This window comes from Streptomyces canus 299MFChir4.1 (genome assembly GCF_000383615.1).
Taxonomy (GTDB): domain Bacteria; phylum Actinomycetota; class Actinomycetes; order Streptomycetales; family Streptomycetaceae; genus Streptomyces; species Streptomyces canus_C.
Genome location: NZ_KB911622.1, coordinates 1 through 57671, shown reverse-complemented (window position 1 = coordinate 57671; position 57671 = coordinate 1). Strand labels below are relative to the sequence as shown.

General features: G+C 68.6%; 47 protein-coding genes and 3 pseudogenes (1 of these 50 running past the window's edge). 39 read left to right on the top strand and 11 right to left on the bottom strand.

The window, feature by feature from the left end:
• The 21 genes from H293_RS0142340 to H293_RS0142235 form a co-directional block, all read left to right on the top strand.
• On the top strand, positions 1–126 hold the 3' end of the coding sequence (locus H293_RS0142340; RefSeq protein ID WP_020123828.1) for a hypothetical protein. It extends 216 nt beyond the left edge of the window; the window shows 126 of its 342 coding nt (coding positions 217–342); the start codon falls outside the window, past its left edge; it ends in the stop codon at positions 124–126.
• On the top strand, positions 123–704 hold the full coding sequence (locus H293_RS0142335; protein ID WP_020123827.1) for a hypothetical protein: 582 nt from the start codon (positions 123–125) through the stop codon (positions 702–704). The genes H293_RS0142340 and H293_RS0142335 overlap by 4 nt, the downstream gene beginning before the upstream one ends.
• Positions 701–3391 (top strand): ATP-binding protein, encoded by a 2691-nt coding sequence (locus tag H293_RS0142330; protein ID WP_020123826.1) that lies wholly within the window; start codon positions 701–703, stop codon positions 3389–3391. Before H293_RS0142335 ends, H293_RS0142330 begins: the two co-directional genes overlap by 4 nt.
• Positions 3391–3738, top strand: coding sequence for a hypothetical protein (locus H293_RS0142325; protein ID WP_020123825.1), 348 nt, complete (start codon positions 3391–3393; stop codon positions 3736–3738). Before H293_RS0142330 ends, H293_RS0142325 begins: the two co-directional genes overlap by 1 nt.
• Position 3739: 1 nt before the next feature.
• Entirely contained in the window at positions 3740–6598 is a 2859-nt protein-coding gene (locus tag H293_RS0142320; protein ID WP_028808686.1) for a YrzE family protein, read from the top strand.
• 38 nt (positions 6599–6636) lie between these two features.
• Entirely contained in the window at positions 6637–7746 is a 1110-nt protein-coding gene (locus tag H293_RS0142315; protein ID WP_259294664.1) for a C40 family peptidase, read from the top strand.
• Positions 7743–8381 carry a hypothetical protein gene (locus tag H293_RS59485; RefSeq protein ID WP_020123824.1) on the top strand — a complete coding sequence of 213 codons (639 nt, stop codon included), beginning with the start codon at positions 7743–7745 and terminating at the stop codon, positions 8379–8381. Before H293_RS0142315 ends, H293_RS59485 begins: the two co-directional genes overlap by 4 nt.
• The gene (locus H293_RS0142305) at positions 8357–10987 is read left to right on the top strand and encodes a hypothetical protein (protein ID WP_020123823.1); all 2631 of its coding nucleotides are present in this window, start codon (positions 8357–8359) and stop codon (positions 10985–10987) included. The genes H293_RS59485 and H293_RS0142305 overlap by 25 nt, the downstream gene beginning before the upstream one ends.
• Positions 10978–11892: a replication-relaxation family protein gene (locus H293_RS0142300; RefSeq protein ID WP_020123822.1), complete on the top strand. Its 915-nt coding sequence runs from the start codon at positions 10978–10980 to the stop codon at positions 11890–11892. The genes H293_RS0142305 and H293_RS0142300 overlap by 10 nt, the downstream gene beginning before the upstream one ends.
• A gap of 718 nt (positions 11893–12610) precedes the next feature.
• Positions 12611–13246 (top strand): hypothetical protein, encoded by a 636-nt coding sequence (locus tag H293_RS60800; RefSeq protein ID WP_259294663.1) that lies wholly within the window; start codon positions 12611–12613, stop codon positions 13244–13246.
• Positions 13240–14115, top strand: a complete 876-nt coding sequence (locus H293_RS59480) for a hypothetical protein (protein WP_028808683.1) — start codon at positions 13240–13242, stop codon at positions 14113–14115. Before H293_RS60800 ends, H293_RS59480 begins: the two co-directional genes overlap by 7 nt.
• A 100-nt stretch (positions 14116–14215) precedes the next feature.
• Positions 14216–14833 (top strand): SAF domain-containing protein, encoded by a 618-nt coding sequence (locus H293_RS0142280; RefSeq protein ID WP_020123818.1) that lies wholly within the window; start codon positions 14216–14218, stop codon positions 14831–14833.
• A complete protein-coding gene (locus H293_RS0142275; RefSeq protein ID WP_020123817.1) occupies positions 14833–15660 on the top strand; it encodes a CpaE/TadZ family protein in 828 nt (275 codons plus the stop codon). The genes H293_RS0142280 and H293_RS0142275 overlap by 1 nt, the downstream gene beginning before the upstream one ends.
• Positions 15650–17137: a CpaF family protein gene (locus tag H293_RS0142270; protein WP_028808682.1), complete on the top strand. Its 1488-nt coding sequence runs from the start codon at positions 15650–15652 to the stop codon at positions 17135–17137. The genes H293_RS0142275 and H293_RS0142270 overlap by 11 nt, the downstream gene beginning before the upstream one ends.
• Entirely contained in the window at positions 17134–18093 is a 960-nt protein-coding gene (locus tag H293_RS0142265; RefSeq protein ID WP_020123815.1) for a type II secretion system F family protein, read from the top strand. The genes H293_RS0142270 and H293_RS0142265 overlap by 4 nt, the downstream gene beginning before the upstream one ends.
• On the top strand, positions 18090–18974 hold the full coding sequence (locus H293_RS0142260; protein ID WP_020123814.1) for a type II secretion system F family protein: 885 nt from the start codon (positions 18090–18092) through the stop codon (positions 18972–18974). The genes H293_RS0142265 and H293_RS0142260 overlap by 4 nt, the downstream gene beginning before the upstream one ends.
• Before the next feature lie 35 nt (positions 18975–19009).
• Positions 19010–19330, top strand: coding sequence for a hypothetical protein (locus H293_RS0142255; protein ID WP_020123813.1), 321 nt, complete (start codon positions 19010–19012; stop codon positions 19328–19330).
• The gene (locus tag H293_RS0142250) at positions 19330–19755 is read left to right on the top strand and encodes a TadE/TadG family type IV pilus assembly protein (RefSeq protein WP_020123812.1); all 426 of its coding nucleotides are present in this window, start codon (positions 19330–19332) and stop codon (positions 19753–19755) included. Before H293_RS0142255 ends, H293_RS0142250 begins: the two co-directional genes overlap by 1 nt.
• Before the next feature lie 14 nt (positions 19756–19769).
• Entirely contained in the window at positions 19770–20213 is a 444-nt protein-coding gene (locus tag H293_RS0142245) for a TadE/TadG family type IV pilus assembly protein (protein WP_020123811.1), read from the top strand.
• Positions 20213–20665, top strand: coding sequence for a TadE/TadG family type IV pilus assembly protein (locus H293_RS0142240; RefSeq protein WP_020123810.1), 453 nt, complete (start codon positions 20213–20215; stop codon positions 20663–20665). Before H293_RS0142245 ends, H293_RS0142240 begins: the two co-directional genes overlap by 1 nt.
• Entirely contained in the window at positions 20665–24096 is a 3432-nt protein-coding gene (locus H293_RS0142235) for a LysM peptidoglycan-binding domain-containing protein (RefSeq protein WP_020123809.1), read from the top strand. Before H293_RS0142240 ends, H293_RS0142235 begins: the two co-directional genes overlap by 1 nt.
• A 185-nt stretch (positions 24097–24281) precedes the next feature.
• Here H293_RS0142235 and H293_RS60795 read toward each other — a convergent pair whose 3' ends face one another.
• From H293_RS60795 to H293_RS0142210, 5 genes and pseudogenes are all read right to left on the bottom strand, one after another.
• Positions 24282–26132, bottom strand: coding sequence for a DUF2637 domain-containing protein (locus H293_RS60795; RefSeq protein ID WP_020123808.1), 1851 nt, complete (start codon positions 26130–26132; stop codon positions 24282–24284).
• A gap of 307 nt (positions 26133–26439) precedes the next feature.
• Positions 26440–27168: a prepilin peptidase gene (locus tag H293_RS60790; protein WP_397896221.1), complete on the bottom strand. Its 729-nt coding sequence runs from the start codon at positions 27166–27168 to the stop codon at positions 26440–26442.
• A gap of 348 nt (positions 27169–27516) precedes the next feature.
• Positions 27517–28281, bottom strand: a pseudogene (locus tag H293_RS60785) (IS630 family transposase); the annotation flags it as partial.
• Between the two features lie 312 nt (positions 28282–28593).
• Entirely contained in the window at positions 28594–29112 is a 519-nt protein-coding gene (locus tag H293_RS0142215) for a GNAT family N-acetyltransferase (protein ID WP_033416372.1), read from the bottom strand.
• A complete protein-coding gene (locus tag H293_RS0142210) occupies positions 29112–30374 on the bottom strand; it encodes a helix-turn-helix transcriptional regulator (RefSeq protein WP_028808681.1) in 1263 nt (420 codons plus the stop codon). The genes H293_RS0142215 and H293_RS0142210 overlap by 1 nt, the downstream gene beginning before the upstream one ends.
• Before the next feature lie 158 nt (positions 30375–30532).
• On the opposite strand from H293_RS0142210, the gene H293_RS51300 reads away from it, so the two are divergent.
• From H293_RS51300 to H293_RS0142155, 11 genes are all read left to right on the top strand, one after another.
• Positions 30533–31051, top strand: a complete 519-nt coding sequence (locus tag H293_RS51300; RefSeq protein ID WP_020123804.1) for an ATP-binding protein — start codon at positions 30533–30535, stop codon at positions 31049–31051.
• 417 nt (positions 31052–31468) lie between these two features.
• Positions 31469–32461: a hypothetical protein gene (locus H293_RS58735; RefSeq protein WP_033416350.1), complete on the top strand. Its 993-nt coding sequence runs from the start codon at positions 31469–31471 to the stop codon at positions 32459–32461.
• A gap of 195 nt (positions 32462–32656) precedes the next feature.
• Positions 32657–34081 carry an amino acid permease gene (locus H293_RS0142195; protein ID WP_078612853.1) on the top strand — a complete coding sequence of 475 codons (1425 nt, stop codon included), beginning with the start codon at positions 32657–32659 and terminating at the stop codon, positions 34079–34081.
• Positions 34078–35472 (top strand): glutamine synthetase family protein, encoded by a 1395-nt coding sequence (locus H293_RS0142190; protein WP_020123801.1) that lies wholly within the window; start codon positions 34078–34080, stop codon positions 35470–35472. Before H293_RS0142195 ends, H293_RS0142190 begins: the two co-directional genes overlap by 4 nt.
• A gap of 141 nt (positions 35473–35613) precedes the next feature.
• On the top strand, positions 35614–36819 hold the full coding sequence (gene fxlM, locus H293_RS0142185; protein ID WP_028808677.1) for a methyltransferase, FxLD system: 1206 nt from the start codon (positions 35614–35616) through the stop codon (positions 36817–36819).
• Positions 36820–36884: 65 nt separating this feature from the next.
• A complete protein-coding gene (locus tag H293_RS0142180) occupies positions 36885–37067 on the top strand; it encodes an FxLD family lanthipeptide (protein WP_020123799.1) in 183 nt (60 codons plus the stop codon).
• Between the two features lie 75 nt (positions 37068–37142).
• A complete protein-coding gene (locus tag H293_RS0142175; protein WP_020123798.1) occupies positions 37143–40046 on the top strand; it encodes a lantibiotic dehydratase in 2904 nt (967 codons plus the stop codon).
• Complete coding sequence (locus H293_RS0142170) at positions 40043–41287, top strand: lanthionine synthetase C family protein (RefSeq protein WP_020123797.1); 1245 nt, start codon at positions 40043–40045, stop codon at positions 41285–41287. The genes H293_RS0142175 and H293_RS0142170 overlap by 4 nt, the downstream gene beginning before the upstream one ends.
• A 37-nt stretch (positions 41288–41324) precedes the next feature.
• Positions 41325–42227, top strand: coding sequence for an endonuclease/exonuclease/phosphatase family protein (locus tag H293_RS51295; RefSeq protein ID WP_020123796.1), 903 nt, complete (start codon positions 41325–41327; stop codon positions 42225–42227).
• Positions 42224–43054, top strand: a complete 831-nt coding sequence (locus H293_RS0142160) for a thiopeptide-type bacteriocin biosynthesis protein (protein ID WP_020123795.1) — start codon at positions 42224–42226, stop codon at positions 43052–43054. Before H293_RS51295 ends, H293_RS0142160 begins: the two co-directional genes overlap by 4 nt.
• Positions 43038–44165 (top strand): hypothetical protein, encoded by a 1128-nt coding sequence (locus H293_RS0142155; RefSeq protein ID WP_020123794.1) that lies wholly within the window; start codon positions 43038–43040, stop codon positions 44163–44165. Before H293_RS0142160 ends, H293_RS0142155 begins: the two co-directional genes overlap by 17 nt.
• A gap of 620 nt (positions 44166–44785) precedes the next feature.
• Here the strand turns inward: H293_RS0142155 and H293_RS51290 are convergent.
• A complete protein-coding gene (locus H293_RS51290) occupies positions 44786–45607 on the bottom strand; it encodes an aminoglycoside phosphotransferase family protein (RefSeq protein ID WP_259294662.1) in 822 nt (273 codons plus the stop codon).
• An 823-nt stretch (positions 45608–46430) separates the two neighbouring features.
• Between H293_RS51290 and H293_RS0142145 the strand changes: the two genes are divergently transcribed.
• A complete protein-coding gene (locus tag H293_RS0142145; protein ID WP_020123792.1) occupies positions 46431–46820 on the top strand; it encodes an HIT domain-containing protein in 390 nt (129 codons plus the stop codon).
• A gap of 725 nt (positions 46821–47545) precedes the next feature.
• Here H293_RS0142145 and H293_RS0142140 read toward each other — a convergent pair.
• Positions 47546–47908 (bottom strand): hypothetical protein, encoded by a 363-nt coding sequence (locus tag H293_RS0142140; protein WP_158694519.1) that lies wholly within the window; start codon positions 47906–47908, stop codon positions 47546–47548.
• 473 nt (positions 47909–48381) lie between these two features.
• Here H293_RS0142140 and H293_RS0142135 point away from each other — a divergent pair, with 473 nt between their 5' ends.
• Positions 48382–48630: a hypothetical protein gene (locus tag H293_RS0142135; RefSeq protein ID WP_020123790.1), complete on the top strand. Its 249-nt coding sequence runs from the start codon at positions 48382–48384 to the stop codon at positions 48628–48630.
• Here the strand turns inward: H293_RS0142135 and H293_RS0142130 are convergent.
• Both H293_RS0142130 and H293_RS59470 read right to left on the bottom strand, forming a co-directional pair.
• Complete coding sequence (locus H293_RS0142130) at positions 48596–49810, bottom strand: UDP-N-acetylglucosamine--N-acetylmuramyl-(pentapeptide) pyrophosphoryl-undecaprenol N-acetylglucosamine transferase (RefSeq protein WP_020123789.1); 1215 nt, start codon at positions 49808–49810, stop codon at positions 48596–48598. The genes H293_RS0142135 and H293_RS0142130 overlap by 35 nt on opposite strands.
• Before the next feature lie 378 nt (positions 49811–50188).
• A pseudogene (locus H293_RS59470) lies at positions 50189–50906 on the bottom strand (prepilin peptidase).
• 135 nt (positions 50907–51041) lie between these two features.
• On the opposite strand from H293_RS59470, the gene H293_RS59465 reads away from it, so the two are divergent.
• The gene (locus H293_RS59465) at positions 51042–51917 is read left to right on the top strand and encodes a PIN domain-containing protein (RefSeq protein WP_028808675.1); all 876 of its coding nucleotides are present in this window, start codon (positions 51042–51044) and stop codon (positions 51915–51917) included.
• A 21-nt stretch (positions 51918–51938) separates the two neighbouring features.
• Here H293_RS59465 and H293_RS51280 read toward each other — a convergent pair whose 3' ends face one another.
• On the bottom strand, positions 51939–52190 hold the full coding sequence (locus H293_RS51280; protein ID WP_158694517.1) for a hypothetical protein: 252 nt from the start codon (positions 52188–52190) through the stop codon (positions 51939–51941).
• Between the two features lie 456 nt (positions 52191–52646).
• On the opposite strand from H293_RS51280, the gene H293_RS0142100 reads away from it, so the two are divergent.
• The 4 genes from H293_RS0142100 to H293_RS0142085 all read left to right on the top strand — a co-directional run bounded on the left by H293_RS0142100 (position 52647) and on the right by H293_RS0142085 (position 57354).
• Positions 52647–53078: a hypothetical protein gene (locus H293_RS0142100; RefSeq protein ID WP_033416349.1), complete on the top strand. Its 432-nt coding sequence runs from the start codon at positions 52647–52649 to the stop codon at positions 53076–53078.
• Positions 53079–53663: 585 nt separating this feature from the next.
• Entirely contained in the window at positions 53664–54125 is a 462-nt protein-coding gene (locus H293_RS0142095; protein WP_020123782.1) for an ATP-binding protein, read from the top strand.
• Complete coding sequence (locus tag H293_RS0142090) at positions 54119–54676, top strand: hypothetical protein (protein WP_020123781.1); 558 nt, start codon at positions 54119–54121, stop codon at positions 54674–54676. The genes H293_RS0142095 and H293_RS0142090 overlap by 7 nt, the downstream gene beginning before the upstream one ends.
• 389 nt (positions 54677–55065) lie before the next feature.
• A complete protein-coding gene (locus tag H293_RS0142085; RefSeq protein WP_259294661.1) occupies positions 55066–57354 on the top strand; it encodes a DNRLRE domain-containing protein in 2289 nt (762 codons plus the stop codon).
• Between the two features lie 14 nt (positions 57355–57368).
• Here the strand turns inward: H293_RS0142085 and H293_RS0142080 are convergent.
• A pseudogene (locus tag H293_RS0142080) lies at positions 57369–57671 on the bottom strand (IS630 family transposase); the annotation flags it as partial.

Sequence of the window (57671 nt, the reverse complement as noted above, 5' to 3'; positions counted from 1 at the left end):
CTCTCGGAGATGTTCGAGGACGAGGTCAAGAACCCTGCCAAGGGCGCGCCCGCTGTCCCCGGCATCGTGGACGGCTCTGACCCCGCCGTTCGGGAGCACTCCACCGGTGCCGGAGGCTGGCTGTGAGCGCCGCGGCGGCCGCGGGCCGGGTGGGGCGTTTCTACACCGCCGCCCGTCGCCATCCCTGGGTGCTGGGAAAGGTCGCGGACTGGAAGATCCCGCTCGGCCCGTACACGCCCGCGCAGATCGCGGTGGCCGTCGGAGGCGGCTTCGTTCTCATCAAGACGATCAGCTGGTGGTCGTGGACGGGGCCGGTCCCGATCGCGGCCTGGCTGCTGTCGATCTGGGCGGTCCGCCGTCCGAAGATCCGGGGCCGTGCGCCGCTGCAGGCGGCGCTGGGCTGGGTGCTGCTCCTGTGGCAGCCCCGGGGAGGGCGGATCGGGGGGCGCGCCGCCCGCGACCGCGCTCCCCGCCCGCTGCTCGGCGGCTTCACGATCGAGGGTGCGCCCGTCCCCGCTGTGGCTGCGGCACCGTCCTCTGCGGTGCAGCCGCGTATCGACCGGGCGCCGCACCCGAACCCGGCCGCCAGCCGCTCGGCCACGCGCCACCGCAAGGAGCCGACTGCTCCCGCGGTGCCGGTGGGGCCGGTGTCGGGTGTTCAGCAGTTGCTCGCGCTCGCCGAGCAGGGCGGGGGTGTGCGGTGAGAGTTCCGATCCGTCACATCGCCGGGCACCTTCTCTGGTCGACGCACGGCAGCGTGTGGGCCGTCTACCGCCTGCACCCGGGCCCGGACGCGCAAGGGCAGCAGGAGGAGACCGTTCAGGGCACCTATGTGCCCGCCGAGGTCCGTGACGAACAGCTCGCCAAGATCACACATTTGGTGCGGTCGCTGTCCGGGGCGCCGCGGCTGTTCGGGCTGTGCGCGCAGGTCGACCCGGGCGAGATCGCCCTCAAGATGATCGAGGGCATCGAGCCGGCCGACACGGCACTGGCTGACGGCCCGCACCCGTGGGTGGAGAACGTCGAGGCCACCCTGGATCTGCTGGACGACCAGGAGATGCACCACCGCACCCTGTGGCTGGCGGTGCCGCTCCAGGCCGAGACGGGCGGCCTTCAGGTATCGGCCTCCCTCGGGGCGGCGTGGGCGGAGATGTCTCCGATGCTCGGCATGCGGCCGGCGCCGGTGGCGCAACGGGAGGTGAGTGCCTACCGCGAGCAGTCCGCCCGGGTGGAGGCTGCGCTCGCCGGCGGCACAGCTTTCCGCCCGGCCCGCCCGGCGGAAGTCGTGTGGATGATCCAGCACGCCCTCCACCGCGGCCTGGCAGAGCCGCTGCTGACGGAAGCCGCATCCAGCGACTTGTACGGCGGGCAGCTGCGTGACGGTGTGCTGCGCTCCCCCAGTTACGCCGACCTGGGCCAAGTACGCCTGCAGGAAGGCGGCATCGACCCCGACCTGGACGACGCCCGTGACCTCAAGAGCTCCGGCCGGATCACGCGGTCCGGGCGGAAGGCCTGGTGGCGGGTGAGCAGCGGCTCGCCGCTCGGGCGGCGCTGGCTGCAGGTCGAGTCCGACGCCGGGGTGGGCTACCAGGCGCAGCTTGCTTTGGCCGAGTGCCCGCCCGCGGTCACTCAGGACGCCGCTGACCTGTTCGCCCAGCTGGAAACGCTCGACTTCCCCGTCGATTACACGGTCGACCTCACCCTCGTCCCGGCAGAGAAGGCCCGCGACCAGGTGCGGCGCAAGAAGAACGAACTCATCGACCAGGCCGACCAGTACGACGCCCGCCCCACCGGCATGCCGGCCTCGCTGACCGAGGCCGCCCGTGATCTGGGCGAGCTGGACGCCCGCCTGTCGCGGACCAGTGTGGAGGTCGAGGTGCAGTCCGTGACCGTGCTGACGGTGTGGGGGCCGACCGCCGCCGTGTGCGACGCGAGGGCGCGTGCCCTGGCGGCGCTGCTGGGTGGCGCCGACTACCGGGCCGTGCGCCCGGCCGGCCTGCAAGAGGTCCTGTTCACGCTCGGCCTGCCCGGCACCGTACGGCCGGGTGTGGTACGGGAGTTCACCCAGCACCAGGTCTCCGAGGACTGGGCGCTCGGCGGAGCCTTCACCGCCTCCGAGGTCGGCGACCCGAACGGCATGTTCCTCGGTTTCGACCTGGACAGCGGCACCACCCGCCCGGTCATGATCAACGTGGCGGATGCGCCCAAGGTGGACGCGTCCGCGTCCATGGGCATCGTCGGGGACCTCGGGGCGGGCAAGAGCGTCCTGCAGAAGCTGATCGCGGAGGCGGTGTGGGCGCGCGGCGGCTGCGCCATCTGCATCGACCGCACCCCCGTACGCGAGTGGGCCAACTTTGCCCGCACCGCGGCCAAGGGGCGCGTCCAGATCATCGACGCCGCCCAAGCCGAGGTGTCCATCGACCCGCTGCGCATGTTCGACGGGCCTGAGGGGCGTCACTACGCCCTGTCCTACCTCACTCTGCAGCTCGGGATCGGCCCGATGAGCACCAATGGGGAGGTCCTGCACCACGCCGTCGAGCAGGCCGCCGCCGGCGACGCCCCGTCCATGCACCGCGTGCTGGAAGTCCTCGAGGAGATGGCCAGAAGCGAGGTGGGCAAGCGGCAGGACGCGGCCGCCACTCTCGCCGGTCTCGTCCGCGTGGTCGCCACCAACTCTTTGGCACGGATGGTCTTCGACCCCACGCTGCCGCCGGTTCACCTGGACGCGTCCAGCACCTCCGACATGATCGTGATCACGACGGCGGGGCTGAAGTTGCCGCCGAAGGCCGCGTTCGACAACCCGGAGGTGCTGCACCAGCAGCCGCTGGAGGCCCTGATCGGCCGCGCGGTGCTCTACCTGATCGCCGCTCTCGCCCGGCAGACAGCGTTCGAGGACCCCGAACGGTTCACTGCCGTAGTGGCCGACGAGCTGTACTGGCTGACGTCGTCGGCCGAGGGCACGGCGCTGGTCCACGAAATCCTCCACGACGGCCGCAAGCATGGTGCCGGTCTGCTTGCCGCTTCCCACGACGCCGAGGAACTCGGCCCCGACCGCGGCCTGATGGCCTACCGCGCGCTCGCCCGCACCGCGGATCGCGAACGTGCCCGCCGCGGCCTGGAGTTCGTGGGCCTCGACCCGAACGACGGCGAGCTGCTGCGGCTGGTGACCACCGGCTTGTCCCCCGTCGGCCGCAAGGGCCGGGAGGGCGAGTTCCTGCTGACCTGCCCGCGACAGAACACCGGCCGGGTCAAGGTCTCCATCCCCCGTATTCCGCGCATCGCCACGTCCATCACGACCACACCGGGACGCAGAGCGAGCGCTGCTTCGCCGTCCGCGCCTGAGCCGCCCGCTGGTGAGGCAGCAGGGTCCCGTCCAAAGGAACTCGTCTGATGACCTCTTCTCCCTCCCGTCGCCATACCGCGGCCGCGAGTGTCCTCACCCTGATCGCTGTCGTGGTCGGCGTGCTCGTCCTGGCCGTCGGAGTGCGTGTGCCTCAGGCGTGGTGGCCGCACACGAGGCAGGCCTTCGCCTCAGACACCCATCCAACGGACCAAGACCCGTGCGCCCTGATCGTGGGTCCGGCCAAGGACTACTGCGAGCGCGGCACCACAACCGCCGCCCCCGCCGAGCAGCCGGGTGTTGCCTGTGCGGCGTGGCGGCTCGTGCCGGCCGGTGCCGGTGTGGCCGCCCTCGTGATGTGGCGGCTCCGGAGCCCTGTTGGGCAAAGGCGGCGCTGAAATGTTCCGTCCAGACCGCGCGACCCTCCGCTCGGCCGGCTTCGTCGTGCTGCTCACCGGCGTGTTCGTTCTGGTGAACAGCCAGGTCGTGTACGCGGCGAGCAGCAGCAGTGAGACCGGTGACCTCCTCGCGCCGCTGAACATCGACTCCTCCGAGGGTGTGCCGATCAACGGCTACGAGTTGGGCGCGGACGGGGGCTCGATCGTGAGCTTCAAGACGCAGTCCCTCGCCTTCGCGCTGTCCGGCCTGTTCACGCTGATCCGGCTCCTGGTCGGACTGGCTGGCTGGTCCATCGAGGTCGCTCTGCGGTTTCCGCTGCTGAAGATCCTCACCGGCCCCGCGCAGAAGGTCGCCGACGCCTACAACAACGTGGTCGTCGACGCCCTCGGTATCAAGGGGTTGTTGCTGGCCTGGGCTTTCGTTTTTGCCGGGTTCATGATTGTGCGCGGCCGAGTCGGCCGCGGTCTGGGCGAGATCTTCCTGACCCTGCTGATCGCGGCTTTCGCCGCCTCCACCTTCGTCCGCCCCGACTACCTGCTCGCCGAGAACGGGCCGCTGGGGCAGACCCAGCAGGTGGCCGCCGAGGTCGCCCAGGAGAGCGTCAACTCCTACGACTGGGGCGGCAAGATCACCAGCACTGACCCGTGCGCGGGCATGGCCGGCAACGCTGAACTCAAGTGCCTGGAGCGTGAGGAGGAAGGCCCTGTTTCGGCGGCGGACGTGGCCCGCCCGCTCCAGGACTCGATCACCAACGCGCTGATCGTCAAGCCGTTCATGCTGCTCGAATACGGGCGCATCCTCGACCCGGCGAAGAAGTCCGACCGCGAGGCGTACGCCGTCCATCTGAAATGGGTCGCTGGCGGATACAAGGCCTACACCAGCGACGACGGGGACGGTGGTGCGGACTGTTCTCTGATCGCCCCGCCGGCTCGCAAGTACTGCGAGGAGCAGAACGCGAAGCAGAAGAAGGCGAAAGACGCCTGCTCGCTGGTCAAAGGTCCGGCCAAGGAGTTCTGCGAGCGTGACAAGGAGGAGGCGGGCAACAACTGCGATCTCCTTGACGGCCAGGCCAGAAAGGTCTGCGAGAGCGACGGGCTACCTGGGCTGACGCCGGGCGGTGATCTGCTGGACTCCGCCAGCGCGATTGTGTCCGAAGAGGACCAAGAGTTCGCCGCGTTCATGGCGGACATGAAGAAGGCCGGGGACGTCGGGAAGTCGTGCGCTGCCTACGCCGAGCAGCCCACTTGGTGGCGGGTCGGCGGGGCGTTCCTGCTGCTGATCGCCGCCCTGTTCATCTGCGGCATGCTCCTGTCGTCCGCGATCGTCCTGCTCGGTACCCAGGGCGTGTGTGCGGGGGCGGCCGCCGTCGGTGGCGTCACCTTCGTCGCGGGCATGCTGCCTGGACCCGCCCGCCAGTCGGTGTGGAAGTGGCTGTCCCTTTGGGGCATCGCATGCCTCGCTGTCGTCGGAATCTGCGCCTTCATCCCCTTTTTCGGGATCGCCATCGACGCCACCATCACCAACGGTCCCGACCTGATGGTCGAGCGCATCTTGCTGATCGATGTCCTCGCCATTGCTGGTGCGGCCGGGCACCGCCGTCTGCTGACCGGGATCACGTCCTTCGGCCGTCGCATGGCGATGCGGATGCGCTACGCCAAGGTCGGCGGCACCCATATGCCGGGCGACACCTCCGAGCTCGGCGCCGCACTCGCGATGAATTCCCCCGCTGCGATGGGCGGTTTCGGCGGCGGGCTGCGTGCCTTCACGGGCGGTGGGGGCGGCCGGTACGGGATGCTCGGCACCCGCCAGCGGCTGATGGGCGCACTCGCCTCCCTCGTCGACGGTGCGGGCATGCCCTTGGACACCGGCGGCGTCCTCGCCGACGCCACAGCTGAAGCGGGGCGGGGGCTCGCCCCGCTCACCGCGGCCGCCGCCGTGGGCGGGCTGGGCACGCGGCTCGGCGCGAAGGGCGCGCACTGGCTGCTGATCGGCAAGCGACCGGACAAAGAGCAGTTGGCCAAGTGGCGCAAGCCCACCGCCGACGGCGACCCGAACACGGGCGGTAACCCGTCGGACGGCGGCGACGGTTCGGGCGGCACGGGCCCGCGTCGGCCTGGAGGCCCGACCGACCGCTACCGCAACGAACAGGGCCAGGTCGTCGACCGCAACACCGGCCAGGTGCTGCACGACCAGAACACCGACCGCACCCTGCTGTCCACCCGAGCCCACAACCGTCTGGTCCGCTTCCGCGGGTACCGCATCCTCAGCCGCGGGGGCCGGACCGCGTACGGGGCGACGGTCGGTCTTCCCGCGAACGTCCGCCGGGCCCGGTCGGGAGGATCGCGCTACTCCCAGGACGCCCGCCAGCAGGTGCGGGTCTGGGGCAACACGGTCCGCGAGGACGGCCGGGCGTGGGCCGACACGGGCCGTCATGTGTCCCATGTCCTGCGGGAGCACACGGACGACAGCGGCGGACCCGGCCCCTTCCTCAGCCGTCGTCTGCCCACCCGCCCGGCACCGGCTCCCCGTCCGACCGGTTCCTCCGGTTCCCCGGCCCGCACGCGGCCGGCCTCCCCGCGGGCCAGCGCGCCCGCAGCTGCGACCACAGCTGCAGCCGGTCCCCGGCCGAGCGCCCCGCCGACGTCCCCGACGCGGATTGGAGGCGGTGGGCCCCGGCGTCCGGCCGGCCCAGCACCCGCGCGGTCCGGGCCGGTCTTCCCCGGAGGGGGCGGCGCTCGTAGCGGCGCTCGTGACGAGGCCCGGGCCCGGTTCCAGGAGCTGATGCGCAGGACCGCGCCCGACGCAGAGCGCCTTCGTCAGGAGCGGGCCCGGCAGTCGGAGGACGGTGAGGACGAGTGAGGCCGGCCCGGCGCCGGATGGCGCGGTGGGGGTGTGTGGTGGCGCTGTTGCTGTTCGCCGCCGTGTGCTGTGCCGCACCGGTAGGCAACGCGATCAGCGCGTACGTCGCGCTGAAGTCGGGTGCCCAGGACGACGGCGGGATCGCCGAGGGCGGCAGCGCCGCGGACATTCCGCCGCGGATACTGACCGCGTACAAGAAGGCCGTCCAGCAGGTCGGCAAGCATGTGCCGAATTGCCGGGGCGTGCGCTGGCCGATCCTCGCCGGGATCGCCAAGGTCGAGTCCAACCACGCCGTGGGCCGGAACATCGCCGACAACGGTGACATCCGCCCGAGGATCTACGGGGTGCTCCTCAACGGCTCCGGCCAGGGCGGCAACACCACCGTCATTCCCGACACCGACAACGGCCGCTGGGACGGCACCGCGAGCGCGGAGCGTGCTGTCGGCCCCTTCCAGTTCCTGCCCTCCACCTGGGAAGGCGTCGGCAAGGACGCCAATGGCGACAAGGTGTCCGACCCGCACAACGCCGACGACGCCGCGCTCGGCGCCGCGATCTACCTGTGCGGTAACGGCCGTGACCTTGCGAAGCGGTCGCAGCTGAAGGCCGCGATCTTCCAGTACAACCGGTCGCAGGAGTACGTCGCCAACGTGCTGGGCTGGGTCGACCAGTACACGGCGGCCGCCAAGGACCCGGACCTGAAGAACGTCACGGGAAAGGTCCGCACCGTCATCGAGGCTGCACTCTCCCAGCGCGGTGTCCCCTACTCGTGGGGTGGCGGCAACGCGGGCGGCAAGTCGACCGGCATCTGCTGCTCCCCCAGCGGGAAGAGCGGCGTGGGCATCAAGGGCTTCGACTGCTCCGGGCTGACCCAGTACGCGTACGCGAAGGCCGGCATCAGCCTGCCGCGCGTCGCGGCCGCCCAGGCCGGTGTCGGCCAGCGGATCCCGGCCAGCCTCGGCACCAGCGCGCTCAAGGCTGGAGACCTCGTCTTCTACGCCACCGCTCCCGGACGCGATTCCACCATCTATCACGTCGGGATCTACGTCGGCGGCGGAAAGATGGTCAACGCTCCCCGCCCGGGGACCGTGGTGCGCCTGGACTCCGTCAACGCGATGTCGGGCTTTGCCGGGGGAGCGCGGCTGCTGTGACCACCACCCCGCGCTCACCGCGCCTGCTGTTGCTGAGCACCGTCGTGCTCGCCGTCACGGGTATCGCCCTGCTGGACGTGCCGCACGGTCAGGAGCAACCCTCCCCGGAGTCGACGGCGCACGCGACCACGGACCCATCATCGGCGGCCACACTGCCTTCCGCCAGGGAGCTGACCGCTGGCACGGCGCCCTCTACGACATCCGCCGCATCGACCCCGTCGGCCGTCGAGTCCGCTCTGCCGCCGCATGGCGAGGGTGTGGCCGGCGACCCGGCGGTCCAGCGGAACCTGGAGGTGGCATGGCCCGCTGACCTTCCCTCCAACGCCGAACGGGAGCTGCTTGCCGCCGGTCGCTCTCTGCTTCGCGCGGACGCCACGGGAGTCGGCCGCGCGAAGTGGCCAGAGGTTTTCCACGACTCCGGCCAGGCGGTAGCCCCGGCGTTCGCCACCGCACGCTTCCGTATCCAGGCCGCGATCGCCCGCCGCGACGGCAGCCCGGACAAGGCGGTGGTCCATCTGGTGTGGGCCGGCATGGACCGCGGCGGCACCTTCACCGACCTCCGCATCACCGACTGGTTCTTCACCCGCACTATCAAGAAGGGAGCAGCGACGTGGACTCCGCAGCCCCGTACCTGACGGACCGGGCCGATGACACGGCCGCTGGTCAGGTACTCGACCTGGTCATCGACCTGGTCGACGCCGCCGACTGGCTCTACGACCACTGGTACCTGCTCGCCCTGGCGATCGCCTTGTGCTGGGGCGTGGGTGAACTGGTGGTGCGTCGGCTCGCGGCCAAGGCGTCGGCCGAGCGGATGGCCCTGGAGCTCGTTTCCAACCGGCATTTCGACCCGAGCCTGGAGGAAATCTTCCGGCGAGGTGTTCAGCTCGCCCGCGCATCGACGGCCATGCCCTGGTGGGCGCCGCGCAGAGCCAAGGCCGTACAGATCCGGCTGCGCGCGGACGGCAGCACACCGTTGCGCTACCGCATCGAGGGCCCGGCGGGCGGTGAACGCCTGTTGTCCATCACCCCGTTCGGGCCGGACGTCACTGTCAACCGGGCGAGGCCGATCGTGGATGAGCCGCGGACGCACACGGTGCGAGCCGAGTTCATCCTGCGGGGCAAGCTCACCTCTCCGCTGCGTGAGGTGCCGCTCACTCCGGACCCACTTCAGCCGCTCGTCGACGCCGTGGCCGACTTGCGCGCCGAGCTCGGCGACCTCGCCGAGATCCGGCTCGACATCCAGCGCGCCCCGAAGTGGGCGCTCCGGGCTCGCCGGCTGCAGTTGATGGGCGCCGCGCGCCGGTCCGAACGCCGGGAAGCCCAGCGGGCTGCGCGATGGCTGCGGCAGGACGCCAGCGGCATCGAGGACTCCTGGGGCGGACAGCTGCAGCAACTCCTCAGTGACAAACCCGCCTCGGGGACAGGGCGGCGGCTGGTGATGCCGCCGGTGCCCCGCCGGGTGGAGCCGGCCGAGGCTCTGGGCAAGCTCGCCGAGGACGACCACTTGGTCCGCGTCCAGCTGCTGGTGATGTGCGCCTCGAACACCGAGGGCCGCGCCCAGGCCCGCTTGGCCCAGCTCCAGGCCGCGTTCGATGTGTTCGGCGGCCGCTCCCGGTGGGCCATGCGCGGCTGGCGGCTGGGACCGTGGCGGATCGGCGCCGACCACTGGCCCACCCGGCATGGCTTCGAGCGCCGTTGGAATCTGGGGCACTGCCAGCCACCGCGCGCGAACTGGGTGCGGCTGGAGGAGCTGTGCGGGCTGCTCAAGCCCCCGACCGTGAACTGCCGTCTGCCCGTGCTCGCCGGGGACCTGCCGACCTTCGAGTTCGGCAACCCGGAGTTGCTGCTGCAGGGCATCTACCGGGGACCGGACGGCCGGGAGCGGCTGGTCGCCACGTACGCCGAGGAGACCTTGTTCGAGGTCGGGACGGGCAAGGCTGGCGGCGGCAAGACGGAAAGGGCCCTCGCACAGGCGATCGGCTGGGCGCACGCCGGCGGAGGGCTGGTCTTCGTCGACCCGCACCGCGACTCCTGGCCGCGCGCCCTGCCGTTCCTCGCCCACGAGAAGCTGCTGCCGCGGATCGCGCTGGTCGACCTCAACGGTCTCGGTGCCAACCCGCGCGTGAGTTCGTGGAATCCGATCGGCATGCACCACGGCCAGGCGGCGCACGAGATCGTCGAAGCGATCGCCGACGCCTACGCCTCCGCCCTGGCCTGGGACGACGCGACCGCCCCGCGCGCACTCACCATCCTCACCGCCGCACTCACGGTCCTGGTCGCGGTGAACGAGGCGGCCTGCCAGGCCGGCCGGCCCGAGGACCAGGCCACGATCTTCCACGTGCGGGCCCTGCTCACCGACGCGCCGTTCCGCAAGGCCGCGCTGACCGCGGTGGCGGGCCGGCTGGATGAGGAGACCCGTTCGTGGTGGAAGGCGGTGTTCCCGACCCTGCCGCCCGACGCGTTCGCGGTGGTCCTCAACCCGATCGCCCGCCTGGCCGGCAACCCGGTCACCCGTGCCTTCCTCGGCCAGCCGGTCGGCGTCTACAACATCCGCTCGGCGATGGACTCCAAGATGATCGTGTGGGTGTGCCCGGGCGGCAACGGGCCCACCGACCGCCTGCTGACGGCGCTGCTCGCCCGTGATCTGCTGCGGGCCGCGCGCTCCCGGCGTGACACCCCGGAGAACCAGCGGGTGCCGTTCCGCCCGTACTTCGACGAGCTGATCACCCTGACCGGCGCGGCCCCGGAGACCATCGCCGCGATGTTCGAGGATCTCCGCAAGTACCGGTGCCACGTCCACGGCATGACCCAGCTGCTGTCCCGCCTGCCCACCCCGGTACGCCTGTCGTTGGTGCAGAACGCGTCCACGCTGGCCACCACGGCCGGGTCGAAGTCAGCGATCGCGCCGGTCACGGCCGAGTGGGGCGACAACCCGAGCCCGGACCGGGTCGCCACCATGGAGCGTTTCGAGCACTACGTTTCCCTGAACGTACTCGGCCGCCGTGTCGGCCCCATCCGGTTGCGCGGCCCCCATCTCGACGCCGTCTTCGCCGCCCAGGCCCGCCCGAAGCACGTCGGAGCGCTGGAGCGGGCCGCGCAGGCAAACGCCGAAGCGCTCCCCCTGGACCAGCTCACCGACCGCGCCGCACAGCAGCTCGGCCGGGTCTCCGCCTTCCTCGCCGCGCACGCACCAGCCGGCGCCGCTGTCCCCCTGTCTAAAGAGGAGAACGAATGGACCTGACCACCGCCCGGGCCACGGAGCAGGCGTCGGCGGGCTTCACACCCAGTCCCACCGAGCCCCTCAAGCATCAGCTCCTGGCCACGCTCGCCCAGCACCGCATGGCCTCCACCCGCCAGTTGCACGTCCTGTTGCGGCCGGACCGTTCCCGTCAGTCGGTCTCGGAGCGGCTGAACGATCTGCTCGGCGAGCGCCTGGTCGACTTTGTCGTGCTGCCGCAGTCCCATCGCACCCGGGTCTGGTACCTGACGCAGAAGGGTGCCCGCCTCACCCGGGACTGGCCCGCGCTGCGGGGCCGTCCGCCGTATCCGATCACCTCGGCCACCGCCGCCTCCCTCAAGACTCCGCACACCTTGACGGTCCTGCGGACGCACCTGGCGTTCGTCGCGGATGCCCGGCGTCGCGGCGACGAGCACGGTCACCTGGACTGGACCCCGGAGGTCTTCCACGCGATCGGCGACGGAGAGAAGGTCGTGGCCGACGCGGTCATGCACTACACGCTCATCGAGGCCCAACAGCGCCGCAAACTACGGGCGTTCGTCGAAGTCGACCGCGCCACCATGAGCAGCGAGCGCCTGGCGGCGAAACTGATCGAATACGCGCGGTTGTGGACGTACGAGCCGCAGCCGATCGGCCGGCGCCGACAGGCGGTTGGCCCGGGCTGGCTGCGCTGGTACCCGGTTTTCCCCCGGGTCATGTTCGTGCTGACCGGCGCCGGGCGCCAGGCCATGGACAACCGGATCAGCGACCTCAAGGCCATGGTCGCTCACCATCCGCTCGTGGCCGAGTTCGCTCGCGAGGTGCCGCTGGGGGCCGTCGTCCTGGAGGACCTGGACGCATACGGCCCGACCGCTGACGTGTGGGTCCCTCTGGCTGGCGGCAAAGCCCGCCCGTGGACCGAGCTGTGACACCGCGACGGCATGTCCACTGGTCGAATGTCGCCGCCTTGCAACTACTATCGAAACCCCTTGAGGTTTGCGTTCGTGAACTACTAGTTTACTTCTGCACAACGAGGTCCCTGGTCGAAACGGCCTTGGCGTGCAACGACGCTAGGGGATGCCGGATGCCGCAAGCTATTGGTGAAGTTCGCATCTACGGAACAGCCACTGCTGGCGGGTGGCCAGTCCGAACGCAGACCGTCTCACACGTCGGGAACGCCTGCGTGATCCAGGGGAGTGGCGACTTCGACTTCGCCGAACTCCGTACGGTGCGCCGCCGGTTCCCGGGCCGGCACGTCACCCTCGACGGCGACGTGATCACCGTGTGGCCGCCGCCGCGTCAGGGGAGTGAGACGAATCCGCCCCCCTGGTCGCCTCCAACTCCACGGAGGACGGCCACAAGATGAATCGGCATGGGAGATCTCGTTCGCGCAAACAGGCGGCTAACACAGGCAGTGCGAAGCCGCCCCGTTCGGGGAGCCCGAATCGAGCAAGTACACACAACTACAAATCGACATCCAGTTCCGAAAGTGACCGGATACATCCTGAGATGTACGAGTGAACTCAATTATCAAGCTGGGAAGTTGACTGGCATATGCGTAATCTTGCCGCTACGCAAACGGATCACCGCAGCTGGACCAGGCCGCGGAGCTGGACTGCCGTCCGTCGGCGGCTCAGGGCAGCGGTCGTGTCACACCGCGCCGTACGGGGAGGCATCGTGAAACGTCGCGCACATCAGGTTCATTACACCGCTGTTCACTTCCGACAGACCGCCGTCGCCTGTATCACGCTGTGCGCTGCGCTCGCCCTCACCGCGTGCAGCTCGTCGGACGGGAAGGATGAGGCGGCAGACGAGTCCCCGAGCGTCGTGCAGTCACCGACGTCCTCTGCCTCCGTCGACCCGAAGGAGACGGCGAAGAAGGAAGCGATCACTGCATACGGGGCCTACTGGCAGGAGATGGAGAAGCTCTACGCCGACCGTACAGGCAAGAGCGCGCATCTTGATCAGTACGCCGCATCCGCGGCGCTGAAGAACGCCGAGGCAGATGCCAAGCGCGCTCATGACCGCGGCCGCATCTACACCGGCAGCGTCGCCCTCAGCGCCCAGACAGTCACCAAGGTCGATGCCTCGGGCAAGATCCCCAGCGCGACCGTCTCCAGCTGCCTGGACATCTCCAAGTGGCGGAGGGTCGATGCCGAGACCAAGAAGCCGGTGTCCCAACCGGCGAACCGGCTGACGAAGTACCGGATTCTCAGCACCGTCGAGAAGTACCCGGAAGGGTGGCGCGTCACCCGCGATGAGCCCCAGGGGAAGTCATGCTGACGCGCCGCATTGCCGTCACCGCATTAACCGTCCTGGCCACACTCTCTGTCCCTGTCACCAGCTACGCGGACGATGACCCCGGCGGTATCGAGTGCGGCATGTACGACTGCGAGGTCGAGGTCGGCGTCCCCGGGCAGGGCGGCGGCCAAGCAGGCGGCAGCGGCAGCACGGACGGAACAGGTGGAAGCGGTTCGTCCGAAGGTCGCGACCCCACCGACAAGACGGTCTGCGTCTACAAGCTCGCAGACCCACAGCCACCCGCCGGCAGCTTGGACTGGGAAGGCCACGAACCCGGCGACGGGGCCGTGTACGAACAGACATGCGGTTGGGGTGGCGTCGACGGAAACACCATCGTTCGGATGGTCTGGTTGGCCGATCCGCCTCCGCAAGAGACTGTCGACCCGGCTGTCCTGGCGCAGCGGGCCGTCGACTCGATGACTCTGCTTGGTCCGGACATCGCCAGTCCGCGTGCGGCCGGCAGGTACACCGTCGGTGTCCCGATGTGGATGTGGGTCAACCAGAGCGCCACGACGTACGGTCCGAACACCGCGTCGGCCTCGGCGGGCGGGATCACCGTCACCGCGACCGCGAAGGTGTCGAAGATCGTGTGGAAGATGGGCGACGGCGCCAGCGTGACGTGCAACGGACCGGGCACGCCCTACACGTCGTCTGAGGGCATGGCCCAGTCCCCGACCTGCGGACACGTGTACTCCAAGGCTTCGGCCGGTGCCCAGAGCGCCAATTTCCCGGTGACCGCGACCTCGACGTGGACGATCAACTGGCAGGGCGGCGGACAAGCCGGCCAGCTCACCGAGGTCCGGCAGACCAACGTGCAGGTGGCGGTCGGCGAAGTCCAGGTCGTCAGGTAGCCGCCGGAAGGACAGAACGGTGAGCAAGACTCAAGTAGACACAGACCCTAACGGCCTCCCCCAACAAGGGCGGGTGGCCAGACCGGTCACGCCGCCCCGGGTGTCAGCGCGCAGGCGACGACCAGGCGTCATCGCCCTGTCTCTGGCGCTGATCGCCGCCGGCGGCGCCGGAGTTGCCGTACTCCTGCTCCAAGTCGGCAACCGCACGGACGTCGTGACGGTGGTCCGCGACGTCCAGGTCGGCCAGGTTCTCACCGAGGACGACCTGGGCAAGGCCTCGCTCGCCCTGGACCCGGCCGTCAAGGCGGTGCGCGCCGACAACTTGAAGTCGGTGGTGGGCAAGTGGGCCGCCGTCGAGCTCAAGCCCGGCTCCCTGCTCTCCCCCTCGCAGGTGACGAAGGACAACCTGGTGAAGGCGGGCGAGCAGTTGGTGCCGATCGGCCTGGAACCCAAGCAGATCCCGGCCACCGCTTTGGTGCCGGGCCAGAAGGTTCAGCTGGTCCACGTCCCGGCCCAGGGCACCACGGACACGGACAAGACGTCCGGTGCCACGCCGCAGACCATCGACGGCCGCGTCGTGAAGGCGTCCGGAGCCGCACCCGGGACGGGAATCGTTGTCGTCGACGTCGCCACCGCCGCGACCGACGGCCCCACAGCCGCCGCATGGGAGGCGGCCGGCACTCTGCGCCTGGTCCTCGCTGCTCCGGACGGTGACTGATGGCCGTCATCGCGCTCGCCGGGTGCAGCGGAGCGCCCGGCGTGACCACGAGCGCCCTCGCTCTGCTGCTGTCGTGGCCTCTGGACCCGGGCCGCCGGATGATCCTCGCTGAGTGCGACCCGGACGGCGGAGCCGTGCTGCACGGTCTGCTGCAGGGCTCGCTCGGCGACCGGTACGGGCTGCGCAATCTCTCGGTCGCCGCCCGCAAGAACGAGTTCAGCGACGCCTTCTGGCGCCAGTTGATCGACCTCAGCAGTGAGGACGGCAAGCAGGAGTCCCCGCGTGACCGGCTGCTACTGCCCGGTCTCACCGATCCTGCCCAGGCGGCAAGTCTGGGTTCGGTCTGGAAGATCCTGGCGCAGATGTTCCGCGGCATCGACGCCCAGACCCAGCACGACGTGCTGATCGATCTCGGCCGTCGCGGAGGTTCCGGACCCTCGGGCATCCTGGCGGAACAGGCGGATGCCGTGTTCGTCGTGGTCCGCAATACGCTGCGCTGCCTGCAAGCGGCCGAGGGCCGAGTGCGCACGCTCGAAGAGCGCGTGGGCGATGTCGGCGTCGTGATGATTGATGAAGGGCCGTATCCGGCGGGTGAGGTGCAGCGGGTCCTCCAGGTGCCGGTGGTGGCCACGCTGCCGTACGCGCCGAAGGACGCCCGGGTGCTGTCCGACGGCGCCGAGCAGCCGCGCCACTTCACGAAGTCGTCACTCATGAAGGCCGCCCGCACCGCCAGCACGGTGCTGGTTCAGCGGGTCGCGTTGCGCCGGGCCCGCCTCGATCCCCGCAACCTGCGTACCCCGGGCGGGGAGGTGACCCGTGCACGGTAGGCCCCTGCACCCCGACCCGAGCGTGGCACCACCGCCCCCCACGCGGGTGCCCCACAGCAATGGCACACCTTCGTCTGCCGGTGCTGCCTCGAATACGCACGCGCTCGGCGTGGCAGTCCCTCAGGTCACCGTCGACTACAAGGTGGCCCGGGACATCGCGTCCCAGGTCGCCAAGCAGCGCGAGGAACTGCTGAAGACCAAGCCCGATATGGACCTGGCCAGCGAGGAGCAGCGCTGCCTGAACTGGATCGCCGAGGCCGTCGCCTTGTGGTCGGACGCCCAGGCCATGACGCCGCAGGAGGACGAGGCGCTGCGGCGCGCGGTATATGACCTGCTCTTCCGGGCCGGCAGGCTGCAGCCGTACCTGGACGATGACCGGGTCGAAGACATCATCATCCAGGGCCCGCACGAGGTGTGGCTCGACTACGGCGACGGCGAACGCCGCAAGGTGGGGCCGATCGCCGAGTCGGAAGAGGAACTGCTGGAACTACTGAGGGAGTTGGCGAGGGGGTCCGGGCACAACGAGCGCACCATCTCCACGGCAAACCCCACCCTCGCTCTGTCTCTGCAGGACGGCTCACGTCTGCAGGCCATCACCGGGCTGGGTCCGATGACCTATGCGGTCATCCGCCGACACCGGGTCTCCCACGCCGATCTTGACGACCTCGTACGGCTGGGCACGATCGACCCGATCCTGCGCGAGTTCCTCGGGGCGTGCGTGCGCGCGGAGAAGAACATCATGATCGCGGGGAAGCAGAAGGCCGGGAAGACCACCCTGCTGCGGGCGATGCTCAAGGAGTTCGACCCCGAGACGCGGTTTGCGACCATCCAGACCGAGGATGAGCTGTTCGCCCACGCCAATGGCTACCACCGGCAGGTCGTCTCTCTCATCGGCCGCGAGTCCAACGGTGAGAAGGACGTCACCGGGCGCGGCGCCGGCGAGGTCACACTCCTGGACCTGATGCACCCGGCGCTGCGGATGTCGCTGGAGCGGATCGTGGTCGGCGAGGTCCGCGGGCCCGAAGTCGTCGCAATGATGCAGGCATTGACGAACGGATCCGGCGGCAACCTCTGCACGATCCACGCCCGCCGTCCGGACATCATCTTCGACCGGATCGCCGAGTTGTACGCGCTGGCCCAGGAGAACCTGTCCGAGCAGCTCGCCTACCGGCAGACCGCCAACGGCCTGGACTTCATCGTCTACGTCGACATGACGGACGAGACGCAGATCGGCGGCCGCCGCCACCGCTACGTCTCCCACGTCCTGGAACTGACCGGGATCGGCGAGAACGGACGTCCCGCCACCAACTCGATCTTCTCCCCCGGCAGCGAGTGGGGAGAGCTTCGGGCGGTGCCCCGGATGGACCCGGGCTGCATCGATGACTTGCGCCGTGTTGGGTTCGACTCCTCGCTCCTGCAACAGCCCTACGGGGCCTGGTCGGCGCCGCTCCCGCTACAAGTGGGGGCGGGCCGATGACGCTGTTGTTCGGGCTGTCGTGCGGCATGGCCGTCACCGGAGGCCTGGTCGGTCTTGTCGCGGGTGTCGTGGGCACCACGGCTCCGCGCCGGGCCCCGCTGCACCGGCGCTGGCAGGCAGCGCTGCGCGGTGGGCAGATTCAAAGCGAAGACACCCGGATGCGCCGGCGGACCCTCATGGTCGCGGGCGTCGTGGTCTTCGCGGGTGTGTGGCTGGTATCCGGGAACTTCGTCGGCGGCGTGCTGCTCGGGGCCGGCGTCATCGGCGTTCCGTGGCTGGTCACCCCCGCGCAGATGGCGCAGGACCGCATCGGCCAGCTGGAGGCGCTGAGCGAGTGGACACAGCGGCTCGCCGGCCTGCTGCGCCTCGGCATGGGTCTCGAACAGGCGATGGTCACCAGCCGTCAGGGGGCGCCAGAGGAGCTCGCCCCGCAGATCATCAACCTGTCGGACCGGCTGCGCCTGGGATGGCGGCCGGAGGGAGCGCTGCGCGCGTTCGCCGAAGAGCTGGACGATGTCACCGCCGACAAGGTGGTCGCCGCGCTCATCCTGTCCGTCAACGACCGTGGCCCAGGCCTTGCCCAGGCGCTGGAGGACCTGTCGGGCACGGTCCGTGAGGAGGTCGCCAAGAAGCGCGCCATCGAGGCGGATCGGGCCAAGCCCCGGACGACCGTGCGGTGGATGACCATCATCACCGTAGGGGTCGTGGTGGCCGGGTTCTTCGTGCCGTCCTACACCAAGCCCTACTCCACGCTCCTGGGCCAGCTCGTGCTCGCGTTCCTGACGGCCGGATTCGTCGGCGTGCTCGCCCTGATGCGGCAGCTGGGCAACTTCCGCCGCATCCCGCGGTTCCTGGTCACCGACCCCAGCAGCACCGTCCGTCTGCCCGCCCCCGCACCGGAACCGGAGTCCCATGGGCCGGCCGCTGCCCGCGAGCCGGAAGGAGCCACCCCGTGAACCTGATCCCCGTGGTCCTGACCGGCGGCACGATCGGCGCCGGCGTCGCCCTGCTGATCCGTGAACTCCTGCAGCCGCAGCCCGCGCTGGGACCGGCGCTCAGGCGCACGGCCCCGGCGACCCTGACATTGCCCGAGCCGGAGCTGGACCGCGACGAGATCTGGGGACGGTGGCTGCTGACCCGCCTCGAGCGGCTTCCGGGAGTCCGCGTCCCCACCACAAACCTCGCCCTGCTCGGTCAGGGACCGGGCCAGTTCATGCTGAAGAAGACCGCGCTCGCCGCGCTGGGCCTGCTCTGCCCAGTCATCGCGACGATTCCGTGGATCATCGCGGGCGTGGGCCTGCCGTTCTACGTGCCCGCCGGCGTCGGACTCATCGTCGCCGGGCTTTTGTTCATCACCCCCGATCTCGCCGTGCGGGACCAGGCCAAGCGTGCACGGGAGGAATTCGCGCACGCCCTGTCCGCCTACCTCGACCTGGTCGCGCTCAAGCGGGCCGCCGACGCCGGCCCCGCCGAGGCGTTGGAGAAAGCCGCCGAGGTCGGCGAGGGCTGGCCTTTCCTGTATCTGCAGGCCGCGCTGCGCCGCGCCCGGCTGGAGAAGATCCCGCCGTACCAGGCACTCACAGAGCTGTCCGCCCAGTACGAACTGCCCGTCCTCGACGATGTCGCCGACATCATGCGCGGTAGCGCCACCGACGGCGCCGCCGTCTACAAGGCGCTGCGAGCCCGCACCGCCGCCCTCAACGCTGAACTCCTCGCAGATCAGGCCGCCGAGGCGAACACGGCCAGCGAGAAAATGACCGCGCCGGGCGCCTTGCTCGCCGTCTTGGTGATGCTGCTGATGGCGTTCCCCGCGGTGATCCGCATGCTGACCGTCTGACACCACCACGTTCAACACCCAGAGAGGTACGGAACATGAAGCACACCGCAGCCCGCACCCGTCGTGCTGTGCTCCGCGCGACCACGCACTCGCACACCGGCCCGCACACCGCGTTCCGCGGACCGGGACGTAGCCGCCGTGCAGCGCGCGCCTGGGCACGCGCGAACGGTGCGGTCGTCCGCCTGACCACGCGCGTACAGGAAGGCCTTGAGGAGGCCGCCCGGCGACCGGACCGTGGCGACATCTCCACCACGACCGTCATCATCTGGGTGGCCGCCGTCACCGGTGCCGTCCTCATCGCCGGGACCATCGCCGTCGTGATCGCCAAGTACAACGGCCAGCTCAACGGCCTGTGATGCCAGCCCCGGACAAGCTGAAGAGCTGGTGGCAGGGGCGAAGATGGCGCGACGACCGTGGGGACACCAGCATCCAGATGGCGATCATCTTCCCGTTCGTGCTGCTCGCCACGGTCGCCGTGATCCAGGCTTCCATGTGGTACTACGCCCGGCAGATCGCTCTGACCGCCGCCCGCGAAGGCCTCACCGCCGCCCGCGCCTACCAGTCGAGCCCGGCCGCAGGCACCGCCCAGGCCCAGGACGTGCTGAGGCGCACCGCTGGCGACAGCCTGCGCGGCTACAGCGTCGTGGCCAGCAGCGACGGGCAGCGGGTGCGGGTGAGGGTGTCGGGCACGGCCCTGTCGATGATCCCGGGGGTGGCGGGCCTGCAGATCACGCAGTCAGCGTCCGGCCCCCTGGAGCGCTGGACCGTCCCCGGGGAGTGAATCAATTGCGATCCATGGCCCGTTGGGCTCGCAGCATCCGCAGTGACGAGGGGAGTGCCGCTATCGAGGCCGCGATCCTCCTGCCTGCGTTGATCATGTTCCTGTGCATGGCGATCGCCGGCGGTCGGATCGTGACCTCCGGCGCGAAGATCGATTCTGCGGCGGAGGACGCGGCGCGAGAAGCGTCCATCCACCGCACAGCAGCAGCCGCCCAGGGCGCCGCGCAGTCGGCGGCCGCGGAGTCCCTTGCAGACCAGGGCATCGAGTGCGCGTCGACGTCCGTCAGCATCAACACGGGCGGCCTCAGCGTGCCCGTGGGTCAGGTGGGGACGGTCTCCGCGACCGTGACCTGCACGGTCAATCTGTCCGATCTTCTGCTACCGGGCGTGCCGGGAGCCAAAACCCTCACGTCGACGGCGACGTCGGTAGTGGACCAGTACCGGCAGCGGGGTGACTGATGCTCTTCCCTCACTCAGGCCTCTGGAGAACCCGGCTGGACGACGCCGGAGGCATCACCGTGTTCGTCGCCGTGTGCGTCATCGCGCTGATCGGGATCATCGGTGTCGCCGTCGACGGCGGGAGCAAGATGCGCGCCACGGAACGCGCCGACTACGTCGCCGGCGAAGCGGCCCGGGCGGGCGGGCAGGCCATCGATCCCGCCGAGGCCATCAATGGCACCGCAACCGTCGTGGATCCGCAGGACGCGGCTGCCGCCGCTCAGGCCTACTTGCGCTCCGCCGGCGCCACCGGCACGGTCAGCGTGTCCGGCGACGGCAAGACCCTCACCGTCAACGTCACCGGCTCCTACGACACGAAGTTTCTGTCGGTGGTTGGGATCGGCTCTCTGTCGGTGACCGGCCATGGCCAGGCCACCCTCCTGCATGGCGTCACCGCTCCTGAAGGAAACTGATGCGCACCGCCCCCTCCCCCGCCGCGACTGCCGGCCGCACCCTGGCCCGCATCCTCAAGGCCGTGCTGAGCTTGATCGTCTTGGCCCTCGTGGTCGCCGGGCTGCCGCTGCTGCTGGCCTGGGCCACCCCGGCCATCTGGGATGCCACTCACGACGACCTCACGCACCTGCTGGACCGGCAGGACACCGGAGTGGTGTTTCTGCTGCTACTCGTTGCGGTGGGCTGGATCGGGTGGGCGCAGTTCGCGTTCTGCGCCGTCCGCGAGCTGATCGCACAGCTGCGTGGCCGCACCTGGCGCGCCCCGCGCGGTCTTGGCTCCTCACAGCGGGCCGCCGCTCTTCTGATCGGCAGCATCTTGGTCCTGCTGCCCACGAGTTCGGCTCTGGCCTCCGACGCGCAGGCCGCGCCTGCCACGACCGGAGCCCTCGTCCACGGCCAGACGACGCAGGCCCCGCAAGCCATCGAAGCCGATCAGCCCCCCGCCTCCGCCGCGAGCACCTCGACATCCCCCACGTCGTACACAGTGCGCGAGATGCGGCCCGCCGAGAGCCTGTGGGGCATCGCCGAACGGGAGTTGGGAGACGGCGAACGGTGGCGAGAGATCGCCGACCTGAACGAGGGCCGGACCATGGTCGATGGCCAAGTCTTCCGCGCGAACAGCTTCCTGCAGCCCGGCTGGCAGCTGGAGATGCCCGATGACGCAGCAGGCATCCATACGCAGCTGCAGGACGGCGCCACGGCTGCCGACGAACAAGGCGAGCACGTCGTCACGGTCCACTCCGGCGACTACCTGTCGAAGATCGCGGAGGGCGAGCTTGGCGACGGTGACCAGTGGCCTCGCCTGTTCAAGGCCAGCCGGAACAAGCCGCAGCCGAACGGGCTGCCCGCCATCTCCGACCCGGACGTCATCTACGCGGGACAGCAGGTCACCGTGCCCGGCGCCCAGCCCGACCAGCCGCCCCAAGACCACGACCACGGCGATGAGTCGGAGAGCCGAGAGACCACTCCCCCGGCCACGCAGAAGCCCGACGGCGAGAAGACGCCGGGCGGGAGCACAGGCGATGAACAGGCGCCCGCGCCCAGCCACACCGCTGCACCCACGCCAGAAGCGTCGGCTCCTGGCCCTCAGGCGAGCCGCCCCGCCGAAGACGAGCGGTCCCAAGATCAGGCTGCTCCGTCCGCATCGGCCTCCCCGACGCCCCGGCCGAGCACCAGCGTCTCGCCCTCTGCCGCCTCGCCGTCTGAGTCGTCCGGCTCCGCTGCCTCGTCACCCGCCGCCACGTCATCCGAGTCCCCGATGACGGCCCCGGCCAGCGGCCCCCTGAACCTGCGCACCGTTCTCGGCGCCGGCGCGCTCCTGGCCGCCGCCATCACTGGAGCTCTCGCCCTACGCAGGACGCTGCAGCGCCGCCGCCGCAAGCCCGGCGAGAAGATCGCTATCGCGCCGGAGACATCCACCGCAGAAGCCCAGTTGGCGGCCGCCGCAGAGCCAGACGGCGCGACCCGCCTGGACGTGGCACTGCGGACCCTGGCCCACCGGGCAGCCCAGGAGGAGGACCCCGCGCTCGTGCCGCCGCTGCGAGCCGCACGGATCGGCGCCCGCACGGTGGAGGTGCTGCCCGAGGATCTCTCCCAGGAGGCGCAGACGCCCTTCGTCTCCGGACACGCCGGTTGGTGGATCCTGCCCCCCGATGCGGTCCTCCTGGACGAGGAAGCCGCCCGCGAGGTGCCGGCACCGTATCCAGGGCTGGTCACGGTCGGCAGCACCGAGGCCGGTGAGCTTCTGCTACTCAACCTCGCGCAGTTGCCGGCGCTGCTACTGGACGGCAACCCGGTCCACATCTCCGAGGTGTGCACCTCGCTCGCCCTTGAGCTCGGGATGAGCCCGTGGGCGAGTGACGTCGAGGTCGTGACGATCGGGTTCGGCGAGGACCTGCCACAGCTGCTGCCCACCGCGCGAATCGCCCACATGCGGCACGCCGCCCACGCTCTGCGCGATCTGTCCGAGCGGCTGCTGGAAGCACACCAGATGCCCGAAACCCAGCATCAGCCGTATCTGCTGCTGTGCGCGTCATCTCTGGACGCGGACACGGCCTGGCAGTTCGCCGACGTCATCGACAAGTCCGGCACGGTGCCCGTCACTCTGATCGCCCCGGCCAGTTCGGCGGCCGCACACTTCCCCGAGGCGGAAATCCTCAACGCCTCACTCAGCGGGCCGCAGACCCTCGACTACGCCGGCGTCGACATCACGGTGCAGCGTCTGGAGCACGCCGCCTACGTGCAGATCACCACCGCGCTGAAGGTATCCGGGCAACCGTCCCACCCTGCCGAGGGTCCCTGGCAGGACGTCCCGGACGAGCCTGAGACGGTGCAGCAGCCGGATCCTCCCGCATCGGAGGAATCCATCGCGCCCACGCCCGCTACCGCGAGTCCTTCGTTGGCAGTGGCGGCGGACCTGGGCGGCGAAGTGTTCCCTGCTCTGCTCGCCGCCACCTCCGATCCCGCTGGCCTTCGGCTCCTGCCCATGACGTCAGCTCAGGCCGACGCCCGGCCAGGCCCAGGGACCGCAACAGCGCCCCAGGCCCCTGAGCCCGTGGCGGCCGCGGACACCACGGGAGAAGAGGCAGCGGAAGCTGACGACCGCGAGGACTCCGCCGAGGAGTGCGAGGCGCACGACCTGCTCGCGCCGGAGATCCGGGTTCTGGGCCCGGTCGAGGTGACCGGCGTGGACAGCACCGGCCACGGCCCGAGGATGGCGCAACTCGCCGCGTTGTTGTTCTTCCGGCCCGGGCGGAGCGCCGACGCCTTGAGTTCCGACATGGATCCCGTCAGCCCTTGGTCGCTCAGCACCCTCAACGCCCGGATGCAGGGCCTGCGCCGCTCTCTGGGGAACGACCCGACCGGCGACCCCTATGTGCCGCGCCGCAAGACCGGCGAGAGCCCCTACCGGCTCTCCCCCGGCGTGCGCTGCGACTGGACCCGCTTCCTTCAACTCGTCGAGCGCGCCCTGCCGCTGGGACCGGCCGGCCTGACCGAACTGGAGAGGGCCCTCACGTTGGTGCGGGGCCGGCCGTTCGGCGGCAAGCCCCTGCCCTGGGCCGAGCCGTACCAGCAGGAGATGATCACGCGCATTATCGACGTCGCGCACACCGTGGCCACTTACCGCACGCCAGCGGGCCCGCACCACGACCTCAGCGCGGCCCGCCAGGCCGTCGCGACCGGCCTCGACGTCGACGATACTGCGGAACTGCTGTATCGCGACTGGTGCAGGATTGAGGCCGCGGCAGGCAACCGTCAGGGACTGCACACCGCCATCACCCGCGTCCAACAGGTCAATCGGGCGCTCGACTGCTCGCTGGAGACGGAGACCGAACAGCTGATCAGCGAGCTACTCAACCGCCCAAGCCCGGTGGCACGCAAGGCCCTCTAGCCGATGTGAGCGCAGGTGCTTGGCGCGTCACTGCTGGCGGGGGCGACGTCCCAGGCTGCGAAGGCGAGCAGTTCACCGATGGCCGCTTCGTCGGAGTGAAAGGCTGGCCGCTCCACTAGAAAGTGTGTCGCGGACGATAACGCCACGGCATGGACCTGCTGCACCGACCCCCACCGTGGCCGGCCTTACTGCTGGGCGTCGGCGTGATGCCCCAGGAGAGCCTGCCGACGGCGCTCAAAGTCCACGGCATTCGCAGTGACGTAGCCGGTGGTGACGGGCTTGTTGTACTGGGCGGTGATGCCTCTCGCTGCGCAGTCGTGCGAAACAGCGTCCGCCTCCGGCTGCTCCTTGCGCAGCCGGTGCTCGGCCCACACGCTGTAGACGCGGAACGGCAGGAAGTACCGGCGCAGAGTGGCCGGGCTGACCGGCTTACCGCCCCGGCCGAGCATGTCCTTCTGCGCAAGATAGGCAGAAAGCTGTTCGGCCGCCGGTTCCTCACCGTGCTCGGCCTGGTACTCCATCCACGCCTGGTAGTAGCGATCGACCGTGGTGAGGACCGCCCGCTGCCCCGCCGAGTCTTCCGGCCCGGGCGGCGGGGTATCGATGGGAGCGCTCACCCGCGAGGGCCGCTTCTCCTTGGCCGGCTGGGCACTAACGCCGACCGGGTTCTGGTCGGATTCGTCATCGGTGACATGAGGCTCAACCGCGTCGGCGATCTCCTGGTGGCCGGACGCCGGTGACGCCTCATCGAACTCGCGCTGTCGGAAGGCGGAGACGAAGCCCTCCAGGTCTTCGGCCGTGATGGGCTGACCGTTTCCACCAGTGATCTGGTCTCGTCCATAGAGGTACGTGGCCAGGGCGGCGGCATCGGGGTAGCCCCCGTGGTCCTGCGCGTACGCCAGCCAGGCGTTGTAAAAGTAGTCGTCCGCGCCGTCCAGACCGTCCTGAGGACGTGTCTCCGGATCGGCGGGGGGCGCATGACGCTCCTTGAAGAGCGTCAGCAGGGGTTCAAGTTGTTCATCGGACAACGGCCCGCCGGCTGCGGTCGCAATGCTGTACTTGTCTTGGAGCCAGAGAGCGAACTGCGCGCTCGTGGGCTCAGATTCGAAGGCAACCACCCAGTCCTGGTAGGCGGTGGCGAAGTGCGGGCCGTTCCCAGAATCTCCAAGGTCGTGTGCTTGCTCGGGGTGCGCGGCTCCCGTCTGTCCCATCATCTGGGGCTTCCCGCCGGCCACATTCATGGGTTCGTGCTCCTGGCCGACGCCGGCCTCGATTTCGGGGCTCTGCCGCTGTGTCGGGATCGGCGCCCGCTCGACGGTGAACTGGATCGGCTCGTCGATGCCGGCGGCGGCCAGCCCGGCCGGGGCCGTCTCGGCGAGGGGAACGCCGTAGCGGGCAAGGCGGAGTGGCGTGAGTGCCTCCACCGGGGCCTTGCGTCGCCAGGAGCGGCCGAAGCGGGAGTGGAGGCTTGCCTGGTAGACCAGACGTTCCTGCTCGAGCTTGATGACCTGCTCGTAGGAGCGCAGCTCCCAGAGCTTCATGCGGCGCCACAGTAGGAAGGTCGAAATCGGGGAGAGGAGCCAGCGGGTGAGGCGGACGCCCTCCATGTGCCTGTCGGCCGTAATGTCGGAGATCTGACCGATCGCGTGGCGGGCCGCTTCGACGGCGACCACGAAGAGGATCGGGATCACCGCATGCATGCCTACGCCCAGCGGGTCAGGCCAGGCCGCGGCGCCGTTAAAGGCGATCGTGGCCGCAGTCAGGAGCCAGGCCGTCTGGCGGAGCAGCGGGAAGGGGATGCGGATCCAGGTCAAGAGGAGGTCCAGGGCCAGCAGAACACAGATGCCGGCGTCGATGCCGATCGGGAACACATAACTGAAGCTTCCGAAGCCCTTCTCCAGGGCCAGCTCACGCACAGCGTCGTAAGACCCCGCGAAGCCGATGCCAGCGATGATCACGGCACCGAACACGACGACGCCGATGAGAACCCGATGCGCCCGGGTCAGCTCGGCTAACCCGCCCCTCCCCGCGGCCACCGTCCCGCTCCCCTCGTTCCTTCTCTCAACTGAGCAGCTCTCACACTGCCACGTGAGAGCCCGTTTGTGGGATAGGGGAACAAGACGGAAGGCGTGTTCCTCATCTACCGCGCCACCAGCAGCCTCGATCTCAGAAACCCGAACCCCCCGCGGCGGCCAATCAGTGCACACCTGGGCCCTTCCATGGAGCATCCCGCTGAGTCCGCCTCATCGACGACCGACTCCCCCGGCCCCCGCCATGCGCGCGGCGTGCCACCCCAGCTCCTCCACGTCGCCGCCCAGCCCGCGATCCGTCCGACTCGCACGCTCACACCGTGCAGGAACCCAAGAGAATCCCGACAAGGGCGCCAGCCAGGAGAAACGGGCCGAACGGGATCGCCGTATTACGACCGGCGCGCCGCACGAGAATGCGACCGACGCCGAACAACGCGCCGAACAGATACCCGGCGAATGTGCCAATCAACAAGACCCCCCAGCCGTACCAGCCCAGGACAGCCCCCAGAGCAGGAGCGAGTTTCACATCACCGAACCCGAAACCCTCCGGGTTAATCAGGAATAACACCAGGTAACAAGCGCCGAGCGTGAGAGAGCCCAGCAACGCGGCCCGCCAACTGCCACCGGCACCGGGCATCAGCGCGGCACTTCCCAGGCCGACGAGCGCGCATGCCACAAATGGCAACATGACGATGTCGGGCAGCCGGTGCACCGCGACATCGACGATGGCGAGCACCACGGCAATTGGCACGAGCAACAGCCACACGACCAACTCGGGACGGGCACCAGTGGCCACGGCCAGCACCCCGCAGACCATTGCCACCACCACGGAGATGACGAATGTATTGGGCCCGAACCTGTCCCCGTCAGTGCAACGAGCCAGCCCCAGCCAGCCCGACCCGATCCCTTCCAAAGGGTGCCCTGCCGGACACGCAGTCCGCGACGCTTCTCCCCACGGCACGGAGAGCCGGTACGCAACACGCGGTATCAGCAATCCCGCGACGCCACCCCAAACGAATGCCATCGCGGTGATCCAGAACATCCCCATCGTAAAGAGCTTAATCTTACTCCCGTCCTGATCCCCTCTGCACCCGCCCCTGATTCTGGCGACGTCATCACTTGACCGGTGCACCAGTCCACATCCTGGCCGCCCGGCTGGTGTTCGAAAGCGACAGCAAAGACGTAGCCGACCACCTAGTGTCTCGTGATCCTGATTGCGTTGCTTCGCGTTGTTATTGACGAGTTTCTTCACGTTGGTCTGGACGAGTCGGACCTTGGCGAGGATCTCGTCGGCGGTTGCGGTCCAGGTGAAGGGTTTCGCGTTCTCGTTCCAGGAGTTGATGTAGTTGCGGATCTGTTTGACCAGGACGTTGACGCTGGCGAACGTGCCGCGGCGGATGGACTGGCGGGTGATGATCCCGAACCAGATCTCGATCTGGTTCAACCATGAGGACCCGACGGGGGTGAAATGGAAGTGGACGTGCGGGTTCTTCGCCAGCCACGTCTTCACGTCCGGGGTGGTATGCGTGGAGAGGTTGTCCAGGACGACATAAATTTCCTTCCCCGTATGCGGCTTGACGGCCTTCTTCAGGAACGCCAGGAAGGTCGCGCCGTTCCGGTTCGGCTTGCACTCGCCCAGCACTTCACCCGTCGTGACGTTCAGCGCGGCGAACAGGTTCGTGGTGCCGTGCCGCACGTAGTCGTGAGTGCGCTTCTCGGTGGCCGCGAACGTCACCGGCAGCACTGGCTGGGTCCGGTCCAGGGCCTGCACCTGCGTCTTCTCGTCGATCGACAGCACCACGGCGCCACCGGGCGGGGCCAGGTATAAACCGACGACATCGACGACCTTCTCCGCGAACGCCGGGTCTTTCGAGATCTTGAAGGTGCCCGAGCGGTACGGCTTCAGATTCTCCTCACGCCAGACGCGGGCGACGTAATGCCACGACACCGAGATGCCCTCCCGCCGCTTCAGATGGTCGGCGAGTGTCCGCGTCGACCAGTGCGACAGACCGGATTCCGCCGGCGGGGACATCCTCGTCAAAGCGATCACCCGGGCCCGCACCTGCGGCGGCACCTGGGTACGCGGCCCGCCGCGGCGCTTCTCCTCCAGACCGGCAAGGCCCCGCTCGGCATAACGGGCCTTGCAGCGGTCCACCGTCAGAGGCGCCACACCGGCGAGCTCGGCAATGTCCTTGCCGCCGCCCCTCGCCGGACGATCCGTGCGCGAAGCGCCACATCGGCCGGAACATCCCGCGACCCGGCCAACTCCCGCAGTTCTGCCATCTGTTCAGAGGTGACATCCATACCAGACTCAACGATCACAGAAGCCTCAGGTTCCATGAACAACATCACGAGACACTAGTGGATTTCCATGGCTCGCCGCGGCGCGGATTGCCTGCGTACGCCCGCGCCTACAGATGCAGTACGGCGTCGAGGCGGCTTGCTCAGCTAGGGTCGACCGCTGGGACTAACGCAACGGCAGCTCCGCGAGCATGACAGCGAACACTGGCGAGTCCGGAGCAGACCTCTGCTCGCCGACCTTTTTGAAGCCCCAGCCCTCATACAGACTCTGAACCCTGGGGTGCGTGACGTCCACCAGGAGGACTGCAAGGTCCTCGCCTCGGTTCTCCAGCAGAGCGCGGGTAAGCCGATGCGCCAATCCCTGCTTCCGGTACGCCTGACGAACAGCCAACTCGGAGAACGCGAAGGTCAGAGTCTTCTCCGGCACCGGGTCGACGTATTCGCGCCACCACTCCCGGCCGTTCACCGCAGGAGCCCCGTACGCGAAGCCCACGACTTCGTCCCGGTCGTAGGCCATCACGCACGAGTAGCCATCTCGAGAACCCCAGTGATCGACGTACCAGGGGAACTTGCTCCTGAATTCGTCAAGTGTGCCGCCCTGGGCGTCCCTGTGGATATCGATGATCGATTGCCGGATCTTTGGCAGATCCTCGCGGACGAAGTAGCGGAGGTCCAGCTCGGCCATCAGGGTCGGCTCCATTCGGATCGGTGGCGGTCTCCCCACTCTTGTGCGACCGAGGCGTCCGGCGCAAGAGAGATCAAGTCGCGGTAGAAGTCTCCGAGCAGAGATCGCATCCTTCCGGGGATCTGATGCCCCGACATCAGCTCGAAAACCTCGGAGGCCGTGGTGGTGGCCAGTTCGGCGTCCCGTTGGTGGACCTGGCACAGGGCAAGCCGGGCCGTGGCCAAGGCCCGGTTCCGCTGAAACTGCTCAGGGATGCTGCCGAGCGCCTGGTGTGAGGCAGCCTCGGCCTCGGCGAAGTCTCCGATCCGGTCACGGGCGATGGCTGTCATCGCCATTAGCTCGGCCTCCCCGTAAAAGCTGATCCAGCTCGGGCGCGTCTCGTCCTTTCTCGCCTTGCTCAGGGCCTCTTCGGCGTACCCGAGGGACCTGATGGCCGCTTGGCGGTCCCCGATAGTGGCCTGACCAACTGCCGTGCGGGCGTGAGCGAGAGAGCCGTAGAAGGGATCGCGCCTCGCGATGCCCGTCGCCTGGGCGGCGTAACCGGCGTCCACGGCGTCGGTGAAGTCTTCCCTCTGGTGGGCAAGCATCGCGTAGGAGTTCCAGACCCGCAGCTCGGCGATCGGATCCTTGGCCATCCCCGCGAGGTACAGGGCACGGTTTAGGCGGGCTCGGGCGCGGTCAAGCTGACGACCGTCGATGGCGGCCCACGCTGCCGTCGCTGTGTAGTTCGCGGCCACGGAATACAACCGCTGCCGGATGCGCTGGGACGCGGCCTGCCTGACTTTGTCAAGGGTCTCGTCCGCTCCTGCGAGTGCTGACCGCTCCAACGCCTCGTGGCCTCCTCGTGATGCGTCCAGAGCCATCAGGGCGTCCAGGCCGGAGCGGAGTCTGATCACGTCGGACGTGCCGACGGTGGGCCGTAAATCGACGGGCACTGCGATGGTGGCGGCGGTTCCAGTAGCGGTGGAGAGGAAACCTCTGCGCTCCACAGGTGGCTCCGGTTCGGTGGTGGTGGTGCTGCTTGCCGACGGCGCGCGTAAGCCCAGCTCCTCGGCCGTACACCCGAATACGGCCTCCAAGGCTTCCCGCTGGCGGAGGTGGGGCCACTTGGTTTTTCCGGTCACCCAGTTCCGGACAGTTCGGTCGCTGACCGTTCCGTCGCATCCGCGAGAACGCAGCAAGCCGTTGACCTTCTCGGCCAACTCGGCCTGAGTAAGGCCCAGCTCGGCCATGGCAGCGGTGAGGCTCACGTTCCCTTCCACGCATCCACGGTAGCCACTGAGGCACCGTCAGTAGGCCTGAGTGCCCGGAAATTTCCGGTAGTACGCGATGCATACGAGGCCAGCTTTTCCTCCTCTCACGGTGTCCAGGGCCGTTGACTGGCGGTAGGCCGTCGTACACCGACCCCCCTGAGGTTCAGATGATCGTGCCAGCGCAGCCCTACCCCGCCCGGAGTCCGGAGTTCTCTGCGATCCTCCCCGGTCTGGAGGCCAGCGCAGAGACCGCCCGTCAGCTCGTACGCACGACGCTCAATGTATGGGAGATGGAGCACCTGACGGACTCGGGAGTTCTCCTCGTGACCGAGCTGGTGGCCAACGCGGTTCAGCACACCAACTCCCGCTATATCAAGGTCGTCGTCTCCCGCTCCAGTACACGGTTCGTACGGATCGGAGTAGTCGACAACGCCCGCATGCTGCCGGAAATGACCAAGCCGGGAGCCGATCTCCTCACCAGCGGCCGGGGCCTGCTCCTGGTCGACGCTCTCTGCGAGCGCTGGGGAACGGACATGTATCGCTCGGGCAAGAAGGTCTGGGGCGAGTTGCTGGTCAGCCCGCGGCATGAACAGGGCGGGAGCGAGGGGCTGCGCGGGGACACGGCCGACGACCCTCCACGCCGACCCGCGCAGCATCATCACGCACGTCAACCAGCCGTCTTGTGAACACGCGGCCAGCGACGCACGCACTGATCCAGCCTGTACCTCAGCCAGTCCTACCTGTTCCCGTGAACATTGAGGCTGCGGCCGCGATGGCCCACGCTCTCCTGGCCAGTGTTGTCGCCCGATCGGGCGCCCCGATACCGCATGTTTTCCCAGCATTGGGCCTTCGTCCTCCTGGCGTAAGCCACCGCCCGCCCGACGCACCGCAGCGCACTCCTGGGCGTCTGCCGGGCCGCCTTGCCCTCGTCCAGCCCTCCCCCCATAGCGGGGATCAACTCTCCCCCATACCTCTGAGGCCCTGATGACCCCAATCCAGGCACTGAACACCGGCCCCGAACCGCCGTCTTTGCTCACCTTGAGGCGGCGACCGATTGAGGCGGAGGGGGCTGCGGCACACGCACATCGGCATGGAGTGTGTCCATGAGTGGCCCCTTTCAGCCGCAATTCCACCCGGCTGGCTTCGACAGTGCGCTGCGCGTCGTGCTCGACGACGTACGGGCGGGGCGATGGCGGTCGATGAAAGCCCTGTTGGAGTCCTGCGCCACGTGGGGATTACGGACTTCACGAAGTCAGGTCCTGGCGGCGGCAGCGGCCAGTGGAGACGCCGTCGAGGCGTGGTTACAAGAGGATCCACACGTCAACGCGGTGATGATGCGGGCGCGTGTGTTGGTCGAGCGAGCACTGAACGCACAGCGGGCCGGACAGCAGGGTGTGGGGCCGCTGGCTGATCGTGCGCGGAGGGCGTGCTGGGAGGCGGCGCGAAGCTGGCCTGCTGACCCCGTGCCGTGGGTGGGCTTACTGGCGTTAGCGCAGGTGGACTCCCCGGACGTGTTCCAGCGTCGGCCGGAACACCGAATGGATGCCTGGGAGTACATGCTGCCGTATGGCCCGTGGGGGCTGCTTCGCGAGGTCCAGGAACGTGATCCGGGCAACCGCGAGGCGTGGCACCGCATGCTCCAGGCGATGCAGGCCTACGAGACGAACGCTTACGACTTCGTGCGCTGGGTGTCGACCTGGGCGCCGGCAGGGTCACCGCTGGTGCTGCTGCCGCTGTATCTCCACGCGGAGCACTACGGAATCCAGCGGGCCAACGGCTCGCTCACACCCCTGTACTGGACAAGGGATCCGGTCTCCCATTACACGCTGCGCGCGCTGGCCTGGTGGTTCCCGCAGGCCGACGCCAGGTCGTGGTCGCCGCTGGACTTGAACCATCTGGCGCAGGCGCTGCACTCGGGCGGGTTCGGCGAAGGGGCTGATGCGGTCTTTGAGGCGATCGGGCCCTTCGTCACGCCCGTGCCGTGGAAGTACGTCGCTGACGCGCCGGAGCGGTGGCTGGAGGAGTTCGAGCGGGCTCGCAGCCGTTACGTGCGGGATCCGGAAACCGGGCCGCTGCACGTGGGGAGACGCCGATGACCGATCTTCGCTGCGCCTGCCGAGCCCCGTCTACTGCCCGATGTCGTGCCTTGCACGCCGCAGTGTCTCGACCCCTTCCCCGTTCCGTCGCTTCCGGAGGTAACTGCGTTGTCTTCCCCAAGAACCGCCCGTCAAGACTTGAACGACGAGGCGACTCTGCGGCGCCTGGGCTACCCGCCCGAACTGGCCCGCCGCATGGGCCCGTTCGGTAACTTCGCCTTGAGCTTTTCCATCATCAGTGTCCTGTCCGGGTGCATGACCCTGTTCGGGTTCGGGCTCACCACGGGTGGACCGGCCGTCATGCTGTGGGGCTGGGCATTCGTGGGCCTGATGGTGCTGGCCGTCGGCGCCGCACTGGCCGAGGTCACCTCGGCCTACCCGGTCTCCGGAGCCCTGTACTTCATGGCCAGCAAGCTGGGCGGACCGCGCTGGGGCTACGTCACCGGCTGGTTCAACCTGCTTGGCCTGCTCGGCGGGATGGCTGGCGGCTGCTACGGCACCGCCCTGTTCACCGGAGCCTGGCTCAACCTCCAGTGGGGTGTCACCCCCACCCCGGAACGCACGTTAGGGATCTTCGCCGCCATCCTCCTGGTGCTGGCCACCCTCAACCTGTTCGGCGTGCGCCTGGTGTCCATACTCAACTCGATCAGCGTGTGGTGGCACCTCGCCGGCGTTGCAGTGATCGTGGGGGCACTGGTCCTGGTGCCCTCCCACCACCAGTCGCCCCATTTCGTGTTCGGGGAGTTCTCCAACAGCACCGGGTGGAGTAACCCTCTCTACGTCGGTCTGCTCGGTCTGTTGCTGGCGCAGTACACCTTCAGCGGCTACGACGCCTCAGCGCACCTGAGCGAGGAGACCAAGCACGCCCAGATCAGCGCCGCTCGAGGGATCGTCCGCTCGATCTTCTGGTCATGGGTGGTGGGCTTCGTCCTGCTGGCCGGGCTCCTATTCGCGATCCAGGATTACGCCGGCACCGTGGGCAGCGCGACCGGGGTTCCTCCCGCCCAGATCTTCATCGACGCGCTCGGCCCGAGCACCGCCAAGGCGCTGCTTCTGATCGTCATCATGGCGCAACTGTTCTGCGCGAATGCCGGTTTGGCGTCGGCCAGCCGCATGGTGTTCGCGTTCTCTCGCGACGGTGCTCTTCCGTTCCACCGCACCTGGCGGCGGCTGAGCGCCCGGACCAAAACCCCCGTCGCGGCCGTGTGGCTGTCGGTCGCCGTGCCCTTCGTCATCGCCCTGCCGTCGCTGTACTCCGTCACTGCCTACACCGCGATTACCTCGATCAACGTGATCGGCATCACCCCCGCCTACGCCATCCCGGTCTACCTGCGCCTGCGTGCCGGAAAGCACTTCGAGCGTGGCCCCTGGCACCTCGGCGGCTGGAGCAGACCGATCGGCTGGGTCGCCGTGATCTGGGTGGCCTTCGTGACCGTCCTGTTCTGCCTCCCCGCCGTCAGCCCGGTCACCGCTGGCACCTTCAACTACGCCCCCCTCGCCCTGCTGGCGGTACTGGCCCTCGCCGCCGTTTTGTGGTCGTCCCGTGGCCGACGCAGCTACGGCATCCCCGCCTACGGCACCGCAGCGGAGCGCGACGACATGGCGGAGAACGTCGTATGAACAAGCCACCCAACACCCCAGCAACCACCGGGCTGCGGCACGCGATGCACGGATTCGAGGACCTGCGGCAGCTGGTGGAGCGCGGCACCGTGACCACGGTCCTCTTGGCCGTGCCCGACATGCAGGGCCGGCTGAAGGGAAAACGCATCGGCGCCATGCATTTCCTCGACCGCGTGGCGGCCGACGGCTCCGCAATGTGCGCCTACGTCTTGGCCACCGACGTCGACATGCGCCCGCTGGACGGATTCGCCCTGGCCTCCTTCGACACCGGCTACGGCGACATGGGCCTGCTCCCCGCCCCGGACGCTGTCTACCAACTGTCCTGGATACCGCGCACCGCCTTGGTCTTCGCCGACGCGATCGGCCACGACGGACAGCCGGTCGGTGTGGCTCCCCGGCAAATCCTGGGTCAGCAGCTCACCCGCCTCGCAAGCCGGGGAATCAGCGCCCAGGTCGGGCTGGAGAGCGAGTTCGTGCTGTGCCACGACGGCAACACCGACGCCAAGGAGACCGGCCATCGTGGGATACAGCCGGTGACCAGGGACAACCTGGACTACGCCCTCGATCATCCCCGGGTGATGCGCCGGTACATCGAGGAACTGGAGGAGTGCCTCGCTGGAATGGGAAGGCCGATCGAAGCAATCAAGACCGAGAGTGCCCCCGGGCAGATCGAGGTCACGTTCCCCTACGGCGATCCCATGGCCGCGGCCGACACCCACCTGCTCTTCAAGCACGCGGCTCGGACAATCGGTGAGGGCTCCGGCATGGCGCCGACGTTCATGGCCGCGCCCATGACCGGCGTCGGCAGCGGCTGCCACATCCACCTCTCCCTGATGGGCGATGGCATCCCCCTGTTCGCCGAGACCGACGGGAAAATGCCGGAGTTGGCCCGCTACGCCATCGCCGGGCTGCTCGATGTCCTGCCCCACCTGGCGCTGCTGTACGCGCCCACGGCCAACTCCTACAAGCGGCTGGTCCCTGGAACCTTCGCCCCGGTGAACTTCACCTGGGGCCGCGACAACCGCACCTGCGCCATCCGGGTTGTCGGCCGCGGCGACAGCCTCCACCTCGAGATTCGCCTGCCCGGCGCCAACGCCAACCCCTACCTCGCTCTCGCGGCGGTGCTTGCTGCTGTCCAGCACGGCCTCGACCACAAACTCGAACCGCCCAGACCATGTATCGGCAACGCCTTCAAGGAGGCCGTTGCTCCGCCGACACCCCGTTCGTTGGAGGAGGCGCTCGCTGCGCTGCAAAGCAGCCCCCTGGCCGCCTCCGACCTGCTCACCCCTGCCGGCGTTGTGCATTACACCAACGCTGCCCGTCACGAGATCGCCGCTCACCGGATGGCCGTGACCGACGTCGACCTGCGTCGGGAGTTCGCCACAGCCTGAGCACCCCAGACCCCCGCGCATGGCAGCCCGTCGTAGCCACTGCCGTGCGCGGGCTCCCGGCCCCGTCGCCGAGCAGACCTCCCCGGCCCGGCGACGGGGCACGCCCAACGCCCTCGTTCCGAGACAGAAGTAGGTAATTGGATGACCGCTGTTGATGATGCGACTGTTCGCCGTCCCGACAGGCTGCGCGCAGAGATGGTCCGGGCGCTGCGTGATCAGGAAGCGATCACCTCCGACTCGGTTGCCGCGGCCTTCGCCGCCGTGCCTCGGCACCAGTTCGCGCCGGAAGCGTCGCTGGAACTCGTCTACGATCTCCACCGCATCGTGCCAGTCAAGAAAGACGAGAGCGGCCTGAACGTCAGCGTCATGTCCGCTGCCCACCTCCAGGGTGTGATGCTGGAGCAGGCCGACGTCGCGCCCGGCATGAAGGTCTTGGAGATCGGCTCAGGCGGGGTCAATGCCGCCTATCTCCAGGAACTCGTGGGCCGCGATGGTGAGGTCACCACGGTCGACATCGACCGCGACATCGTCGACCGTGCCCGCCTGTGCCTGGACGAGGCCGGATACCGGCAGGTGAAGACGGTCCTCGCCGATGGCGAGAGCGGTGTCCCCGACGGAGCACCGTACGACCGGATCATCGTCACCGCGGCTGCCTGGGACATCCCCCCGTCGTGGCTCGACGGGCTCACGGAGAAGGGCAGGCTCGTCGTTCCCCTCACGGTATGCGGCACAACCCGTTCGATCGCCTTCGACCGTGACGGTGCGGGGCTGCTCAGCCGCTCCTACCGTCTGGCGCACTTCGTACCGATGCAGGGCGAGGGCGCCGCCGAGGAACGCACGGTGCTGCTGCGTGAGGGCGTCGTCGTGCAGACCGATGACGTGCGGGTGCCCCTCAACGCGCAGGCGCTGAACCATGCGCTGGACACCCCCCAGGTGGTGCGCTGGTCGGGTGCGGCATGGGACCTGCCCGACGAGCTGGATCTGTACCTCACGTTCAACCTGCCGCGTGCAGTGCGGCTGCACGCGGCCAAGGAACTGGTCGAACGAGGACTGATGGCGCCGGCGGCCCAGTTCGGGGTGCCCGCCTTGGTCAGTGAGGACAGCATCGCCTACCGCACCCGCCGCGACAACGAGGCCACCGGCGGCTTCGAGAGCGGCGTCATTGCCCACGGTCCGCAAGCCGAAGCCCTCGCCGACCAGTATGCGGAGCTGCTGCGCCACTGGGCCGAACACCACCGTCGCCGGGGAGCTGCAACGTTCCGGTACCTGCCGGGCCCCGCTCCGTCGCCTCTGCCGCAGGACGCCGTACTGCGGCGGCACGGGATCGTCATCGCGACCTGGACCTGAGACTCCGGGGCCCAGCGAGGGCTCCGGGACCTTGCACCATCCCCCATTACCTCAAGGAGGCACACGTGACCGTTCAGGTGGAGCGACCGGCCATAGCCGAGCAACCGGCCGCCGAAGCGGAGGAGTTCGCTGACTTTGCCCTGGACATCTCCATCGTCGAGGGCGGTCCCTCCGCGGACCAGCTCATCAGGATGACGGACGACGGCTGCAACTCCACGTGCGCGACAGCGTGCACGAGCTGCCCGTAACACCACCGACCGCGTCCGCCGCGGTACCCGGCCGCCACGAGCGCGGCCGGGCATCGCAAGTCCCAGGAGGGGCGTATGTATCGCCACGTTGATGCGGCACTGGTCCGTGCATCTGCATGGCATCCCGACAGCGAGACCGTATGGCCGGACCTCACCGGCGCGTTCGCGAACCCGACGTCCTGGCAGGCATGGCTCCAACAGACCTGGAGCGAAACTGACTTCGCGACAGCCGTCAGGGCAGCCAGTCCCCACCTCGCGACCCAGGTAGAGCAGATCTGCGCCAGCCGGCCACTCCCGGTCCCCGCCATGCGGCGCACGGTGGTCGCCGTCATGCGCTACCTGCTGCGTGCTCGCACCCGGTCAACTCCGTTCGGCCTGTTCGCCGGCGTCGCGCCCGCACAGATAGGCACGGTGCCCGCGCTCCGCGTCGGCACCGGTCACCGCGCCATCGCCAGAGCGGACGCGGCACACAGTACCGGGCTCATCGATTACTTCGAGCAGCACCCGGCGCTACGGCCCCACCTGATGCTGCTCGCCTCCAGCCTCCTCGTCGAACGCGACGGGTACGCAGTGATCGAGTACCGCCCGAGCGGAACGCTCGATCGACCGCCCGCCCACGTGCAGGTCCGCTTGACCGCACCCGTCCGCGAGGCGCTGGAAGGGGCCCGGACACAGATCGGGTGGAGAGACCTCGCTGTGAAGCTGTCGACCAGCTTCCCGAGCGCGCCGCCCTCCGTGATCGACCGCCTTATTGCCGACCTGGTCAGGCAACGGGTCCTGCTCACGAGTCTCCGCCCGGCGATGACAGTCGACGACCCGCTCAGCGCCCTCGTCGACCAGTCAGCTCACCTCCCGCCCACGGAGGCGGCAGAGATCCGGTCCACCCCCAGGTCCGCGCGCGACCTGCGGGTCGACTGGGATCTGACCCTACCTACGGCCGTCGTGCAGGAGGCGGCAGCCGCAGCAAAGGCGCTCGTCCGCCTCGCGCCACAGGCATCCTTGACCGGCTGGGCCGAGTGGCATCGCCGATTCCTGGAGCGGTACGGGCCGCGGGCGGCCGTCCCCGTCCTGGACGCGATCGACATGCTCGGCTATCCGCCCGGATTCCTCGGTGCCGCCACCGCGCCGACGGCTTCCCCGCAGCCCGACCGTGTCGGCCGCCTCATCAAACTCGCGCACACCGCCGGCATGCAGGGCCGCCTTGAAATCCAGCTCGACGACGCGGCGATCGAGGACCTGTCCACCGTCGATCTTGGCCGTCCCGTCCAGCCGAGCACGGAGCTGACCGTGCGCATCGACGCCGAGAGCGTCGCCGCCCTCCACCAAGGGGAGTTCACCCTGCACGTGGTCGGGGTGTCGCGCTCGGCCGGAGCGACCACCGGACGCTTTCTGTATCTGCTCGACGACGAAGACCGCCGCCGCATGACCGACACCTACGGCGCTTTACCCCCAGTCCATCAAGGCGCGCTCCGCGCGCAGATCAGCTCCACGCCTCTGTCGGCGCCAACGGAGAACGTCGCCCGCGCCCCGCAGGCGACCGAGTGGGTGATCTCGCTCGGCGACTACCACAGCCCGGACACCCGCCCGCTTCCCGTCACAGACCTCGCGGTCACCGTCGACGCCGAACAGTTGCACCTTGTCTCGCTGTCTCACCGCCGCCCCGTCCACACGCTGCTGCTCAACGCCGTGGACCTGGGCCACCACTCCCACCCGTTGTGCCGGTTCCTGACGGAGGCACCTGTTGCGTTGGCCATCCCGTGCACCGGATTCAGATGGGGGACGGCCGCGTCCAGCCTGCCGTTCCTGCCCGCATTGTGCTACGGCCGGACGATCCTGTCCCCGGCCCGCTGGCTCCTGACGCGAGAGGACCTGCCTCCCGCATCCGCGCCATGGGCGCAGTGGGACGAGGCCCTGACCCGATGGCGCCGCAAGGTTCACCTGCCTGAGCGGGTGTACCTGAGCGAGGACGACCAGCGCATGGCCCTGGACCTGGCGGAGCCGTCCCACCGGGCCCTGCTGCGCGTCCACCTGGACCGCGACGGTACCGTGACGCTGTCCCCGGCGCCACGCGCCAAGGACCTGGGCTGGACCGGCGGCCGTGCCCACGAAGTCGTCATCCCCCTGAGCACCGAGCAGAACATCATCCCCGTCCGCGTGGCGGACCGCGCGGTCAATCGGGAGCACGGTCACCTGCCCGGATGCGAGAACCGCATCTCCCTTCACCTCCACGGCCATCGCGACCGGCAGGCCCCCATCCTGACCCGGCACCTGGCAGCCCTGCTGGACGAACTGGGCGATCCTTCATGGTGGTTCATCCGCTATCGCGACCCTGACGACCACCTTCGCCTCCGCCTGACCTGCAAGCCCGGGACCCTCGGCGCCGTCTTCGAGTCGATTGGCGAGTGGACGCGCCGCCTCCGGCAAAACGGTCTGATCACAGACGCCAGTGTGGAGACCTACCAACCGGAGATCGCCCGATTCGGTGGCCTCACCGCCATAGAGGCGGCCGAACGGTACTTCGCCGCCGACTCCGCCGCCGCCGTAGCCCAGCTCATTGCCCCGACCGGAACCGAGGTTCCCGACCCTCGCGCGGTGACCGCCGCGAGCATGGTGGACATCGCCATAGGCGTGCTCGGCGACTGTACCGCGGCGATGCACTGGCTGATCGAGCACACGCGCACTGGCCCGGACGCCCCGCCCCGCACCGTCTACCGCCAAGCCGTCGACCTGGTGAACATGCTCCCAGCCGGCCTGAGCGAGCCCGTCACCACTGCCTGGGCCGCACGGCGTGAGGCACTGGCCGACTACCGGCGCGCACTCACAAACACGGCCATTCATCCGGACGAACTGTTGCCAGACCTGCTGCACCTCCACCACGTCCGGATGCGCGGGCCGGGACTGCCCGAGGAACGCACCCACCTTCACCTGGCCAGAGCCGCTGCCCTCAGCTGGACGGCCCGCGCAAGGAGTACACCGTGATCACCACCGCTCCCGTCCTCACCGCACTGGAAACCGTCGACCGTCTGGCCGCCGCGCTGGCCGACCCGAACATCGCGTGGCCCGGCGGACGCCCCGACGGAGGCCGGTCCTGGCCCCAGTCGCTGGCCGGAGGAGCCTCGGGCATCGCCCTACTGCACATCGAGCGCGCCCGCACCGGGCACGGAGACTGGTCCACCGCACACACCTGGCTGAACGCGGCCGTGCACGGTGAAGTCAGCGCCGCAGCCAACGCAAACCTGTACTTCGGCGCTCCCGCCCTCGCCTACGTGGTGCACCGGGCAGCCAGCGCATCCAACCGCTACCTGCCACCCCTTGCACGTCTGGACACCGCCACCCTCACCCTCACCCTCACCCGGCTGGCCGCCGCCCACCAGCGCATCACCCGTGGCGAGCGCCCCCTCATGGAAGAGTTCGACCTGATCCGCGGCCTGTCCGGCCTGGGCGCCTACCACCTCAGCCGCCACCCGCACCACGAAATCACCTCGGACGTCATCGCCTACCTGGTACGCCTGACCGAGCCCCTCCCCCACCCATCCGGGCTGCCGCCGTGGTGGACAGACGTCGCCCCCAGCGGCGTCCTTCACCCCGACTACCCCGGCGGGCACGGCAACATCGGGCTCGCCCACGGCATCGGCTCCACCCTCGCCATCCTCTCGCAGGCCCTGCTCGGCGGACTGACCGTGCCGGGCACGGCCGACGCGATCGCGAGAATCTGCGCCTGGACGGACCAGTGGCGGCAAGGCGACGAGACCGCGCCTTGGTGGCCGGGACACCTCTCGATCCAACAGGTGACCGACGACCAGGTCCATTCCTCACTTCGGCCCCGTCCGTCCTGGTGCTACGGAATCAGCGGCACCGCCCGAGCCCAGCAACTGGCCGGACTCGCCCTCGGAGACCCGGCACGCGTCGCGATGGCCGAGAACGCCCTTCTTGCCGCCCTGCAAGACCCCCTCCAACTGGACACGCTCCCCAAGACCGGGCTGTGCCACGGCATGGCGGGACTCCTGCACGCGGCATGGCGGATGGCCACCGAGACCGACAACCCCGAGATCAGCGCCGAACTGCCGCAGCTGACCGACCGCCTCATCACCGCGCTCCAACAGAGCGACCCCAACCCGGAACTCCTCGATGGAACAGCCGGAGCAGCACTCGCTCTGCACACCGTGGCAACTGGGCGTGCGCCCGCCCCGCACTGGGACACCTTCCTCACTCTGGCGTGATACCGCGCCGATCCGTACCGATACCGAAAGGTCTGACGTGACCGACCTCCTGACCGCTGCCGTGTGGAACCTCGACGGTGACGGTGGCCGCAACGGCGAACGCCGGCATCTTGCACTCGACGTCCTCACCGAGTATGAGCCGGACATCTTCCTCCAACAGGAGGCCACGTTCAGCCGCGAGCGGGGAAGTGAACTCCTGCACGCCGCGGAGAAGCGGCTGCGCCTGCGAGGTTTCCTCTCCGTGCCCAACCCGTACGCGGACGCCGACATCGCGACCGCCGTCTACCTCCGCCCCACGATGTTCGACGTCGTCGAAGTGCGCCCCAGAGCGAAACCGTGGTGGCTGCACCCCTGCCACGTGGTCGCGCGGCTGGGCACCTGTCCAGTGCCACTCAATTTCATCTCCCTCCACATGTGTTGTTTCGACGCCAACCAGCGGTTAACGGAGGCGGGTTGGATGGCCATGCACGCAGGAGCAGTCACTCTCGCCGCCGGGGACACCAACAGCTACCCGCGCAATCCCGAACGCCTCGCCCTGCCCGACTGGGCCACGGTGACCGATCGAGCACACATGGTCCACCGGACCTACCTCGACACCGACGGACACCGCCGCAGCGACACCCGCCCCGACGCCGCCCTGACCGACGCCGGCTACCTCGACCTCGCCCGCTACGCCGCCGACCATCTCGGCCAGCCCGAGGCCCTCAACACCACCGCTGGACAGTGCAAGCCCGACCAAGGCGGTCCCCAGCGCATCGACCGCGCCTACGGGACAGGCGGCCTCGCCTCCGCTCTGCACAGCGTCGACGTCGTCGACAACGACGACACCCGAGAAGCCTCCGACCACTCCCTGCTGCTCCTGCGTTTCTACCGGGTGCGCCTCGAACGCGTGCTGAACCCGCCTCTGGCCGCTGCACACACCGCGGAGGCCCTGCGATGACCCTGCCAACCTGGCGCCAGGCCAATCTTCTGTTCCCGGTATGGCAGAACGCCGAGACCATCGCCGTGTCCCGACTCGCCCCCATACTGCGCGCCGCCGAGGAGGAAAACGTCCTGGCACGGTGGTTCATCATCCGCAAGCACCCCTGCTGGCGGGTGCGCTACCTGCCCACCGCCGAAGGCGCACGGCACATAGCCCAGGGCCTCAACACGCTGATTACCGAGGGGGCCATCACCGCGTGGACAGAGATCGTCTACGAACCCGAAGAGCATGCCTTCGGTGGCACCGAAGCCATGGCCAGCGCGCACCGCCTCTTCCACCACGACAGCCGCAGTCTGCTCGAACACCTCCAGCGCAAGGGCGGCCCGCACCGGAGCGAGACGTCCCTGATGCTGTGCAGCATCCTGATGCGCTCCGCCGCGCTGGACTGGTACGAACAAGGCGACGTCTGGGCCCGCGTCAGCGCCCACCGCAAGACGCCCCCAGGTGCCACACCAAAGAGCCGCGAGCAACTCCAAGCTGCCGTACAACGGTTGATCTCCGTCAACGGTGACGAATTGATGCGTACCGGCGGGCCGCTGGCCCACCTTGCGGACAGGGCCCGCGCCTATCGCGACGCCGGGCAGAATCTGGCCCACCTCATGGAGCTGGGGTTGCTTCACCGCGGGCTGCGCGACGTGCTCGCCCATCACGCGCTGTTTGCCTTCAACCGCATCGGCCTGCCCTACGCCACCCAGGCCGCCCTCGCCGCCGCCGCGAAAACCGTTGTCTTCGGCCCGAACCCCACCACGCAAAGGAGTGTCGCGGACCGTGTGGATAATCCCTGACGCCCTGGCCCGGCGCTTCCCCCTCATCGCTCGCCCCCGCCCGGCCTGCCTCCCCCTGCCCCAACGTGTTCGTGCGCTCGCCGAACTCGCCGACAGCGCGGCAAAGACGGGCGACCAGAGCATCGCCTCCACGGTCTACAACCAGGCCGCGCTGATCGCCTCCGACACCGGTGTGCCGGACATGGCCCACACGCTGTGCCGCCAGCACGCAGCCGCCTACCTGGACGCCGCTCCCTTGCCCGGCAAGGCCGCGATCCGAGCCCTCGAACCCATCATCAACCTCGCCCGCCTCGCCATCCGCGCCGGACAACACGACGACGGCCGCAGCACTCTCCTCCAGCTGTTCGATGCGGTCAGCACCAACACCCCCACCAGCTTGTTCGAGAACGTGGCCGTACCATCCGGTCTCACCTCAACAGCCACAGACCGCCAAGAGGTTCGCGCCTGGCTATGGCGCGTTCTCCTCGCCGACGGAACGCGCGCCCTGACCACAGCCGGCCGCTGGACTGAAGCACTCGCCCACGTCGACGCACACCACGGAGTCGGACAGCGCATGCTCGACGGCCGCCAGGTCGCCGTCCTCGCCGCTCTCACCGTCGGAGACACCGCCCGCGCCCACAGCCTCCTGGCCGACACGACACCTGGTGAACCATGGGAAGTCGCCGTGACCGACTGCCTGAGCATCATGTGCCACCGAACCGCAGGACTGCCTTGGCAACACACCCTGCAGAACCTGGTAATCCAGCACCTCCGGGCTCTGCAGGGGGACGACCTGACCGTGTTCAACACGCGGCTCGGGCTCGCCACGCTGGACCTGTTCACCTCGCCCGAAGGGCCTGAAGCACACCTCGTGGTCGAGGAGTTGCACCAAAGGGCGATCAAGACCTCCGACGGCTATGCCGCCCGAGAGATCCTGGCACACCCCCGGTGCGCCGCCCTCGCCACCGATCGAGAGACACAGGAATGCCGAACTCTCCTCACCGCCTGCGCACTGGATGTAGGACGCATCCCCGATAAGTTGCGTGACCAACTGGACCAGGCGGTGCGTACCAGCGATCACACCATCCGGGAAAGCGTTGCCCTCCAAGATCATTCTTGCCGAGTTGCGTAAGAATGATCTTGGTCTGGCAAGTTCTCTGGGCCACCCCAGCACGGCGGTGACAGGTTCACCCCCTGCGGTTCAAGGGCCCCTGCACGCCCGAAGCGAGTGTGTTCGAATCCCGCCGCTCGTCGTTATCCGGTGCATACCGAGCCATCCAGGTACGGCACAGCGCCACGGAGGGATACAGGTGACAGTGACTGACGCCTCGACTTCAAACGAGGAGACACCGCCCCCTCCACCACCGGCCGGCATCAACCCTCAAGGACAAATACGGGAAGAACCCGCTGGCAGATAGCTGTTTCGGAGCAATGTGCCGACGCCTTCCCTCCACGCTGGGGCACACTGCGCGGACGGCGTGGGCCGTCGACAGAGCCGACGTCGTGCTGCTCCTGGTCTGCCACTTGCTCACCAGCGTCGCGGCCGCTGTCGCCCTCGCCTTCACCGCCCAGGCAATGACCCACCTCTCCTCGCCACCGGCACCGCTTCCGAACGCCACGCCGCACCGCCAGTCCTGGTCGTGGGCATGCTGCTCTCCTTTTCATGCAGCGGCGATCGCGGACCGGCGGGTGCGGCAGGCCGGTGTGTGCGCCGGCAGAGGGCGTCCGGAGGGCGCACGCGGGAGGGGCGGGTCACCGCCGTAGTGGCTGTGCCTGGATGAGAATGTGGCTGGCTTGGACTGCCACTGGTACTCGTGTGTCAATGCGCGTGAGGATGAGATGGCCACGCTCGACGAGAGCGGATTCATGTTTGGTGAGGCCCGAGTTCAAATAGGAGACCCCGAGCCGCGTGGTCAGCAGGCGCAGCACCCACTCTTCGGTGTCCGACAGCGGGCGGCCGTAGCCGGAGAAGTAGGCGGCCTTGAGGTCGGGGCGCACGACCCAGACCGCGCCGCACAGCCACACGAACTCCTCGACGGCGAGGCCGGGCGCGGACATCGCGAAGTCGATCACGCCGTGGCCGTGCGTCGGGTGCCACATCCAGTTACGGGTGGAGTAGTCACCGTGCCGGAACACGGTCGGCAGGCCGGACGTCAGCTGCGGCAGTTCCTCGGCGACGCACTGCACCAACTTCCGCTGTGCGGTGTCGAGGTGCTCGGCGGTGCTCGCCAGACAAGCGGTGGCCTCCTGCGCCTGGTCGGACATGGAGGCCCGGGTGTCCGCGAGGTTTTGGTCCGAGGCCGGGGCGGAGTGATCGTGCCAGCGCCGCAGGAGAGCGCCGGCGAGTTCGTACACGCGCCGCTCTGCTGCCGCTTGGAGAGGCAGGCCCCGCACGACGTCGCCCGGCTGGAGCGACGTCATGATGACCTGAAGGTCGGTGTCCGCGGCAAGGAGGCGGGGCGCTTCGTGGGGGGCCAGTGCACGCGACGCGTAGGCATAGCCCTGGATTTCGCGCTCGTAGTCCGTCGTGCTCGGGCTGCGCTTCACGAAGACCGCGTCAGGGCCTGAGCCCACGCGCCAGACCATGGAACTGCCCCGGGGCCAGGACACGTCCGTGACGTTGTCCGCTCCGGGCAGGTGGCTGGTGGCTGGTGGCTGGTGGCTGGTGGCTGGTGGCTGGTGGCCCATCGCCGCAGGTCAGATGGCATAGATGTGTTCTGGGCCATGAAGGGTTCTTCTCCGAATCGCGTGGGTGCAGCGACAGACCCATGGGGCTGTGTCAGCTGCGCGGTGACCGCGGCGACGCCTCGACTGTACGCATCGTGGAAGGGCGGGCTTGTCCGGCGAGGCATCACCGGACGAACGGAGACGTCTGGATCGCAGCTCGGTTCTGGATCCTGCACGTCTTCGAGCAGGTGGAGGCGCAGGCAGGGGTACCCGAGTTCCGGGGCTGCCCGTACCTGGCTGTACAAATCGGGCTCATAGACCGAGCCGCCTGTCGGCCGGGACAACGCGGTCCTTACGGCGCTCCAATAGACGCGAGGGACGTGACCTGTGCAACGCGGTTCATGGCGCCTCACACACCCTGGCCGGCCTGGGTGTCTGGACCTCCTTCTCGAGTCCGCCGCCTGGAAACGCAGGAAGCACGCCACCGATGGGAGGAGATGGACCGATGTATTGAAGGTGCGTCCTCCACACGCACCGGCTGCCCTTTCCGTCGCTGCAAACCTCGATCGCGCCCGGTTGGTGGTTGAAACCTTCGGACGCCACCCGAGCTGTGCAGTGTCCCGTCTCCGGCTAGTCCTTGCCATCGGAACGGGCGAGCGAGCGATGCCCGTGCTGTGCTGGGCGATAACCTAGCGCCCAGATCGCCGACAGGTACGGAAGGTGACTAACTGTGACCGCTGTTGTGGCCTCCACCGAGGTCTCGGACTTTTACTGTCACCAGGCCATTCCTGGCCTGGTGGAGATCGAGCGCGTGTTGGAGACGGACCGGGTGCTGGCGTTTCACCACACCAAGCCATCACACCCGGTACACATCGTCGTGGTACCCAAGGATCACATTCCGTCACTTGTGGATCTGGGCGACGGTGGCCAGGAGTTACTCGCGGAAGTCATGGGCGTGGTCGCCAAGGTGGCGGCGGAGGTGGCTGAGCAGCATGGAGCAGCCTCGGTGACCACAAACGTGGGTCTGTACCAGGAGTCCAAGCACTTGCACTGGCACGTCTATCACCGAGGCGAGACGGACGAACAGATCCTCGAGATGTACGGCCACGCCGACGACTGACGCCTGCGGTCGGCGGGCAAAGGCCCGGCGGCAAACCTCCTTCGTCTGGTCGGCGATGCTGCTGTCTCTGGTGGATGACTATGGTGTCCAACCCAGTCCTCGACCTGGCGAAGATCCAGATCCATCGCCCCGACAACGGGCCCCGTGCACTCTGAGGGCACATGCTGCGGCCGGAGTGTATGCGAGAGGCCAGGGGCTCTAGCGTGCCGAAACTGTTCAGTGCTCGCCGCCTCCTGCTGTTGGCCTACGCCCCTGCCCAGCGGCCCAGATGCGTCAGTCACTACGCGACGTCCGGTTCTCCAGCGGATGGGCTGGCCCCCGTCTGGGTGCCTGAACGCCTCCGCTGGATGGGGATGCGGTGCTCTTGCAGAGGCAGGCGAGGGGTGTGTGCTTACCCGGAGCTTGGCGTAGATCTCGCGCAGGCCTGCGCCCACCCACATCGTGGCCACGGCCACGACTTTCCTTTGAGCCCGGCGAGGACGGCGCGCGGTCGCCTGACGCGGGCGGAACTGCCGTCGGTGCCGGGCAGCCGCACCGCCACGGGCGAGCAGGCCCAGCGAGGTCGGAGGCCGCTGCCGCTGCCGGCGTCGCTGACCCGGCCGCCTTCAGCGAACGTGTGCGCCGGAAGGTCAAGCGGCTCGCCGCCGAGCACAAACGTCGGGCCCAGCAGCGTCGGCTTCCTCCGCGCCGATGACGTCCTGACACTCCGGGCCCCGGAATCTGGTTCAGGCGACGGGCAGATGACCGAGCGGCCGGCCTTCGTCCGCCTTTGCGGTGAGCAGGTCGGCCACGGCGGTGTCGCTCGCGAAGGACGGTCCTGTCCACCCGGTTGGGACCGGCGCGGGCTCGAGGCGGATTTCGCTTCCGAAGGTCTGGGCCGCGTCGAAGAGGGTCTGCAGCTTGGCCACGGTCGTCAGGTCGAGCACGCCGATCCGGGTGCTCCAGGTCTGGGTGACAGAGTCATACGAGGACACGGAGCGCAAGACGGCGCACTGCTGGTTCCATCGGGTGTCGTCGGCGCGCGCCGCCCAGATTGTGATCTTGAGGAGCCAGCGTCCGTTCAAGTGGGGGGTCGGTAAATAGGTCATGCTCCGACGGTACTGCGTCCCTCTGACAGCACCCCGTTGTCGACGGTCGAGGTTCCCTCGCGCGCCCGGGCGCTGTGTGAAGGTGCCCCTCTCCCCCACCCGCCTCCATCACCCACAGCGGGGCGAACGCTAGGAGCGCGGAGGGACGTTCGCGCCCGACAGTCCCGCCTTGTCCGGGCGCAGGGAGTCGTTGTTCAGCACTCGGGCGGAACCGCATCGTAATTTGCCCAGCTCACACGGCATTTGATCCGCTCGGCAAAGTAATTTCGCGCGAACCAAGTGTTTTTCGTTGCTGCCCTGCATACAGCGGAGCTCAAGGATTAATAACCAGCATCCGTACAGTAAAGGTGCGGCGGGACACAAAGAAGAGTATGCGCTCCAACAGAACGGGGGGCCAGGGACCAAGTCCCGGACCAGCACGGACGGCGCCAGTGAGGAGCTGAGCCGAGGAGATCCAGCGCGACGTCGACCGCGTGAGCGAACTCGTCGACGCCGGCTACACCGGTCGCCTGCGGCAGCAGACGGCGGACGAGCTCTTCGGCTACGCCTTCAAGCCCTTGGTTGTCGCCATGAGGCACACCTACAAGCTCGCCGGGCTGACGTCGAAGTCGAAGACACCGCTGAGGATGAGCGACGAGGAGCGTTCCACTCTGAACCGCAACTCCGCGGACCAGGAGGACCCGGCAGTCATCGAGCACGGTGCTGCCCGGCACCTGCCCTAGCCTGCTCAGCGGCCTCCAGGACCACGTCCACGAGCCGGTCAGCCGCATCCGGACGCCCGTGCGCCCGGGCCCGCTCCGCCATCGCCTGCCGCAGGTGGGCATCAGCCAGGAGCGGGCCCAACGCGTCCCGCATCCGCTCGCCACTCACCTCGCCCTCCAGCGCGACCGCCGCCCCCGCCTCCTGCAAATGGCGCGCGTTGTGGGCCTGTTCGTTGCCCGCCGAGGTGGCCAGCGGAATGAACACAGCTGCCTTGCCCAGCGCGGTCAGCTCGGCGAGCGTGCCCGCGCCGCTGCGCGAGACCACCACGTCCGCGAGCGCCAGGACGTCCGGCAGCTCCGCACCGACGAACCCGCTCACGTAGTAGCGGCCCGCACTCTCCGCCGGAAGCGCCGCAGCCCGCTGCCGCAGCGTCTTGACGTGGTCGGGACCGCACTGGTGGACCACATTCGCCCGCTCCAGAAGCCACGGCAGGACCTCCGCCACGACCGTATTGATCTGCTGGGAGCCCTGTGCACCCCCGGTGACGTACACCGTAGGCCGACCACTGTCGAAGCCCCGTAGCCCCAGCGCCTCGATCGCCTTGAGCCCCTGGCCAGCCAGCACCTGCGGCCGTACCGGGTTGCCGGTGACCACAGCGACGGAGCGCGCCTCCTGGGGCAGCAGCGCCAGTGTCGACTCCGAGGAGACCGCGATCCGCGTCGCCGACCCGGCAAGCTGCCGGTTGGCCAGGCCGAGGCGCACCGTCTGCTCGTGCAGCACCAGCGGCCGCCGGCACAGGCGAGCCGCGAGCCCGGCCGGGACAGCAACGTAGCCCCCGGTCGCCAGGACCACGTCGGGCCGGAACTCCGCGATCACCTTGCGGGCCTGCGCGACCCCCAGCGGCACCCGCGCCATGTCCTTCATGTTGGCGGCCGACAGCGTCTTCAGCGGATTCGCCGACCGCCGGATTTTGCCCGTGACGACCGTGGTGAACGCGATTCCCTCGGCGGGTGCAACCCGGGCCTCCAGCCCGTCCTGCGTCCCGATCCACAAGACTTCCAGCCGCCGGCCGGATCCAGCCAGCCGGTCCTGGAGCGTGCGGACTGCGGTCAAGGCCGGGTAGGTGTGGCCCCCGGTCCCGCCGCCCGTCACGACCAACCGGAAGACATCAGGCGCGGCGGCGTGAGCACTGTTCACCAAGAGATCCCATCTGGCCCGGACTGCGGAGACTGGCTCGTGCCGTAGCGGACCCGAAAGACGACCCGAACCACAAGTGGGACCGGGACATGACGCGCTGGAAGAGCACCGAGGCCAAGACGGCGGTCGGCGTCAAGTACGAGTACGCGTCATGGGCCATGAACCGGTCGTTCCCGAACGGGTGTCGGCTGTGTGTGTCGTTCGCTGGCCACGCTGACCGGCTGGCCTGTTGGAAGATCCACGGATGAGATGGCCAGCGATGTGATGATCAAGCTGTGTCGCTGCTGGGCGCATAGTGATGCTTCACCGCGCGCCAGCTCGGGGACGTTCGGGAACAGGCACTTGTACTGTTCCAGAACCTCCCCGCAGCCAGGGCCCTGGTCACTGGGCGCCGGAGCCCAGAAGTAGGCCGGCGAATGCCCCGGCGAGGAGGAACGGGCCGAACGGGATCCTGGTCGCCCGGCTGACCCGGCCCGCGAGGATGAGGGCGATGCCGTACAAAGCGCCGAGCAGGTACCCGGCGAAGGTCCCGATCAGGACGATGGGCCAGCCGTACCAGCCCAGAACGGCCCTCAGGGCGAGGGCGAGTTTCACATCGCCGAATCCGAAGCCCTTGCCGAGGAGGAAGAGCACGAAGTAGCAGGCACCCACGATCAAGGAACCGAGCACTGCGGATGTCCAGCTACCGCCGGCGTCCGGTAGCAATGCGGCACCGCCGAGCAGTACGAGCGCGGCCGCGGCGAGTGGCAGGGTGAGCACGTCGGGCAGCCGGTGCGCCGCGAAGTCGACGGCAGCGAGTAGCACGCTGACAGGGGTGAGCAGTAGCCGGACCACCAGCTCGGGGAGGGCTCCGGTGGCGGCCGCCAACACGGCGCAGATCAGGGCCACGACGACCGCGATGGCAGATGTGCTCGGACCGTACCTGTCCCCGTCCGAGCAGCGGGCCCGCCCGAGCCACCCGTTCCCGGCGCCGATGAGGGGGTGTCCGGCAGGACACGCTGTTCGCCACGGCTCATCGTGTGGCACGGACAGCCGGTACGCGGCGCGCGGTATGAGCAGGCCCGTGCCAGCACCCCCACAGGACCGCCGCCGCGGTGATCCAGAACGTCTCGACCGAACGGAGCCTAAGCTCAGCCCCGTTCGGATGTCGCGGACAGTCCGTACCGTGAGGAGCACGTACATGTTGTTGAAGCCCGGAACCACTTGTGAGCAGGCAATCAAGCTGCTGGAAAGCATGACCAATCAAGGGCTCAACGACGTCCAGAACAGTGTCCCGTTCATCTTCGGGAACGCCGTGCCGAGCACACCTCAGCAGGACTGGGAGCAGACCGCCCTTCGCACGGTGCGCGAGTACGACCAGTGGACGCTGCGGGGCACAGCCGAGCTCCTGGAGATGTTCACCGACCGGTCCGTAGCGGCCCGGCTGCGGGGCGAGCGGTACAACGCGATCGTGCACGGTCAGTTCACCCCCCAGCGGTGGACCCTCCTGATCAACACGGAACTGAGCGAGCTGCGCACCTACTTCATGGACCTGGCCAACGAACTCCGTCTCACCCGCGACCGGTTCGCAGGCCACAGGGGGCGAACTGTCGTGCTGGACACCAACGACCTCCTGCATTACATGCGATTCGACAAGATTCCCTGGCAGCGGATCTTCGGCTCCGGCACCTCTGTGATGATCCCGCATGTCGTGATCGACGAGATCGACAAGAAGTCGTACGACACCCATGACACCGGCGTCCGGAAACGGGCGCGCGCCGTCTTCGCACTCCTGGAACAGGTGCTCACCCAGATCGAGAGCGATGGCCGGGCAGTCCTCAACAACGGGGAGACCGTCGTCGACGTCCTGCGGGACGAGCCCGGGCACGTGCGGCTGCCGAACAACGACGACGAGATCGTCGCGCGCGCCTGCTATCTGCAGCAGGCCATCGCTCCGGCCCCGGTCACGGTGGTCACCGGGGACAACGGGATGCGGGCCCGCGCGCTGTCCTGGGGACTCAAGGCCCGCGTCTTGGATGAGAAGTACAAGATCGAGCGGCTGAGTGCCGCGGAGAAGGCGGCCAACGAGCAAGCCATCACCTTTGAGGCGTCGGCCGAAGGGGACGGATAGCCCCTGGATGGAGCCGGCGCGTCAGCCGGTGGACCAGGCGCGCAGCTGTGCGGCGACCTCCTGGACACGGGCGCCCTTGTGCTTGGTACGCATGACGAGCGCGAGGGCTTCCTCCGGCTCGTAGTTCAGCGTGACGCCGTTGGGGTTGAGGAACGTCTCGGCGACCAGCCAGGCGAAGAACTCGTTCCCCGCCTCCAGGGGTTCGTGCAGCGCGATCGTCTCCAGCATGGCCGCGCCCTTGAGCCAGTCGCCGGCGTACACGTCGCGGCCCATGTCGTGCGCCTGGGCCCGGGCACAGACGGCGTCCAGCACACCCAGGTCGAGGCAGGCCGGGTCGCCGGGGAGGGTCTGCGCGATCTGTAGAAGCCCTTGTGGGCGACCTCGGCAAGCTGTGGAACACGATCGCGGGTCTTACCGAGGGCCTTGAGGAACGGGTCGTCGGCAGCCTTGAGCGCCGCGTCGCGGACGAAGTCCTCGGGTGACTTGCCGACGAGGTCGGCCGCCGCCTCGACGCGCGCGTACTCCTCCGGCGCGAAGGGCGGAACCTGGCGTCCGTTCTGGTCCATACGAGCGACGGCACCAGCGGGCACGGCACAGGCCGAAGGCGTTCAGGAAAGAAGGAAGCGGAAGCGGCTTCGTCTGCAGTGACGCGCTCGGAGCGGTCCCCTTCGGGTGAGCGCCCCGCAGAACGGCGTCCCGTGATGCCCGGGCGGTTCTACGATGCCGCCGATGGCTTCCTCTGCGAAAAACCCGCGCTGCATCGCCATGGCCGAGGCCCTGGTCCCGTTGCTGGGGTCCTGTCCCAAGGACGCCGGCGGCTTCGGCGACTCCTTCCAGGTGAACTTGGACGACGAGGAAGCCGTAGAGCTCGGCGGAGTCGAACTGATCAGAGCCGCGATGCGCAAAGCAGCCCGGCAGCTCGACTGGAAGGTCGACACGATCGGGTGGATCGGCACTCGATTCGGCACGATGGTCGCCGTTCGGGACACCAGGGAAGCCCCCGAAGCGCATCGCGCCGCCGTCGACGCCGCAATGTACGAGCTCATGAGTGCCACGGCGGCCAGGGTGTCGGGCGAACCCCGCGAGGTTCCGACTCCACGCGGCTCCGTCGCCCTGATGACCCAGGAATTCCGCGCGGCTGTCGCTGAAGCGAATGCCTGACCTCTCGCAACATGCGGCCGCGGCAGAGGCACAGCACCACATCGCTGACACGCAGGAAAACGCCGGATGAGCACTGTCACCGTCACCACCGCCGACGGCAAGACCTCCGTAAGTTCCCCCTACCACCCGGACTGGCCATCCGAGGCCCGCGCCCTCGGCGGCCGCTGGAACGGGGGCGTCTGGGTCTTCGACGGCCGAGACGAGGAACGCGTACGAGCCCTTGCCCGGCAGATCTACGGCACCGACGGATCGCCCGACCCGGGCGGCACCGTGTCCGTGCGTATCGGCGTGGACAACGTTCAAGGTGAACGCGGCGGCCGGCCCGCCCGCCTCTACGAGGGATGCGCGCCTCGCGCTCGTAACGCCCAATCTCCTTACCGGTCTTGGCGGCCCGCCCCTCCAGGGCGTTGTATTCGTCGGCCACCCGCTGCTGGGTCCAACCACGCCCAGTGCGCAGCCGGATGAGCAACGCGCCGATCCCCGTGTCGCCCATCCCATCTCCCAGGAGCATGCGAACTCTGGCCCCCATAGTGGGCCCCCGCCTGGCTCCCGACCCAAACGAGCGACGGCGGTTGGCTGTTGGCCATGCCCAGCAGACTGCCCGACGAGCCGGAGACCCTCGCACCGGACCAAGCGCTCGACGGCGCCGTCGAGCACGAAACGATGCTCTTCGACCGGCGCCGGACCACTCCAGGCGCCGCCCGCTCCTTCGTCGCCGAAACCCTTACCCAATGGGGCCGGACTGAACGCCTCGACGACATCCGCCTGTGCACCTCCGAACTGGCCACCAACGCCGTCCTGCACGGAGCCCCGGTGGGAGGTCAGGTCCTCGTACGCGTCGAATTACATGCCACCGTGCTGCGCACCGAGGTGCACGACGGCGGCGACGGCACACCCACAAGGCAAGAGCCACGGAGCACCACCGACGACGGCCGCGGCCTCCTGCTGGTCTCTGCCGTCGCCGACCACTGGGGCATTGAGAAGCGCCAGGGCCCCGGCAAGTGCGTTTGGGCCGCCTTCCACCACAGCGCGGTGCCCACATGCTGACGCCTGCCCGCACCGAGTCCTTCGCGCCTTCCGCCGGTCTGATCGCCTCCCTGGCCACCACCACATGGTTGGACACCACTCCTACCGGCGCCACTCTGTGCTGCCTCCTTCTGGTGCCCCAACCGCCCCGCAGCTGCTACGAGACGCCGGCCGTCATCGAGCAACGCATGCGCACCGTTGGCGAAGCTCTGCACCTCGGCCCCGCCACCACACCCCCGCCGGACATCGGGCCACGCCTACGTCTGATCGCCCTGACTGAAGTGGCTCTGCGCTTCGACGGCACCCCCTACCGCAAACGCATCCCCACCAGCCGCCCCTGGACTCTGCTGCTCGGCCAAGGAACTCCGGTGGCCCTCGTCCTCGGCCTCGGCCTCGACCCACTCTCCCGCAGCTCCGCGCCCAAGGAGATCGACTCCTACCTGGACCGCGCCACGCTCCGCCAGCGCCTCCTCTTCGGTCACACCCGAATCGAATGGGCCCAACCTTTGATCGACTCCTTGCCGCTGGACGCAGCCATCGACTCTGCATCTAGGGCGCAACTACCACCATGAGGGCATGGGTTTCAGCCACCGATCACATAGGAAGCTAACCCAACTCCTACCCAAACTTCACAATCCGCCCCTCCAGTCGGTAAAGCTTCACCCAAGACGCAAGCCCTGCAGGCCGCCGCCGATTAGAAATATCCCGATTTAGACAGTAATCATCGAAAGTGAAGGTCGCATCAATTGGACATTTACTAAACAGGGCCACTTCGAGAGGGCTCAAGGTCACCTCCTTGCTTAGAGTGATCTATGAAGCACGGTGAGGTGAGTGTGAACATCCTCACTGGTGTGAAAAAAGAACCCACACCAGTGAGGAATTTTGCATGCCATCTCTCTTCCACAGAGCCACGCGGCACAGACCCGTCGGCTCCGAACAGCCCTACCTGCCACTGCCATCCATGCGTCGTCTGCGCCCGGTAGCTGCGGCCCTGACGTTGCTGTTGGCCGTCGAAGCTGCCGTGGTCATCGAGTCCACGGGGCAGGCTGTCGCACTCTCAGACAAAGCGCAGAGCGCCAAAACGGCCAGCAAAAAGCCCAAGGATCTTGGCCCTGCCACCGCCGCATCAGAGGCGGCGGCGCGACTCAAGGCCAGGATTCAGAAGCGTCGGATCGAAGTCACCGACGCTCGCACAGAGACATCGACCACGTACGTCAACCCCAATGGGACGGTCACGGCGGAGGCGTACGCCGGCCCGATCCGTTTCAAGGATCAAGACGGCAAGTGGCACGGCGTCGATCCGTCGCTGGAGCAGGCGAGCGACGGATCGATCACGGCCAAGGGTCACCCCCACGGACTCACCCTGGCGGGCAAACATGCTGCCCCGAAGGGCCTCAAGGAGGCCGGCGAGAAGGGCGCATCGGCCGCCGTGCCGCTGGTCACGGTGGAGGACCGGAAGGGTCGGCAGCTGCAGCTCGGCTGGTACGGAGCCCTGCCGACGCCCACGATCGAGGGGGCCGATGACACGGTCGCCCGGTACAAGGACGCGCTGCCCACCACCGATCTGCTCATCGAGTCCACGCGGACCGGCTACGAACAGTTCCTGGAGCTGAGGAATCGTTCCGCCGTGGACTCCAACGGCCAGGTGACCTACAGTCTGAAGGCCAAGGGACTGACGGCGAAGGCGCACGCGGACGGGTCGGTCACGTTCACCGATGCCAAGGGCAAGGCCGCGGGGGTCCTGCCCTCTCCGGTGATGTGGGACGCTCAGACCGACAAGAACTCGGGCGAGCACACCCACACAGGGAAGGTCGGGGTGAAGGTCGCGCAGGACGGCGACACGGTCACGATCACCCTGACTCCGGACGCTGAGTTCCTGGCCGACGACAAGACCCAGTTCCCGGTCACCATCGACCCGTCGATCAATGTCGGCAGCAGCTTCGACACATTCGTCCAACAGGGCTACACCACCGACCAGTCAGCCTCCACTGAGCTGAAGATCGGCAACAACGGCTCCAGCCAGGTGGCACGTTCGTTCCTGTCGTTCCCGATGAAAAACATCACCGGGAAGCAGATCACCGCGGCGAAGCTGAACCTGTATGAGTTCCACTCCTGGTCGTGCACGGCCAAGGGCTGGGAGGTGTACGGCACGGGGGCTGCCTCGACGAGCACCCGCTGGACGGCCCAGCCGAGTTGGGGCACGACGGTATGGGCTACAAGCACCCAGACCAAGGGCTTCTCCAGCTCGTGCAACGACGGTTGGGTCAGCGCGGACATCAAGTCGCTGGCGCAGGCGTGGGCCGACAACGGCAACGCCACCAACAACCTGGGCCTGCGTGCCGCGGACGAGACCGACCCGTACGGCTGGAAGCGGTTCAACTCCGGCAACGCCGCCTCCAACACGCCGTACGTGTCGGTGACCTACAACTCCATCCCTGGTGTGCCGACGCTGATATCCCCGGCCGACAAGGGCGCGACCAACGACACCACTCCGACGCTGTCGGCCAAGTCGCTCGACGGCGACGGCTCCCAAGTCACGCTCGACTACGAGGTCTGGGCCTCCAACGGCACCGCCGCGCTGCGCTCCGGCTCCAGCGCCGCCGTCGCCTCGGGGGCGACGGCCACATGGACGCCCACCGCGCTGCCCGCCGGCAGCTACAAGTGGCGTGCGCGTTCAGGGGACGGCAGCGCGAACAGCGCCTGGTCCTCCTTCCGGACGCTGACCGTCGACACGACCGCACCGGCCACGACAGCGGTGTCCTCCACCGGTTTCCCGGCCGGTCAGTGGTCCGGCACGCCGGACGACAACGGTGACTTCACGGGTACGTTCACCTTCACGCCGCCGACCAACGATGTGAAGGAGGTCCAGTGGAACCTCGATGGCGCCGCCTGGCAGTCGGTCGCCACCACCGGTACCGCGGTCACGGCGAAGCCGGTGTTCCGCGCGGGCAAGCATGTCCTGACCGCGCGTACCAAGGATGCGGCGGGCAACGTGTCCGCAGGGGCGGCCTACACCTTCTACGCGGGTAGCGGTGCCGCCCTGCTCACCCCTGGCAGCGGAGATCGTCCGGCCCGCCGCACGGAGTTGACGGGTCAGGGCAAGTCGGCCGACACCGGGGTGCGCTACCAGTACCGGCGCGGCGAGACGGCAACCTGGACGGATATCCCGGTCGCTGATGTGCGCCGCAAGTCCGACGGCTCGACGCCGACCGCCTGGCCGGTGACGGTCACTAGTGCTCTGACCGCATAGGTTCGCCGGGTCGTTCAGGCTGCGGTGGCGAGGGAGCGTCCACCCCAGCGGATGCCCTTTTCGCTGCGGATGCGGGCGCGTTCCTTGCGTTCGGCGGCCAGGACGTCGCGATGGCGGGCGTTGGTGTTGCGCCACCGCAGGTAGGCGTGCAGGGCCCGGGTCTGAACCGTGTGGTTGGGGTAGTTCGAGTTGGCGATGGTGAACTGCCGCAGCGGCCCGAAGTGGGCCTCGATCGGGTTCGCCCACGAGGCGTAGGTCGGCGTGAAGCACAGCTCGACCTTGTGCTTCTTCGCCCAGCGGCGGATGTCGGCGCCTTT

What these genes read in the sequence shown, in the direction of transcription:
- H293_RS59465 (WP_028808675.1), top strand. Translation starts at nt 51,042, where the DNA reads ATGACCAATCAAGGGCTCAACGACGTCCAGAACAGTGTCCCGTTCATC.
- H293_RS0142240 (WP_020123810.1), top strand. Translation starts at nt 20,213, where the DNA reads ATGCTCTTCCCTCACTCAGGCCTCTGGAGAACCCGGCTGGACGACGCC.
- H293_RS58735 (WP_033416350.1), top strand. Translation starts at nt 31,469, where the DNA reads ATGAGTGGCCCCTTTCAGCCGCAATTCCACCCGGCTGGCTTCGACAGT.
- H293_RS59480 (WP_028808683.1), top strand. Translation starts at nt 13,240, where the DNA reads ATGCTGACGCGCCGCATTGCCGTCACCGCATTAACCGTCCTGGCCACA.
- fxlM (WP_028808677.1), top strand. Translation starts at nt 35,614, where the DNA reads ATGACCGCTGTTGATGATGCGACTGTTCGCCGTCCCGACAGGCTGCGC.
- H293_RS0142320 (WP_028808686.1), top strand. Translation starts at nt 3,740, where the DNA reads ATGTTCCGTCCAGACCGCGCGACCCTCCGCTCGGCCGGCTTCGTCGTG.
- H293_RS0142100 (WP_033416349.1), top strand. Translation starts at nt 52,647, where the DNA reads ATGGCTTCCTCTGCGAAAAACCCGCGCTGCATCGCCATGGCCGAGGCC.
- H293_RS0142140 (WP_158694519.1), bottom strand. Translation starts at nt 47,908, where the DNA reads ATGACCTATTTACCGACCCCCCACTTGAACGGACGCTGGCTCCTCAAG.
- H293_RS0142235 (WP_020123809.1), top strand. Translation starts at nt 20,665, where the DNA reads ATGCGCACCGCCCCCTCCCCCGCCGCGACTGCCGGCCGCACCCTGGCC.
- H293_RS60790 (WP_397896221.1), bottom strand. Translation starts at nt 27,168, where the DNA reads ATGTTCTGGATCACCGCGATGGCATTCGTTTGGGGTGGCGTCGCGGGA.
- H293_RS0142085 (WP_259294661.1), top strand. Translation starts at nt 55,066, where the DNA reads ATGCGTCGTCTGCGCCCGGTAGCTGCGGCCCTGACGTTGCTGTTGGCC.
- H293_RS0142250 (WP_020123812.1), top strand. Translation starts at nt 19,330, where the DNA reads ATGCCAGCCCCGGACAAGCTGAAGAGCTGGTGGCAGGGGCGAAGATGG.
- H293_RS0142175 (WP_020123798.1), top strand. Translation starts at nt 37,143, where the DNA reads ATGTATCGCCACGTTGATGCGGCACTGGTCCGTGCATCTGCATGGCAT.
- H293_RS51280 (WP_158694517.1), bottom strand. Translation starts at nt 52,190, where the DNA reads ATGGGCCGCGACGTGTACGCCGGCGACTGGCTCAAGGGCGCGGCCATG.
- H293_RS0142245 (WP_020123811.1), top strand. Translation starts at nt 19,770, where the DNA reads ATGGCCCGTTGGGCTCGCAGCATCCGCAGTGACGAGGGGAGTGCCGCT.
- H293_RS0142255 (WP_020123813.1), top strand. Translation starts at nt 19,010, where the DNA reads ATGAAGCACACCGCAGCCCGCACCCGTCGTGCTGTGCTCCGCGCGACC.
- H293_RS0142300 (WP_020123822.1), top strand. Translation starts at nt 10,978, where the DNA reads ATGGACCTGACCACCGCCCGGGCCACGGAGCAGGCGTCGGCGGGCTTC.
- H293_RS0142215 (WP_033416372.1), bottom strand. Translation starts at nt 29,112, where the DNA reads ATGGCCGAGCTGGACCTCCGCTACTTCGTCCGCGAGGATCTGCCAAAG.
- H293_RS0142325 (WP_020123825.1), top strand. Translation starts at nt 3,391, where the DNA reads ATGACCTCTTCTCCCTCCCGTCGCCATACCGCGGCCGCGAGTGTCCTC.
- H293_RS0142160 (WP_020123795.1), top strand. Translation starts at nt 42,224, where the DNA reads ATGACCCTGCCAACCTGGCGCCAGGCCAATCTTCTGTTCCCGGTATGG.
- H293_RS51300 (WP_020123804.1), top strand. Translation starts at nt 30,533, where the DNA reads ATGATCGTGCCAGCGCAGCCCTACCCCGCCCGGAGTCCGGAGTTCTCT.
- H293_RS0142190 (WP_020123801.1), top strand. Translation starts at nt 34,078, where the DNA reads ATGAACAAGCCACCCAACACCCCAGCAACCACCGGGCTGCGGCACGCG.
- H293_RS0142275 (WP_020123817.1), top strand. Translation starts at nt 14,833, where the DNA reads ATGGCCGTCATCGCGCTCGCCGGGTGCAGCGGAGCGCCCGGCGTGACC.
- H293_RS0142195 (WP_078612853.1), top strand. Translation starts at nt 32,657, where the DNA reads ATGGGCCCGTTCGGTAACTTCGCCTTGAGCTTTTCCATCATCAGTGTC.
- H293_RS0142090 (WP_020123781.1), top strand. Translation starts at nt 54,119, where the DNA reads ATGCTGACGCCTGCCCGCACCGAGTCCTTCGCGCCTTCCGCCGGTCTG.
- H293_RS0142095 (WP_020123782.1), top strand. Translation starts at nt 53,664, where the DNA reads ATGCCCAGCAGACTGCCCGACGAGCCGGAGACCCTCGCACCGGACCAA.
- H293_RS0142265 (WP_020123815.1), top strand. Translation starts at nt 17,134, where the DNA reads ATGACGCTGTTGTTCGGGCTGTCGTGCGGCATGGCCGTCACCGGAGGC.